Origin of the sequence: Sphaerisporangium sp. NPDC049002 (genome assembly GCF_040649355.1) — a bacterium.
GTDB lineage: Bacteria > Actinomycetota > Actinomycetes > Streptosporangiales > Streptosporangiaceae > Sphaerisporangium.
The window spans coordinates 1-45,176 of the sequence record NZ_JBEZFH010000031.1 but is presented as its reverse complement, the minus strand read 5'-3'; the positions used below and the strand labels follow the sequence as shown (position 1 = coordinate 45,176).

At 68.8% G+C, this 45,176-nt stretch carries 45 protein-coding genes and 1 tRNA gene; 20 read left to right on the top strand and 26 right to left on the bottom strand.

What is annotated here, in order from left to right; translation table 11 throughout:
- The 3 genes from AB0B89_RS09795 to AB0B89_RS09785 all read left to right on the top strand — a co-directional run.
- Positions 1-982, top strand: a 982-nt coding sequence (locus tag AB0B89_RS09795) for a hypothetical protein (RefSeq protein ID WP_358550512.1), incomplete at its 5' end; no start/stop codon positions are given.
- A gap of 186 nt (positions 983-1,168) precedes the next feature.
- On the top strand, positions 1,169-2,047 hold the full coding sequence (locus AB0B89_RS09790) for a hypothetical protein (RefSeq protein WP_358550510.1): 879 nt from the start codon (positions 1,169-1,171) through the stop codon (positions 2,045-2,047).
- Between the two features lie 126 nt (positions 2,048-2,173).
- Positions 2,174-2,238 (top strand) — tRNA-Phe (locus tag AB0B89_RS09785).
- A gap of 219 nt (positions 2,239-2,457) precedes the next feature.
- Here the strand turns inward: AB0B89_RS09785 and AB0B89_RS09780 are convergent.
- The 3 genes from AB0B89_RS09780 to AB0B89_RS09770 form a co-directional block, all read right to left on the bottom strand.
- Positions 2,458-3,303, bottom strand: a complete 846-nt coding sequence (locus tag AB0B89_RS09780) for an alpha/beta hydrolase (RefSeq protein WP_358550508.1) — start codon at positions 3,301-3,303, stop codon at positions 2,458-2,460.
- Positions 3,300-3,737 carry a MarR family transcriptional regulator gene (locus tag AB0B89_RS09775; RefSeq protein WP_358550506.1) on the bottom strand — a complete coding sequence of 146 codons (438 nt, stop codon included), beginning with the start codon at positions 3,735-3,737 and terminating at the stop codon, positions 3,300-3,302. Before AB0B89_RS09775 ends, AB0B89_RS09780 begins: the two co-directional genes overlap by 4 nt.
- Before the next feature lie 231 nt (positions 3,738-3,968).
- Complete coding sequence (locus tag AB0B89_RS09770) at positions 3,969-4,094, bottom strand: hypothetical protein (protein WP_358550504.1); 126 nt, start codon at positions 4,092-4,094, stop codon at positions 3,969-3,971.
- Between AB0B89_RS09770 and AB0B89_RS09765 the strand changes: the two genes are divergently transcribed.
- On the top strand, positions 4,093-5,604 hold the full coding sequence (locus AB0B89_RS09765) for an MDR family MFS transporter (RefSeq protein ID WP_358550502.1): 1,512 nt from the start codon (positions 4,093-4,095) through the stop codon (positions 5,602-5,604). The genes AB0B89_RS09770 and AB0B89_RS09765 overlap by 2 nt on opposite strands.
- Here the strand turns inward: AB0B89_RS09765 and AB0B89_RS09760 are convergent.
- A complete protein-coding gene (locus AB0B89_RS09760) occupies positions 5,601-6,125 on the bottom strand; it encodes a hemerythrin domain-containing protein (protein WP_358550500.1) in 525 nt (174 codons plus the stop codon). The two genes, AB0B89_RS09765 and AB0B89_RS09760, sit on opposite strands and share 4 nt — an antisense overlap.
- Before the next feature lie 236 nt (positions 6,126-6,361).
- Between AB0B89_RS09760 and AB0B89_RS09755 the strand changes: the two genes are divergently transcribed.
- The gene (locus AB0B89_RS09755) at positions 6,362-7,363 is read left to right on the top strand and encodes a hypothetical protein (protein ID WP_358550498.1); all 1,002 of its coding nucleotides are present in this window, start codon (positions 6,362-6,364) and stop codon (positions 7,361-7,363) included.
- A gap of 265 nt (positions 7,364-7,628) precedes the next feature.
- Here the strand turns inward: AB0B89_RS09755 and AB0B89_RS09750 are convergent, their stop codons facing one another.
- The 3 genes from AB0B89_RS09750 to AB0B89_RS09740 form a co-directional block, all read right to left on the bottom strand.
- A complete protein-coding gene (locus AB0B89_RS09750) occupies positions 7,629-9,497 on the bottom strand; it encodes a sigma-70 family RNA polymerase sigma factor (RefSeq protein ID WP_358550496.1) in 1,869 nt (622 codons plus the stop codon).
- 218 nt (positions 9,498-9,715) lie between these two features.
- Positions 9,716-10,219: a hypothetical protein gene (locus tag AB0B89_RS09745; RefSeq protein ID WP_358550494.1), complete on the bottom strand. Its 504-nt coding sequence runs from the start codon at positions 10,217-10,219 to the stop codon at positions 9,716-9,718.
- A gap of 83 nt (positions 10,220-10,302) precedes the next feature.
- A complete protein-coding gene (locus AB0B89_RS09740; RefSeq protein WP_358550492.1) occupies positions 10,303-10,773 on the bottom strand; it encodes a MarR family transcriptional regulator in 471 nt (156 codons plus the stop codon).
- A 274-nt stretch (positions 10,774-11,047) separates the two neighbouring features.
- Between AB0B89_RS09740 and AB0B89_RS09735 the strand changes: the two genes are divergently transcribed.
- Entirely contained in the window at positions 11,048-13,111 is a 2,064-nt protein-coding gene (locus AB0B89_RS09735; RefSeq protein WP_358550490.1) for an MMPL family transporter, read from the top strand.
- On the opposite strand, the gene AB0B89_RS09730 is transcribed toward AB0B89_RS09735, so the two are convergent.
- Complete coding sequence (locus AB0B89_RS09730) at positions 13,032-14,021, bottom strand: glutathione S-transferase family protein (protein ID WP_358550488.1); 990 nt, start codon at positions 14,019-14,021, stop codon at positions 13,032-13,034. The genes AB0B89_RS09735 and AB0B89_RS09730 overlap by 80 nt on opposite strands.
- A 782-nt stretch (positions 14,022-14,803) precedes the next feature.
- Here AB0B89_RS09730 and AB0B89_RS09725 point away from each other — a divergent pair.
- From AB0B89_RS09725 to AB0B89_RS09710, 4 genes are read left to right on the top strand one after another with little or no spacing between them, the layout of a single operon-like run.
- Positions 14,804-15,463: a GAF and ANTAR domain-containing protein gene (locus AB0B89_RS09725; RefSeq protein WP_358550486.1), complete on the top strand. Its 660-nt coding sequence runs from the start codon at positions 14,804-14,806 to the stop codon at positions 15,461-15,463.
- A gap of 20 nt (positions 15,464-15,483) precedes the next feature.
- Positions 15,484-15,882 carry an STAS domain-containing protein gene (locus AB0B89_RS09720; RefSeq protein WP_358550484.1) on the top strand — a complete coding sequence of 133 codons (399 nt, stop codon included), beginning with the start codon at positions 15,484-15,486 and terminating at the stop codon, positions 15,880-15,882.
- A 21-nt stretch (positions 15,883-15,903) separates the two neighbouring features.
- On the top strand, positions 15,904-16,977 hold the full coding sequence (locus AB0B89_RS09715) for a quinone-dependent dihydroorotate dehydrogenase (RefSeq protein ID WP_358550482.1): 1,074 nt from the start codon (positions 15,904-15,906) through the stop codon (positions 16,975-16,977).
- 51 nt (positions 16,978-17,028) lie between these two features.
- On the top strand, positions 17,029-17,232 hold the full coding sequence (locus AB0B89_RS09710) for a heavy-metal-associated domain-containing protein (protein ID WP_358550480.1): 204 nt from the start codon (positions 17,029-17,031) through the stop codon (positions 17,230-17,232).
- Here the strand turns inward: AB0B89_RS09710 and AB0B89_RS09705 are convergent.
- The 4 genes from AB0B89_RS09705 to AB0B89_RS09690 all read right to left on the bottom strand — a co-directional run bounded on the left by AB0B89_RS09705 (position 17,229) and on the right by AB0B89_RS09690 (position 21,466).
- Positions 17,229-18,950 carry a beta-N-acetylhexosaminidase gene (locus AB0B89_RS09705; protein WP_358550478.1) on the bottom strand — a complete coding sequence of 574 codons (1,722 nt, stop codon included), beginning with the start codon at positions 18,948-18,950 and terminating at the stop codon, positions 17,229-17,231. The genes AB0B89_RS09710 and AB0B89_RS09705 overlap by 4 nt on opposite strands.
- Before the next feature lie 54 nt (positions 18,951-19,004).
- Positions 19,005-19,850 (bottom strand): N-acetylmuramoyl-L-alanine amidase, encoded by an 846-nt coding sequence (locus AB0B89_RS09700; protein ID WP_358550476.1) that lies wholly within the window; start codon positions 19,848-19,850, stop codon positions 19,005-19,007.
- A gap of 92 nt (positions 19,851-19,942) precedes the next feature.
- Positions 19,943-20,191, bottom strand: a complete 249-nt coding sequence (locus AB0B89_RS09695) for a hypothetical protein (RefSeq protein ID WP_358550474.1) — start codon at positions 20,189-20,191, stop codon at positions 19,943-19,945.
- A gap of 171 nt (positions 20,192-20,362) precedes the next feature.
- The gene (locus tag AB0B89_RS09690; protein ID WP_358550472.1) at positions 20,363-21,466 is read right to left on the bottom strand and encodes a LacI family DNA-binding transcriptional regulator; all 1,104 of its coding nucleotides are present in this window, start codon (positions 21,464-21,466) and stop codon (positions 20,363-20,365) included.
- 245 nt (positions 21,467-21,711) lie between these two features.
- On the opposite strand from AB0B89_RS09690, the gene AB0B89_RS09685 reads away from it, so the two are divergent.
- A complete protein-coding gene (locus tag AB0B89_RS09685) occupies positions 21,712-22,305 on the top strand; it encodes a TetR/AcrR family transcriptional regulator (protein ID WP_358550470.1) in 594 nt (197 codons plus the stop codon).
- Between the two features lie 291 nt (positions 22,306-22,596).
- On the opposite strand, the gene bldC is transcribed toward AB0B89_RS09685, so the two are convergent.
- Both bldC and AB0B89_RS09675 read right to left on the bottom strand, forming a co-directional pair.
- Positions 22,597-22,800 carry a developmental transcriptional regulator BldC gene (bldC, locus tag AB0B89_RS09680; protein ID WP_013133571.1) on the bottom strand — a complete coding sequence of 68 codons (204 nt, stop codon included), beginning with the start codon at positions 22,798-22,800 and terminating at the stop codon, positions 22,597-22,599.
- A gap of 320 nt (positions 22,801-23,120) precedes the next feature.
- Positions 23,121-23,999, bottom strand: coding sequence for a hypothetical protein (locus AB0B89_RS09675; protein WP_358550468.1), 879 nt, complete (start codon positions 23,997-23,999; stop codon positions 23,121-23,123).
- 181 nt (positions 24,000-24,180) lie between these two features.
- On the opposite strand from AB0B89_RS09675, the gene AB0B89_RS09670 reads away from it, so the two are divergent.
- Both AB0B89_RS09670 and AB0B89_RS09665 read left to right on the top strand, forming a co-directional pair.
- A complete protein-coding gene (locus AB0B89_RS09670) occupies positions 24,181-25,284 on the top strand; it encodes a Glu/Leu/Phe/Val dehydrogenase dimerization domain-containing protein (RefSeq protein WP_358550466.1) in 1,104 nt (367 codons plus the stop codon).
- Positions 25,285-25,434: 150 nt separating this feature from the next.
- Positions 25,435-25,659, top strand: a complete 225-nt coding sequence (locus AB0B89_RS09665) for a DUF3073 domain-containing protein (protein WP_358550464.1) — start codon at positions 25,435-25,437, stop codon at positions 25,657-25,659.
- A gap of 305 nt (positions 25,660-25,964) precedes the next feature.
- Here AB0B89_RS09665 and purM read toward each other — a convergent pair whose 3' ends face one another.
- Together purM and purF are read right to left on the bottom strand one after the other, a co-directional pair.
- On the bottom strand, positions 25,965-26,993 hold the full coding sequence (gene purM / locus AB0B89_RS09660) for a phosphoribosylformylglycinamidine cyclo-ligase (protein ID WP_358550462.1): 1,029 nt from the start codon (positions 26,991-26,993) through the stop codon (positions 25,965-25,967).
- 52 nt (positions 26,994-27,045) lie between these two features.
- The gene (gene purF, locus AB0B89_RS09655; RefSeq protein WP_358550460.1) at positions 27,046-28,482 is read right to left on the bottom strand and encodes an amidophosphoribosyltransferase; all 1,437 of its coding nucleotides are present in this window, start codon (positions 28,480-28,482) and stop codon (positions 27,046-27,048) included.
- 200 nt (positions 28,483-28,682) lie between these two features.
- Here purF and AB0B89_RS09650 point away from each other — a divergent pair, with 200 nt between their 5' ends.
- On the top strand, positions 28,683-29,306 hold the full coding sequence (locus AB0B89_RS09650; RefSeq protein WP_358550458.1) for a DUF4190 domain-containing protein: 624 nt from the start codon (positions 28,683-28,685) through the stop codon (positions 29,304-29,306).
- A 5-nt stretch (positions 29,307-29,311) separates the two neighbouring features.
- Here AB0B89_RS09650 and AB0B89_RS09645 read toward each other — a convergent pair whose 3' ends face one another.
- Complete coding sequence (locus AB0B89_RS09645) at positions 29,312-29,758, bottom strand: sterol carrier family protein (RefSeq protein WP_358550456.1); 447 nt, start codon at positions 29,756-29,758, stop codon at positions 29,312-29,314.
- 194 nt (positions 29,759-29,952) lie between these two features.
- Here AB0B89_RS09645 and AB0B89_RS09640 point away from each other — a divergent pair, with 194 nt between their 5' ends.
- The gene (locus AB0B89_RS09640; RefSeq protein WP_358550454.1) at positions 29,953-31,962 is read left to right on the top strand and encodes a PhoX family phosphatase; all 2,010 of its coding nucleotides are present in this window, start codon (positions 29,953-29,955) and stop codon (positions 31,960-31,962) included.
- Between the two features lie 201 nt (positions 31,963-32,163).
- On the opposite strand, the gene AB0B89_RS09635 is transcribed toward AB0B89_RS09640, so the two are convergent.
- Both AB0B89_RS09635 and AB0B89_RS09630 read right to left on the bottom strand, forming a co-directional pair.
- On the bottom strand, positions 32,164-32,364 hold the full coding sequence (locus AB0B89_RS09635; protein WP_358550452.1) for a DUF397 domain-containing protein: 201 nt from the start codon (positions 32,362-32,364) through the stop codon (positions 32,164-32,166).
- A gap of 7 nt (positions 32,365-32,371) precedes the next feature.
- Positions 32,372-32,998: a DUF5753 domain-containing protein gene (locus tag AB0B89_RS09630; RefSeq protein WP_358550450.1), complete on the bottom strand. Its 627-nt coding sequence runs from the start codon at positions 32,996-32,998 to the stop codon at positions 32,372-32,374.
- Between the two features lie 191 nt (positions 32,999-33,189).
- Between AB0B89_RS09630 and AB0B89_RS09625 the strand changes: the two genes are divergently transcribed.
- Positions 33,190-33,807 (top strand): hypothetical protein, encoded by a 618-nt coding sequence (locus tag AB0B89_RS09625; RefSeq protein WP_358550448.1) that lies wholly within the window; start codon positions 33,190-33,192, stop codon positions 33,805-33,807.
- 51 nt (positions 33,808-33,858) lie between these two features.
- Here AB0B89_RS09625 and AB0B89_RS09620 read toward each other — a convergent pair whose 3' ends face one another.
- Positions 33,859-34,020, bottom strand: coding sequence for a hypothetical protein (locus AB0B89_RS09620; protein ID WP_358550446.1), 162 nt, complete (start codon positions 34,018-34,020; stop codon positions 33,859-33,861).
- Between the two features lie 79 nt (positions 34,021-34,099).
- Positions 34,100-34,963 carry a L,D-transpeptidase gene (locus tag AB0B89_RS09615; protein WP_358550444.1) on the bottom strand — a complete coding sequence of 288 codons (864 nt, stop codon included), beginning with the start codon at positions 34,961-34,963 and terminating at the stop codon, positions 34,100-34,102.
- Positions 34,964-35,039: 76 nt separating this feature from the next.
- Between AB0B89_RS09615 and AB0B89_RS09610 the strand changes: the two genes are divergently transcribed.
- On the top strand, positions 35,040-35,198 hold the full coding sequence (locus AB0B89_RS09610; RefSeq protein ID WP_358550442.1) for a hypothetical protein: 159 nt from the start codon (positions 35,040-35,042) through the stop codon (positions 35,196-35,198).
- Between the two features lie 201 nt (positions 35,199-35,399).
- On the opposite strand, the gene AB0B89_RS09605 is transcribed toward AB0B89_RS09610, so the two are convergent.
- The 5 genes from AB0B89_RS09605 to purS form a co-directional block, all read right to left on the bottom strand.
- On the bottom strand, positions 35,400-36,875 hold the full coding sequence (locus AB0B89_RS09605; RefSeq protein WP_358550440.1) for an MFS transporter: 1,476 nt from the start codon (positions 36,873-36,875) through the stop codon (positions 35,400-35,402).
- A 266-nt stretch (positions 36,876-37,141) separates the two neighbouring features.
- Positions 37,142-39,397, bottom strand: coding sequence for a phosphoribosylformylglycinamidine synthase subunit PurL (gene purL, locus AB0B89_RS09600; RefSeq protein WP_358550438.1), 2,256 nt, complete (start codon positions 39,395-39,397; stop codon positions 37,142-37,144).
- A 32-nt stretch (positions 39,398-39,429) separates the two neighbouring features.
- Complete coding sequence (purQ, locus tag AB0B89_RS09595) at positions 39,430-40,113, bottom strand: phosphoribosylformylglycinamidine synthase subunit PurQ (protein ID WP_358550436.1); 684 nt, start codon at positions 40,111-40,113, stop codon at positions 39,430-39,432.
- Between the two features lie 216 nt (positions 40,114-40,329).
- Positions 40,330-40,770 carry an ATP-binding protein gene (locus tag AB0B89_RS09590; RefSeq protein ID WP_358550434.1) on the bottom strand — a complete coding sequence of 147 codons (441 nt, stop codon included), beginning with the start codon at positions 40,768-40,770 and terminating at the stop codon, positions 40,330-40,332.
- Positions 40,771-40,941: 171 nt separating this feature from the next.
- Complete coding sequence (gene purS / locus AB0B89_RS09585; RefSeq protein ID WP_358550432.1) at positions 40,942-41,190, bottom strand: phosphoribosylformylglycinamidine synthase subunit PurS; 249 nt, start codon at positions 41,188-41,190, stop codon at positions 40,942-40,944.
- 314 nt (positions 41,191-41,504) lie between these two features.
- Between purS and pdhA the strand changes: the two genes are divergently transcribed.
- The 3 genes from pdhA to AB0B89_RS09570 are packed head-to-tail and all read left to right on the top strand — an operon-like array spanning position 41,505 to position 45,048.
- A complete protein-coding gene (gene pdhA / locus AB0B89_RS09580) occupies positions 41,505-42,605 on the top strand; it encodes a pyruvate dehydrogenase (acetyl-transferring) E1 component subunit alpha (RefSeq protein WP_358550430.1) in 1,101 nt (366 codons plus the stop codon).
- Positions 42,602-43,573 carry an alpha-ketoacid dehydrogenase subunit beta gene (locus AB0B89_RS09575; RefSeq protein ID WP_358550428.1) on the top strand — a complete coding sequence of 324 codons (972 nt, stop codon included), beginning with the start codon at positions 42,602-42,604 and terminating at the stop codon, positions 43,571-43,573. Before pdhA ends, AB0B89_RS09575 begins: the two co-directional genes overlap by 4 nt.
- Before the next feature lie 8 nt (positions 43,574-43,581).
- The gene (locus AB0B89_RS09570; RefSeq protein WP_358550426.1) at positions 43,582-45,048 is read left to right on the top strand and encodes a dihydrolipoamide acetyltransferase family protein; all 1,467 of its coding nucleotides are present in this window, start codon (positions 43,582-43,584) and stop codon (positions 45,046-45,048) included.
- Positions 45,049-45,176 lie beyond the last annotated feature (128 nt).

Sequence of the window (45,176 nt, the reverse complement as noted above, 5' to 3'; positions counted from 1 at the left end):
TAGCAACCTGAAGGATCACGTGATGGCCGTCTTCATTTCACGACGCCACGCTGACTACCAGCGGAAACTCGTACACCACCCCCGTGGACGCAACCATAGGCTACGAGTCGTGATCCCTTTCACTCCTGGATACGCAGACGACTTCCGATCGGACCGAAAACGCCTGCAGGATGCGTCGAGCTACGTAGGCGACTTCGAAGGGGCCGCTGGCAGAGTAGTGGCCCGGCTCACGGGTGAGTATGTGGCGCTTCAAGATGATGGCAGCGCCGATCGGATGCCGGACCTGAAGATCGTGTACCGCGGCGGTCGAACTGCGTACGGTGAGGTCACCCTCGACATCGACGAGTCTTACGCAGCCCTGGGGAGCGAGGTGCTCAAGCGCCAATATCAGGTGGCCGCGCCGTCGCTGAAGAGGATCTGGTGGGTAACTCTGTCGCCTAAGGTTCGGGTCAACAGGCTGGAGCGGTCACTGCCGCTGACCCTTCAGAAGCTCGAAGCAACCGGAGACACATTCGAGACCGTCCTCTTCGAGCAGAGCCTCAGGGAACACCGTAACCCTCTTGTTCGCGTGCTCGCCGAGGTCGGCGTCATACGGCTTGCGTCCCGGCCGATTCGGCTCTCAGAGGCTGGACTCATTCATATTGGTGCCGGCGGAACCGGTGGACCAGTAGAGTTAGACTGGGCATTCTTTATTGAATATGTAGCGTCGTTTCTCAGTGATGAGAGTCGAGCAGATGTACGTCTGAAGCTTGCGGCGACTGAAGCTGACGAGCGGCACGCCTTTGTAGGCTTGACCTTCACCACGCCCTGGCCTGCCTATCATGCGCTCAATCACACCTACAGCGGCTTGCCGCCCGAGCCTCCCCGATTACCAGCCGAGATCACCCACCTGTGGGTCTGGGCCTATCCCCTGGGTCGGTGTATCGGGTGGTTCCCCGACCAGGGATGGTTTGACTCACGCGGACGCTGGGCGACGGACTGAGTTCAGGAGCGTGGGAGAAATCTTGCGCAGCGGTTGTGAATGCCTCCGCGTATCGGAAGTTGAAGCTATTTGCAAGCCTGGCTATGGGCTCTTCGAAGTTGTGGCCAAGCAGTGTGACATGGCTCTCGATGCCTAAGTTTGTGCATCACGACATATCCTGTTGACACGGGTGCGATAATATGGGTCGTGGAAGCGCATGGCGGGCATCCGCTTGACCCCCGAATTCTCTATGTCGATCTCACGGCCCACTACAGCAGTCTTGAGGACTGGGGCCTCCATCTCTTTAACACGATGGCTGCTCGGTTCAGGGCGGCACTGTTCGAACTGGAAAAAAACGATCCCCGCCCCCTGCGATCTAGTATAGCGATCCCCGAAGGGCCGCATTTCGTATATGAAACTAATTCTCGCTTGTTTCATACGCGCAGCGGTCGCGGCCCGTTGTTCGTAGCATGGGATACGAACATTCTGATAGATTACTTCAAATACGGGCGAGTGCTATGGGAGGGCGGAAGTCTTTCGGATCTCGTGGATGGCGACTATGCAGGCGAACTTGAAGGACTGCAAATGCTGACGGCTTTGTGGGTGCTGCGAGATATCAGATTCGTCGTCTTGCCGGCATCAATCAAGGATGCAAAAAAACGCCTATCCTCCGAACGTCAATCCGACAGAATCAGGGCATTCGAAGAGTTCGCCTCAGCGCTGAGTCTCGTAAGTGGCGAGCCGTCTGGGATTGACTCTCCTTCCAGAGAGGGACTACTTGTTCTTCCTGATTCATTGCTCGAAGATGCTGTAGCAAATCTGCCTCAAGGTTTCGATCGTACGCTAGTTAGGTCTGCGGCTCGCATGGGAATGCATGTCTTCATGACCATGGATAAGGGAATTCTAAAGCAGCGTGCAGCGCTAAAATCTTTTGGGCTTCTTCTAGCGTCACCGCTTGATCTTCTGGAAGAACTGATCGCTTGTGGGGCATTTCACTGTATGCTCGCACCCCGTTTTGCATACTGGCCAATGCCGGATCAAATGAGGGTCGGCCATCTGATCCGTGCTTTGCCGGCGTTCGACTAAATCAGGCAAGTTGGGGCTCCACCGTCGTAGCTGGACGACACGGTGACAGCAGTAGTGACAGCAACGTCCGCCACCAGGGGCGTCCGTCGGCAGCCCTACACCACCCTCTGACCTTGCTCTTTGGCGGGGGACCAGGGTGGTTGTTCCGCCTGAAAAGCGGAAGGTCGGCGGTTCGACCCCGCCCCTGACCACATTCTGACCAGCGATAACCCCGGACCGTCTTTTGGTTCGGGGTTTTTGTATCAACGGGTACATCAACCCTTCCGAGATGAACCCCTAGAAACATGACCGGTCTTGCGGGGCGGGCCACTGTTACGGCGGACAGGTTGGTTGTGGTGCGACGGACCAGGGGGTGTCGTCGGGGGGCAACGCCGACTCCGGAACAATCGCGAGACCGCTTGGCTGAACCATCACAGGAAGAACGCCAGAGCCCGCTCGGCCACTATCGGACCTGATTTCCGCTCCGATGGGCTCAAATGGTTGAGGCCGTCCATGGTTTCGAGCACGGCGTGAGGAAGGGTGTCGCGGTGCGCGGCGAACCCCTCCTGGTGCTCGCGTGACGAGCGGCCGCCCACCAGGAGCAGCACCGGGGCGGTGACGTCCGCGAACTCCGGGAGCCGGCCCTGTTGGGCCGCGAGCTGCTCGTGCTCGGCCAGACAGGCCCCCAGTAGGGGCCGCATTCTCTGCCAGGTCGGCCCGCGGAATCCCACACGAAAAGCCATGCGCAGATACCAGTGCGGCAGTTTGGCCATAAAGGCCGGCGCGCCGCCCGAACCCTGGACGAAGTGAATGAACGCGCCGTAGTGGTCACCTGCGGCCAGTCGCTCCCGGAACGGGGCCATCCAGCCGGTGGGCACAGGGGCGTAGGGCAATCCAGGCTCAAAGACCGCGATGCGATCGAACAGTGGAAACGAGCGTGCGGTCTCAAGGATGACGAGCCCGCCGTAGCTGTGACCGAACGCCAGTCGCGCCCCGGTCGCCGCTTGGACGGCCTGAAGGTCTTCCACTTCCTTCCGCAGCGAGTACTGGGTTCCCTGAGGTCCGCTGGCGCCGCGTCCTCGCCGGTCGACGATGTGCACCGTGAAGGAGCGGGCCAGCGTGGAGGCCAGCGGCAGATAGTCCTCCGAGGTTTTCAGCGTGCCACCGAGCACGATGAGACCCGGTCCGGCGCCCATCGTCTGATAACTGATCGTCGTGCCGTCGGCCGAGAAGACGGTGTGCTGGTGTGACGGCGGGGTCTGGATGTTCTGGCTCATTTGGCCGCCTCCTGCTCCAGTCGCTCGAACGTCGCCAGCAACCGCGCGGTTTGCCGGGCGTACTCGGCGTACGGCACGCCGCTGTGGGTGACGACCGTGGCCAGCCGTTCTTCGAGCCCCTGCTGGATGGAGGTCACCAGCCGCTTTCCCTCCTCGGTGAGGCTCAGTCGCCGGCGGTTCCCCCCGGCCGGGTCGGGCTGGGCGTCGAGAAGCCCGTCGGCGGCGAGGACGGCGGTCATGCGACTTACCGACGGCTCGGTCACGCCGAGGGATTCGGCAAGGGTCCGTTGCGTCGAGGCCCCCAGCTCTCCCACCAGGGTCAGCGCCACAAAACGGCTGTAGGAGATGTTGTGCTCTGCCCGCAGGATCCGGTCGGCCGCCCGGTCCAGACGGGCGGTGAGTACGTGCAGGTTGAGACTTAGATTGCGTTCCATGCGGGTAAGTTAACATGCTAACTTAGCGACGGCAAGTTAACTTCTCGGCTGGTTCACCCTCGGGTCCGGCCCAACTGGTGCGCACCGCTCCTCCCTGCTGGTTGTGTGCACCAGGCAGACGTCGCGCTCGTCGTAGCCGTACATGGCGACGACACGACCGCCGAAGTGACCTTGGAGCGGAAGTAATCCAGGTGGTATCGCTTCCTGGAACGGGATAGATCGATTCCTGGATCAGCCGGTGATCAGCTCTTCACGGATGGTGCTGTCGGCGAAAACCAGATGACGCGTTGCATTGCTTGCCGCAAGGCTGGCCGGGCCGATGAGTTTGTCGGTGGCGGCGGACAGAATTTGCCGCATGACCACGACCACGCGTAAGACCGAAGGCTGCGACGCCAGCCATGACCACGGTGTGCCCGACAACCCCGAACGAGGTTCCGTGTCCAGTCCACAGCTCGCCTCACCAGCCACATCCGCGGCCACCGTTTCAGGTCGCACCCCGGCCGTGATCCGACTGCTGGTGCTCGCCACATTCGTGGTCATCCTCAATGAGACGATCATGATCAATGCGATCCCGCAGTTGATGGGGGCGCTGCACATCACCGAGCAGACCGCGCAGTGGCTCTCGACCGCCTTCATGCTGACCATGGCCGCGGTCATCCCGATCACCGGGTGGTTCCTGCAGCGGGTGTCCACGCGCCACGCGTACGCCACCGCGATGGGTCTGTTCCTCCTCGGTACGGTGTTGGCCGCCGTCGCGCCGTCATTTGAGGTGCTGCTGGGCGCCCGGATCATCCAAGCGTCCGGGACAGCTGTGATGATGCCGTTGCTGATGACGACGCTGATGCAGGTGGTGCCCGAGAAAGACCGGGGCCGGGTGATGGGCACCGTCAGCCTGGCCATCTCGGTCGCGCCCGCGATGGGCCCAGCGATCTCGGGGGTGATCCTTCAGTTCGGGTCCTGGCGCCTGCTCTTCGCCGTGGTGCTCCCCATCGCCGTGGTGATCACTTGGGGTGGCCTGCGGCAGCTCAAGAACATTGGCGAGCGCCAGTTCAGCACCATCGACTGGTTCAGCGTGACAACCGCCGCGGCGGGCTTCGGCGGCCTGGTCTACGGGCTCAGCCGGTTCGGCAGCGGCAACGTCGGCAGTGCCGCTGGAATCGTGGCGGCCGGCCTGGTCACCATCGTCGTCTTCATCGTTCGCCAGCTGTCGTTGCAGAAGCGCGGCGTGCCGCTGATGGATCTGCGGACCCTTCGGCACCGCACCTACACGGTCGCGCTGATCCTGATGTCGGTAGCCTTCATGGCGATGCTCGGCTCAATGATCCTTCTGCCGCTCTATCTGCAGAACGTCCGCGAACTCAGCGCCCTGCAAACCGGATTGCTGGTGATGCCGGGCGGCCTCGCGATGGGTCTGCTCGGTCCGACCGTCGGCCGCCTTTTCGACAGGTTCGGCGGCCGGATTCTGGTTGTCCCCGGCGCGATCGGGATCACGCTCGCGCTCACCGGCTTCACCCAGGTCACGATGACCATGCCGTACTGGCAGCTCCTCGGTTTGCACGCGCTTCTGATGGTGAGTCTGGCCGCGACCTTCACCCCGGTGTTCACCCTCGGACTCGGAGCGGTTCCCTCCCACCTCTACTCCCACGGCAGCTCGATCCTGAGCACACTCCAGCAGGTCGCCGCAGCCGTCGGCACCGCGCTCGTGATCACCGTGATGAGTGCCCGAGCCGATGCCCTGAAGGCCGAGGGAGTCACCGAGGCGCTCGCCACCCTCGGTGGCATGCGGCTGGCCTTCATCATCGGCGCGGTGCTGTCCGTGGCTGTGGTCGTGACCGCCCTGCTCCTACCGGCCCGGGCGGAGAGCTAGACCCGGGACGTGCCTGGCTGCCGGGGGTCGGTGGTCAGGAGGAAGTCGGGTGTCGCGGCGTCCCAGCCTGGCGGGTTCAGCGAGTTGAGTGCCGCGACGATGCGTTTCTCCTCGTAGACGAAGTGCGATTCCAGCAGGGCGGTGAGGCCGTCCAGTTCGGCCCGCACCCGCCGCGCCTCGGACGGGCCCGGATCCGGCTGGATGCCGCCGAGCAGTTCCTCCAGCCGCAGCAGGATGTCGCTCACGAGGTGGTGGTCCCGTTTCAGCTCGTCGAGCACGGGGCGCAGCGCGGGGAATCGCTCCGCGAGAGCGGGGAAGACGCCGTCGTCCTCGCCGGTGTGATGCCGGCTGAGCGCCGAGCAGAATGTCAGGCAGTGTGCCCGGAGTTCGCGTGGCCGCTCGCCGTGGCCGTCGAGATGGGAATCGACGTCCTCACGGAGCCGGGCCAGCTCCTCGCGGAGCCAGAGGTGTACTTCGATCAGCTGATTGCCGAATGCCGCGAGGCGGCCAGAGTGTTCCATGGTCATCCCATGATTCGGCGCCTCCATGCCCTCGGCGGTCTGTATGCCGGGTACACCGCGACGCTGACGTGGGATTTCATCATCCTTTGAGCGCGTAGTCAAGCAGGGCATGTCATCGAGCAAAGGGTGATTTTTTCCAGTGCCTTTTCATTACGTCGGGTTCCGAGGTCGTGTGCCACCTGATTCGGGGGAACAGTAAGGCGTATGATCACGGCAGGCCGAGGAGGGGGACTCGCGTGGTCGTAACCCGTGGTGGCCCGCCCGGAGAACGACGGATCGGCACGATTGTGGATCCTGAAGTGCCATGGGATGTCGCCAACTTGTTGCGCGGTAACGAGCGGCTTCTTTCCCGCATCCGCGCCGGATGGATCCCCGAGCACCAGGTGGACTTCGGCGTCCCGCGATTTCCGCGTTCCATTCGCGTCATGAGCGCGTGCCTGGCCTCATTCGCCATCGTGCTCATGCTGTTCAGCCGCATGATCGGCACGGCGGTGTTCGGGCTTCTCGTGGGGCTCGTACTGGTGTCCTATCTGCTCATGGGTGGCGGTTCGAACGCGTACGAGGAAGACGAGACACCGGAGCGCATCGTGTACGGGCACGCCCGCCGGTACGCGGGCCGTTATCTCCTTCCCGAGGATTTCGACGCGGCGAGCAGGGAACTCCTCGCCCGTTCCAGGAGGGCGGTCGATTCGGTCCTGCGGTCCCGGGTGAATCGGGAGGGCCTGATGGACGGCATCGGCAACGCGGTGATCCTTCCCGCCCACGAGTGGGAGATCGCACGCTTGCTGGCCAAGCTTTCCGCGTTGCGTTCCGAACACGCCGAGATCGTCGGTGTGGACGTGTCCCACGAGGTGTCGGCGGTCGTGAGCCCGCTTGAACGGGCGCTCGCGGCGAGCGAGGCCGCGGTCACCGCCCGGGTCGAGGCACTGGAGCGATATTCCCGTCATATCGCGCGGGCCGAGCGCGCCTATCACGCGCGCACCCAGATCGAGGCGTTGCGCGAACGGCTTCCCCGTTATGAGGAACTGCTCGCGGAAGCCGGTTCCGACAGGCTGGCCGTGCCCGATATCGCGATACTCGCCGAGGACGCCGATCGCCTGGAACAGGCTTTGAACGACAGTGTGCGCTCCGCCCGCGAGGCGTTCCACTACCTCGATGGCCCCGCGCGTGAAGAGGGCCGTGAAGAGGGCCGTGAAGTCCGTGAAGTCCCTGAAGAGCGTGAAGAGGACAAGGCGTGAGAAGGCATTACGGCGATCGCTGAATCGCAGGAGCGTTGGACCGTTCCCCCGCCTACGTGCAGCCATTGGAGAGGTTCTTCCCGTCGCCGAATACCAGGAGGAGTTCAACAGGGTTTACGAAGGATCCCGCGACACCGTATGGAAGCTCGAACGTGCGCAGGAGTTACGAGCCCGACGACGAGAGCTGGCGGGCCGCCGCCTGTGATCGGCGAGCGCCGTCCCCCTACCTGAGCCGGGTCAAGCGACCTGAGACGGGTCGAAGTGGTCAGCGGGCCGACTGGAAGGCGCGGCCTGTCAGGGTCGGGACTCCGTTGCCGCGGAACAGCCCGCTGTTCGGCCCGGTGCCGGAGGAGGGCAGGCCGAACCACCCCCAGCGCCGCACGTACGGCAGTGAGGCAAGCATCTTGGCGGAGGCGGTGAGGAAGGCGGCCTGCCGCGCGTCCGAGGGGTAGCGGGTGCCGTTCGAGAAGTCGACCAGGGCGTACTCGGTCAGCCAGATCGGCTTGCGATAGCGCTGGTAGACCGCCCGCAGGTAGGTCCTGAGCTGGGTGACCGCCTGCGCGGTGCGGAAGTCGGCGCCGTACCAGTGCACCGCGACGAAGTCGACGCGGTAGCCGCGGGCTGCCGCTCCCGACATGAAGCGGTCGAGCCAGCCCCCGGGAGTGTCCCCGCCGAACGCCACGGAGGGGCTGCCGAGCACACGACCGGCGGCCATGAGCTTGGGCCACAGGGACAGCGCCTTCTCCACGGTCATGTTGGCCTGGGCGGACAGGTCCGGCTCGTTGAATCCGAGCAGGTACGGCCCGGCGCGCTTCGCCTGGGCGAGTTTCGCGGGCGTGACGCTGCCTGGCCCCCACACCATCGGGACGAACTCGACCGACTTGGACGTGCTGACGCCGTCATGGTGGGTGTCCCACGTGTAGTACCAGCTCGCGCCCGACTTGGCGAGCGCCGCGCTGAGCCCTGGCATCTTCCACACGCCCACCCCCTTCTTGGCCGAGACGGCCACGGAAACCGGCGCGCGAGACGCTTTGGGCCGGCTCGCAGCCGGGGAGGGCCGGGGTGTGAGGGTCGCAGTCGGCGTCGGCGCCATCTTGCTGGTCCTGGGCTTCACGACGGGTCCGGCCACCGGCGCGGGTGTGGTGACGAGGTGCCCGGCGACCACTGCGGCCGCGACGACGGCGGCCACCCCGGCCGCCGCCGGACCGTGGGGGACCGACGACAGCAGCTCGCGCGGCCCCCGTGAGCCCATGGCGTGGGATGCCCGGTGCGCGCCCCGCCCCGCGAAGAAGTGCGACGCGACGTGCCGGATCGCGTCCGTGGCCGGAGGTATGACCTGGATGTGGTCCAGCAGGAAACCGGCGGGGACGGGCAGCAGCGGAAGCCCGCTGAGCAGCCGGTCGATGGGCAGGAGCCCGGCGGCGCGGCGCCCGCAGATCGCGCAGCCGCGAACGTGCCGGGCGAGGCGCTTGCGCCACAGCGGGCTCGGCGCGCCGTCCCAGTTCGAAGTGAGCGTGCGCAGCTCGGAGCACCCGGAGCCGGCCCGTAACGCCCGCACGACCGTACGAGCCGTCTGGACCTGCTCCTTCATGCGCTGGACGCGTACGGCGGTGTGGCGGCCGGACAGGCCGAGCGCGCCGGCCAGGTCCGCGCGGCCGAGTTCGCCGGTCTCCTCCAGCCACCACAGGGCGAGAAGCGACCGGTCGTCGTCGTCCAGCCACCGGGTGGCCTCGGCGACCTCGCGGCGCTGGTCGGTGAGCCCGAGCCGGAGGACGGTCAGGGCGGCGAAGTCGGACTCGGGGTCGGGCACCTCGGTGGCGGTGTCCAGGTCGGCCCGGCGGTGCTGCGTGGTCCGGCGGTCCTGCTCGTGGTCGCGTACCTGGCGGATGGCGATCGCCACCAGCCACGACCGGTACGCCTTGGGGTCACGCAGGTCGGGCAGGGCGCGGACCACCCGGAGCAGGGTCTCCTGGACCACGTCGTCGACGTCGTCGTGCCCGTTCAGGGCCCGGCCGACGATGTTGTAGACGAGCGGGAGCGAATCGGCCACCAGATCGTCCAGCGCCTGCTGGTCTCCGTCACGGGCGGCCGACACCATGGCCGTGTCGGGTCCGCCCCTACCGGTTCCGGGCATCGCGCTCCGCTCCCTGTCAGTCGTCCCCGCGTCGCCCGCGGGCGCTGGGCCGGGCAACGCTCACCATAAATGGACAAACCTCTCCACAAGAGGAGATCCGGCGAGTCCCTCCCTGAGAGGAGACCCGCCGAGCCCACAGGGGACAACGAAAATTCGGGTCTTTTGTCCCTGAAGACGCTGGTCCCGGCCCGGGGCGGGCCGGGACCTGGTCACGGGGGTTACTTGGACAGGTAGATGACCTTCCAGGTGCCCGCGTAGAGGCAGTTCAGCGACGGCTTGGAGGACTTGGCCTCGGAGCAGATCTTCAGCTCGACCTCGTACACGTCCGGGTACTTGAACGAGAAGGACTTCGGCGAGCCGTACGTGCAGTCGCGGACGGTGTGGTGCTTGAAGGGCAGGTTGCCGGTGTCGTCCAGGTAGGTGATGCGGAAGACCGCGAGGCCGCAGGACGAGCCACGCGTGAGGTCGGTGACCTTGCCGGAGATCTTCACTGTGTCGGCGGTGGGGATGACCTCGTGGTCCTCACCCGTGGCCGACAGGGAGCCGGCGGCCTTGGCCCGGCGGCCGGGGGCGTAGTACGTGCCCCACCCGGAGAAGGAGGAGGACGAGGCGGTGGTGACCGCGTCCGATGCGCCGGTGGACGCCTGTGCGGCGGCGGGGGCGATCGCGACGAGGGCGGCGGCGGCCACGGCCAGGCCGGTGAGGGTGCGGGTGATCGTCATCGGAGCGGTCCTCTCTGTTCGTGATGACCGCAGTATGTGATCGGCCGCTTGCAATCGCCTTGCCCGGTCGCTGCAAACGGGTATCAAGCACCGTCGATCGGACGGCTATCGCCGTCGTGGCCTGCCGCCGACTCGTGGCGCGCGCTGATCGTCGCGTCGATGCTCCCCGTGAGGAAGCGCTCGATCACCTGCCGCTCCTGGTCGGTGAACTCGCTGAAGGCGGCCGACAGGTGGCGGGCGAGGGGGGAGAAGAACTGGCCGCCCAGGGTGACGGCCTGCTCGTGCAGGGCCAGCTCGACCTTGCGGCGATCGGTCGCGCTCCTGCGCCGTTCGACGTGCCCCGCCTGCTCCAGCCTGTTGAGAAGGGCCGTGGTGGCCGGGGGGCTGAGGTTGAGGGCGGCGCCGAGGGTTCCGGGGCTGAGCGGCCGGCCCTCGCGGGCCGCGTCCATGATCACGACGACGGCGTTGACGTCGGTGCGGTGCAGGCGGTGGTCCGCGGCGAACCGCTCGGCGAACCGGTCGAGCTCGACGTTGAGACGCCGCATCAGCGTCATCAGCTCGAATGGGCTGCCGGCGTCTCTGCCTGGCGTGTCTGCTCTGCCTGGCGTGTCTGCCGACACGGCCGTCCTCCTTCGTGTCGCCGACTTCGTGTCGCCGACTTCGGTCGTCGGCTTCGGTCGCCGGCTTCGTGTTGCCGCCGGCGCCTGGGTGCGCTTAATCTTCCGCCATAGAAATATTCCATGGATGAAAGAAACTGCTATGGCGCGAGCAGAGCATATTAGGTGGGCCGGGCTTTGGGGGGCACGCGGCAAGTGGGTCACGGTCGCCGTGGCACTGATCCTTTCCTGCCTCGCGCTCGCGTTCGGCGGGGCCTCGAAGATCGGCAGCGATCCGGCCGCCTCCCTTCCCAAGGGCGCGGAGTCGGCGGAGGTCGTGCGGCTCCAGCAGCGGATGCCGAGCGGCCAGCTCCTTCCCGCCCTGGTCGTGTACAGCCGTGACGGATCGCTGACCGCCCAGGACAAGGCCGCGATCGAGTCCGGCGCCGGGCGGATGGCCGCCCTGGCCGTGGGGGGCCGGGTCCCGCCTCCGGTCTTCTCGCCCAAGGGCGACGTGGCGCTGGTCTCCGTACCGCTCGCGGGGTCGCTCTCCAACGCGGAGCTGGCCGAGGCGGTCGGCGAGATCAGGGCCGAGAGCCGGCGGGGGCTGCCCCCGGGGGCGCGTGTCGAGGTGACCGGCGGCGCGGGCTTCAAGGTCGACCTCGCCTCGGTCTTCGAGGGCGCCGACATCACCCTGCTCGCCGTCACCGCCGGAGTGGTCGCGCTCCTCCTGCTGCTGACGTACCGCAGCCCCTGGCTGTGGCTGGTGCCCCTGAGCGTCATCGGGGTCGCCGACCAGGTCGCGTCCAAGGTCGTCGCCTTCCTGACCCGCACGACCGGCCTGACCGTGGACGACTCCACCCTGGGGATCACCTCCGTGCTGGTCTTCGGCGCGGGGACGAACTACGCCCTGCTGCTCATCGCCCGCTACCGCGAGCAGCTTCGCCTCCACGACGACCGCCACGTGGCGATGAGCGGGGCGGTCCGCTCGGCCGCGCCGGCCATCCTCGCGAGCTCCGCCACCGTGACCCTCGCGCTCGGGACGCTGGTCTTCGCGCTCTCGCCGTTCAACCGGAGCATCGGCATGGCAGGCGCCATCGGCATCGTCACCGCCGTGGCGTACGCGCTGCTGGTCCTTCCCGCCGCGATGGTGCTCTTCGGCAGGGGCCTGTTCTGGCCCTTCGCCCCCAAGGTCGGCCAGGCCGACCCGACGCGCACGGGGCCGTGGTCGCGGGTGGGGCGCGCGGTGTCGCGCAGGCCCGTCGTCATGACCGTGGTCAGCCTGGGAGTCCTGGCCGCGCTGGCATCAGGGATCATCGGCGTGCGGAGCGGCCTGTCGCAGACCGAGCAGTTCCGCGACCGGGTGGAGGCCATCGCCGGCCAGGAGACGCTGAGCCGGGCCTTCCCTGCCGGAAGCGCCCAGCCCGTGGTGGTCGTCTCCCGCACCTCGGCGGCCGAGGCGGTACGGGCGGCGGCCTCCGCCATCCCGGGGAACCCGCGCGTCACCATCGGGGAGAAGACCCCCGAGTACACCCGTGCCGACGTGGTGCTGAACGCCGAGCCGGGCAGCGAGGCGAGCTTCGCCGCGATCGGGAAGCTGCGTGAGGCCGTACACGCCGTACCCGGCGCCTCGGCGGTCGTGGGCGGGCCCGAGGCCGCCGACCTCGACGAGCGGGACGCGGCCGTCCGCGACCAGAAGCTGATCATCCCTCTGGTGCTGGCCGTCGTGCTCCTCGTGCTGCTGCTCCTGCTGCGGTCGGTCGTGGCGGCCGTCACGCTGGTGCTCACCGTGGTCGCCAGCTTCGCCGCGAGCTTCGGCGCGGGGTGGTTCGCCTTCACCCACGTCTTCGGCTTTCCCGCACTGGACCTCAGCGTTCCCCTGCTGAGTTTCCTGTTCCTGGTGGCTCTGGGGGTCGACTACAACATCTTCCTGACCACGCGTGCCAGGGAGGAGACGCCCGAGGCCGGCACCCGCGAGGGCATCGTCGCGGCGCTGGCGGTCACCGGCGGCGTCATCACCAGCGCGGGCATCCTGCTCGCGGCGGTGTTCGCCGTGCTCGGGGTGCTCCCGCTCATCACGCTCACCCAGATCGGGGTCATCGTCGGCTTCGGGGTGCTGCTCGACACCCTCCTCGTGCGGAGCGTGCTCGTCCCCGCCCTGGTCACGCTGCTCGGCGACCGCTTCTGGTGGCCCGGCTCCCCGCAGGACCCCGGCCTCAGGACGACAGCCGCTCCCGGCCGTGAGGGGCGTTCCAGTCGAGCAGGGGACCGGCCGGCACGATCCGGGCCGGGTTGATCCGCGGGTGCGTCCCGTAATAGTGCCGCTTGATGTGGTCGAAGTCCGTGGTCCCGCCGAAAGCGGGACGCTGGTACAGATCCCTGGCGTACGCCCACAGGTTGGGGTAGTCCACCAGGCGGCGCAGGTTGGCCTTGAAGTGGGTGGCGTAGACCGCGTCGAAGCGGGCGAGCGTCACCCACAGCCGTACGTCGGCCTCGGTGAGCCGGTCGCCGAAGAGGTAGCGGCCCGCGCCGAGGCGCTGTTCGAGGTCGTCCAGTGTCGCGAAGAGCGCCGTGACGGCCTCGTCGTAGGCCTCCTGGCTCGCCGCGAAGCCGCAGCGGTAGACCCCGTTGTTGACGGTGGCGTAGACCCGGTCGTTCAGCGTGTCGATCTCCGGCCTGAGGTCGGCGGGGTAGAGGTCGACGCCGGTGCCGGCCCACCGCTCGAACTGCGTTCCCAGGTCGATCGTGATGTCGGGGAAGTTGTTGCTGACGATGCGGCCCGTCTCGCGGTCCCAGAGCACCGGCACGGACACGTGGCCGTCGTATCCGGGGTCGCTCGCCTCGTACGCCTCGCGCAGCAGCGTGAAGCCGTTGACGGGATCGGCGGTGTGCCCGGGGCCCTCGCGGAACGCCCAGCCCCGGCCGTCGCGGATCGGGTCCACGACCGACAGCGAGACCACGTCCTCCAGCTTCTTCAGTGCCCTCACGATGATCGACCGATGAGCCCAGGGGCAGGCCGACGACACGTACAGGTGGTAGCGGCCGGGTTCGGCCGGGTAGCCGCTGGAGCCGTCGGCGGTCACCCGGTCCCTGAAGCTGTACGGCGGCCGGGTGAAGGCGCCCTTCGCCCCGGTGGAGGACTTCAGCCCGTAGTCACCATGAGCGGAGAAGTCCACCGGGCTCGCGACAGCGGAGATGTTGGTCACCGATGTGGTTCCTTCCTGTGCAGGGGGAAGTATTCCTCATTAGAGCTCTTACCTGCGGTTTCCTGTGCCGCGGTACGGCCGTGAGGGCCGCGGGCCCCACGCGGGCGCCACGACCACCGGGCAGCGCATAGGCTGACAGGGACCCGTAGTAGAAATGTCACATAATCATCGAACATGTGATCTAATCGTGCTTGCGGCGCCGCACACGCGTGCGAAGCCGCGCGCATCTAATTGCATCCAGTAGTCGCGGAGCGAACCTGATCGCTCATCTGCGGCCACGCGCCTCGCCGTGCCACATCGCCCGGACGGGGTCGCGGAAGCCGTACGAGCGAGGCCGACGCCGTTCGACACCCTGATTTTCGACCAGGTGAGTCAACCACTTGGCCAGAGTCATCGTGCCGCACTACGCTTTGTCGCAGATCATTCCGCCCTGTGTCCGCGGAGCTTCCTCAAATGGAGGTGGCACCGCCATTGGCACGGGCGTTGACCATGTCAAGCGCGCTGTGGCTCCGCAGATCGCCGGCCGCGCTCGTCGATTCACTCCGTCCGACGGACGGTGTCATCGGCGTTCCTGCTTTCGCCCCCCGGATCCCCAGGCGATCCGGGTTGTTCGGGTTGTCACTCCCCGGCGCTCGCGAAAGCGGGACTGTTGTGCCCGATTTCGGGCAGATGCAATGCGAAAAGGCATGCCTCTCCATTGAGCCGGCGCAGGGATGAGGTTCTCAAGAGGATGGGAAATGACACGTATTGATCCGGAGTCCTTGGTCGCAAGCCTCAGAGGCGTGCAGAAGACCTCGGAGGCCACTGGGGTCGTGCACCACCTGGAACGCATCGTGCGCGTTGTGGACCGGCTGTTCGGCTATGCGGGCGCGGGTCTGATGTTCGCCGACGAGGGCAAGGCGCTGCGCTACCTGGTGACGACCGACGAGGCCGGACGCAGCCTGGAGCACGCGCAGGCGGCGATCGGCCGGGGGCCGTGCGTGTCGGCGTTCTTCAACAACGCCGCGGTGACCACGCGTGACGTCCAGTCCGACGAGCGATGGCCCGACCTGGCCGAGCTGCTGCATCCGAGCGTGCGGGCGGTGGCAGGGGTCCCCGTACGCCTGGGAGACGGGCCGGTGGGCACCCTGAACGTCTACCAGGCCGAACCCCACGACTGGGAGGAGTCCGACACCCAGGCCCTCCTCGCCTACGCGCACGTCATCGAGGAGGTGCTCGCGGCGGCGGTGAAGGCGGAGGAGAAGAGCGCGCTGGCCGACCAGCTCCAGTACGCCCTCGACTACCGCATCGTGATCGAGCGCGCGATCGGATACCTGATGGGCAAGCACGATCTGACCGCCGCCCAGGCCTTCACCGGCCTGCGCAAGCGGGCGCGTGACAGCCGGCGCCGGGTCGCCGACCTGGCCGCGGAGATCCTGGGCGAACAGGCGCCCCCAGCCTGAAGGGCCGGCCGATCGTGATAGTGATCACACCGCATGACCCTCCGCCGCGCACGGCGCTGGTGATGGCTCTGCACGGCGACCTCGACCTTGAGGGCGCCGCGGAGTTGCGCCTCCGCCTTCCGGTACTGCTCGTCCGCCACCAGCCGCTTCACGTGAACCTCGACCTGGCCCAGGTGATGTTCCTCGACTGCGCGGGGGTCCGCGTGCTGAATTGGCTGGACCGGTACATGCGGGAGCACGGTGGCACGCTCACGATCGTCCGGCCCTCGCGGCGGGTCCTTCGCCTGCTCAGGCTCCTGCGCTTCGACCACCGGCTGTGGATCAGCCAGGAGGACCGGCATGAAATCGTTCCACCGGAGAGCTGGCGGACCATCAGCCTCACCACGCCGCGCATGGACCACGACCCGAGCCTCAACTGATCCCGGCTACCCTGATCGGTGATGTATCGACTGCTCTTCGCGCAGGTGCTCCGGCGGTTCGACGCCGAGACGGTGCACCACCTGACCATTCGCGCGCTCCGGGTCCTCTCGCTCGCCCCCGTCGTGAAGCGCCGGCTCTACAACAGGCTGGCGCCACGCGACGAGGCGCTCCGCGTCCAGGCATTCGGGGTCCATTTCCCGAGCCCCTTCGGGCTCGCGGCGGGCTTCGACAAGGACGCGAGCTGCGTGGAGGCCCTGGCGGCCCTCGGCTTCGGGCATGTGGAGGTGGGCACGATCACCGCCCACGCCCAGCCCGGCAACCCCCGCCCGAGGCTGTTCCGGCTGGCCTCCGACCACGCGATCGTCAACCGCATGGGCTTCAACAACCGCGGCGCCCAGCAGGCCGCGCGGCGCCTGCGAAGGCCGCGTAGCCTGCCCGTGGTGGTCGGGGTGAACATCGGCAAGACCAAGGTCATCCCCGAGGAGCTGGCCGTGCGCGACTACGTCGCAAGCGCCAGGAAGCTCGCTCCGCTCGCCGACTACCTCGTCGTGAACGTCAGCTCCCCGAACACCCCCGGCCTGCGGAACCTCCAGGCCGTCGAGCTGCTGCGGCCGCTGCTGAAGGAAGTGCGGCAGGCCGCCGGCCGTACGCCGCTGCTCGTCAAGATCGCCCCTGACCTGGCGGACGAGGACATCGACGCCGTCGCCGACCTCTCGGTCGAGCTGGGTCTCGCGGGCGTCATCGCCACCAACACCACCATCGGCAGGGAAGGACTGTCCCCGGCCGAGGCGGCCGGGGCCGCCGAGACCGGAGGGCTGTCCGGACGTCCGCTCAAGGCGCGCTCGCTGGAGGTGCTGAGAAGGCTGCGCGCGCGGGTGGGCGACCGCGTCGTCCTGGTCTCGGTCGGAGGCGTCGAGGACGTCGACGACGTGTGGGAGCGCCTGCTGGCCGGGGCCACCCTGGTCCAGGGCTACACGGCGATGATCTACGAGGGCCCGCTCTGGGCCTGGCGGATCAACCGGGGCCTTTCGCGCAGGCTGCGCCGCCACGGTTATTCGTCGGTCCGCGAGGTGGTGGGCCGGGTGGGCGGCTAGCGCCGCCGTGCCATACCCTGGCTGGGTACATCTGCGAGGAGGGGCGTACCCATGACCACCAGCACATATACCGTCACCGGCATGACCTGCGGCCACTGCGTCAGCTCCGTCAAGGAGGAGGTCGGCGAGGTGCCGGGTGTCACCGGTGTCGAGGTCGACCTCGGGAGCGGGCGCGTCGAGGTGACCGGAGGCGGCCCCCTCGACGACGCGGCCATCCGCGCGGCGATCGTGGAAGCCGGCTACCAGGTCTCCTAGCCCAGGCTCGGGCGGGTGGAGTCGGCCGCGTGGGTGAGCTCCTCCAGACGGCGCATCACCTCGGCCACCGGCACCGCCCCCGGCCGGTGCCGCCGGGCGCCCGTCCCGCCGCGCTGCCACGGACGCGGCCCCGCCGGCGGCCGGTACTCCACTCCGTAGGCGTCCAGCCGGGCGAGATGCGCGGGCAGCGCGCCGGCGAACCCCTCGGAGCCACCCGACCACGTGAGCTGGGCCAGGGCGCACCCGCGCGGCCAGGCCCGGTAGTCGAGGGTCCGCCCGTCGGGGATGCGCTCGGTCCAGAGCTGGAACTGCGCGCCCAGCACCCGGCCCGCCTCCTCGGGGGTCCAGGACGCCGGCACGGGCTCGAAGGCCGCCACGTCCTCGACGGTGATCGTGTCGCCGATGGCCACGGGCTCCTCGGGCGACGCGGCCTCGGCGTAGTCGAAGTACAGGGGGAACACCGAGGTCGCCACGATGTCGTGCCCGGCGGCGGCGGCCCGCCGCCCGACCTCCACGCCCCGCCACGGCATGACGATCGTGTCCTCGCGGAGCATCCCGCTCACGAACGCCTCGTCCCACACCACGGCCCGGGAGCCGAGGCCCGCCAGCACGTCGGCGAGCCCGCGCAGGAACCACGCGTGCAGGTCGCCGGGGGTCGCGAGCCCGAGTGACTCCCGGTGGGCCTCGATCCCGGCCGATGCCGCCCAGGCGTCGAGCACGCACTCGTCGCCGCCGATGTGGAAGTACGGCACCGGGCCGAGCGCCTCGATGATCTCGGCGAAGACCGTCGCCAGGAAGTCGGTCGTGCCGGGGAGCGGGGACAGGATCGCCGGGGAGATCCCCCAGCGGTCCAGCACGTCGTGACGCCTCGCCGGGTCGGCGCCGAGGTGCGGGTACGCCGCGAGGATCGCGGACGCGTGGCCAGGGACGTCGATCTCCGGCACGATCGTCACGGCCCGCGCGCGGGCGTAGGCGGCCATCTCCGACAGGTCCGCCAGGGTGTAGAAACCGCCGTGCGGGGTGTCGTCGTGCTCGGTCTCGCCGTGGAAGTGCTTGGTGGTGGTCCGCGCCCGGTGCGATCCGATCTCGTGGAGCAGCGGATAGGCCCGGCTCTCCACCCGCCAGCCCTGGTCGTCCACCAGGTGGAGGTGGAGGCGGTTCAGCTTGTGGACCGCCAGCAGGTCGATCAGGCGGAGCACTTCACGCTTCGGCATGAAATGTCGGGAAACGTCGAGGTGGGCGCCTCGCCACGAGAAGCGCGGCGCGTCCTCGACCCGCCCGCACGGGACCGTCCAGCGGGCGCCGGGCAGGGGCGCCGACCGGAAGGCGTCGGCCGGCAGAAGCTGGCGGAGCGTCTGGCCCGCGTACAGCGCGCCCGCCGCGCCCCCGGCGGTGATCCGTACGGCCTCAGGGGCCACGCTCACGGCGTAGGACTCCGGGCCGAGACTCGGATCAGGCTCGACGCTGATCGTCGCCTGGCGACCCGTCTGAGCCCCGCCGGGGGCCGTGCCGCCCCCCGCGAGGCCCGCGGCACCCCGTGTCAGGCCCGTGTCGCCCGGCCCGGGGCCCGTCTCGTCGCGGCCGAGGTCCAGTACGGCCAGCGCCAGCCGTACGGCGTCGACCAGATCGGCCGGACCGGACACCGCGTCGCGAGGGGTGAACTCGTACGAGCCTGGCGCGAGGTCGAGGACCTTCGGACGCGGGATCAGGTCAGCCATGCCCCAGATCATGCCAAAGAGCGGGTGCCGTCACCCGTCGTGGGGTGAGGACGGTCAGCCGAGGTACTTCTGCAGGCCTTCGGCCAGGGACACCGCGATGCGCTGACGGAACGCCGGGTCCTTGAGCTTGGCGGCGTCGGTCGGGTTGCGCATGTTGCCGGTCTCGATGAAGACCTTCGGCACCGTGGAGAGGTTCAGCCCGCCGAGGTCGCTCCGGAAATCGAGCGCGTCCTTGCCGAGATACGTGGAGTACGGCATGCCCGTGCCCGACTTGTAAGCCTCGCGCAGCGCGAGGCCGAGCTTCTTGGAACTCCCCACCACGGGGTCGACCGGGCCGTTGATCTTCTTCGGCATGATGATGTGGAAGCCCCGGCCCGAGGCGGGGGCGCCGTCGGCGTGGATCGAGACGGCGGCGTTCGCGTGGGCCCTGTTGCCGATGCCCGCGCGCTGGGTGATGCACGGGCCGACGCCCGAGTTGCTGTCGCGGGTGAGCTTGACGGTGGCGCCCTTGGCCCTCAGCAGCTTGACCATGCGGTTGGCGACGTCCCACGTGAAGGCGGCCTCGGAGTAGCCGTCGTTTGTGGAGGTGCCGGTGGTGTCGCAGGGCTTCCACTGGGTGAGGACGTTGACCTTCTTGTTGACGACGTCGGGGTGCCGGTAGTTCCCGCCGTTGTGCCCGGGGTCGATCACGATGACCTTGCCGGACAGCGGCTTGGCGGGGGACGGTGTGCCGGCCGTCGCGACGCGTGCCGAGGAGGACGCGGGCCGCGCCGCCACGCTTCGCGTCTCGGCCCTCTGGGGCGCGGTGTCGGCGGCGCTGCTGCTCGCCGCTCCGCCGCAGGCCGAGGCGCCCAGCCCACACAGGGCCAGGAACGTTACGGCCAGTGCTCGACTGGTCACGATGATCCCCTTCGAAGACGACCTGTCCGCAGTCCAACCTACGCGTACCCGCGTGGTGGACCGGCCGTTATGCGAAACGGGGACGAGCGGGGCTACCAGGCGGGCTCGCCGAGGTTCTGCTTCTGGAGCAGCGCGGCGAGCTCCCTGGCGTCCTCGGCGTCCAGGCCGAGGACGACGCGCGGGCGGCCCCACGGATGGTCGATGGAGTGGGCGACGTAGCTGGCCACCGACTCGGTCGAGCCCTCGTCGTCCTTGCCCCGGGTGGCCCGCCAGTGCGCCCACGCACGCTCTAGCTCGGCCGCCGCGCGCTGGGCGCACGAGACCAGTTCCGGATCACGCATGTCTACCCCCCGGTCAGACGCCGGCCGCCTGGCCCGGCGGGCACTGCCTGCCCACCCGCTGCCCCCACGACAAGCGAGCGTTCCAGTCCTTTCGGACCGGTCCGGCACGCCGGGGGGCCGGCGCCTGCTCTGAGTCAACACGGGGTGGGCGCCGATCCCGTGGATGTTGACCTACCCTTGGGCATCACTTGGAGCCGGGCCGGTGCTGTGCCGTACCACCAGGCGGGGCGTGACCTGGCGCAGGCGTGCCAGCTTGCCCGGGTCGGTGATGCGGTCGCTCAGCAGGGCGGCTGCCGACCTGCCCATCGCCCGGCGCGGCTGGTCCAGGGTGGTCAGCGAGATGTGGTGCACGGCGGCCAGGTGCGTGTTGTCGTACCCCACGACCGACAGGTCCTCGGGGACGCGCAGCCCGAGCTCGCTCGCCGCGACCAGCACTCCGAGGGCGACGACGTCGTTGGCGGCGAAGATCGCGGTGGGGCGCGGGTCGCGCTCCAGCAGGGCCCTTGCCGCCCGCCGCCCGCCCTCCTCGGTGAAGTCGCCGTGCTCGACCATGATGTGCGGGGCGAGCGCGTGCCTGCGCATCGCGACGAGGTAGCCCTCGCAGCGGAAGCGCGCCGACGACGACGGCGTGCCCTCGATGTGCGCGATGCGGCGGTGGCCGAGCTCCACCAGGTGGTCGACCGCGAGGCGGGCGCCGAGCTGGTCGTCGTCCACGACGATGTCCACGCTGTCGAGCTCGACGTCCCGCTCGCCCACGACGACCGTGGGCGTGTACGCCGCGGCCTCGGCCAGGGTCTCGCTGGACGGGGCGACCCCGAGCAGCACGAGGCCGTCCACCCGGAGCTCCAGGAAGGCCTCGACGGCCTCCTCCTCGAAGGCGGGGTCCCAGCGGCCGCTTCCGATCAGCAGCCGGAGGCCGTCACCGTGGAGGCTCTCCTGCAACCCGTCGAGGAATTCGGCGTAGAACGGGTTGTGGAGGTCGGCCACGAGGGCGCCGACCAGGTGGGTGCGCCCTTCGACGAGGCTGCGCGCCACCGCGTTCGGCCGGTAGCCGAGCTCCCTGGCCGCCTGGAGCACCGCCTCACGGCGGTGTTCGCTGACGTGCGGGGACCCCCTCAGCACCAGGGAGACCAGCGACTTGGAGACGCCCGCGCGTTCTGCGACGTTCCGGATCGTCGGGCGGGGGCGGGGCCCGTGGGCGTCGCCCAGCCCGGCCTCGGCCGCGCCGAGATCGGAAGGGTACCGAGCGGTCGTCTGCATGGACGGTCCTGACATGGTTCTCCCCACGCTGAGTGGATGTGCACCTGTCAGACCAAACGATCGAGTCGCGTTGAGGGTACGGGTGACTTGTGCGCCTCGGCAGATGGTCATCGGGGCTGCGCTTATTGGGCACCGCCTCCGATAGTGTGCGCATTGTGGGTGCGACATCAAGGGCCCCAGGTGAGCGAGAGAGCTCCGGCACCGGGGACGTGCGTCCGGTACGACGAAGGCTGAGCGTTGACCGCCGCCGGGAAGAGCTGATGGCGGCGGCACTGGAGCTTTTCAGCAAGCACGATGCCGAAGATGTGTCCATAGACGACGTGGCTACGGCCGCGGGGGCCTCGCGGGCGCTGGTCTATCACTATTTCGGCGGAAAGCAGGAGCTGTACGTCGCCGCGTTGCGCAGCGCGGCCCAGGAGCTGGAAGAGATGCTCCGCCCCGTGAACGGCGCCACCGCGATCGAGGGGCTGGCCGCGGGGCTCACACGCTACTTCGATTTCGTGGAGGACCACGCGGCCGGTTTCGCGGCGCTTCTCCGTGGAGGGCCCGCGAACCGCGCGGGCGACGTGGGGGAGATCGTCGAGGGCGTGCGCAGGCGCCTCTTCAAGATGATCATGAATCAGATGCAGGTGAGCGAGCCGACCCCGGTGTTGCGCACGACGCTCAGGTCCTGGATCGCCTCTGTGGAGACGGCGGGGCTCGACTGGCTGGAGAACCGCGACATCGATCGTCAGGCTCTCGAACGCCTGCTCGTCGACCAGATGGTGGCTCTTCTCGGGGTCGCCGCCCGGCACGACGGCCCGGCCGGCGGGTCGCTCCCGGAGCTCGGGCGCGAGCCCGGCGAGCGGGGTTAGGTCCTTCTCACAACGATGACCGGTGGATAGGGCTTCCGTGCGGTGGAGGCCCTAGATCCGTTACCCACCGGGACGCACCCGCACGGGCCTGGTGAGGTGGCGCCGGGCGGGCGGCGCCTCCCACACCTGGCCCATGGCCTCGGTCACGGTCACTCGGGCGCGCAGTGGGGGCTGTATGGCCCCCGGTGGCCCGGGTCCGCCTCACGCGGTCATGGGTGTGTGGTTGGACGCGCTCACATACGTGACGCGAGCGCGCCGGTTCTCCCCCCTAGGTCCGTGACGGTCCCCGCCTCACTCCGACCGCTGCTGCGGGATACCCGCGAGCAGCGCACGGACCTCGGTCTCCCGGTAACGCCGGTGACCGCCAAGGGTGCGGATGGACGTCAACTTGCCCGCCTTCGCCCACCGAGTAACGGTCTTGGGGTCGACGCGGAACATGGTGGCGACCTCCGCCGGGGTGAGCAGTGGCTCGGCCTCGGGTGTACGAGCTGACATTTGTGCGGCCTCTCCTCCGTGGACCGGCGACAGCGATCCTGCGACTTGTGTTGGCGCTTGTCACGGATGTCCCACAATGATCCAATTCATACGGATTTTCTGGACCATATGCGGTATCACCCGATGTGACCATACAGCCACGTAGAGCGATTGGCGAGCCCTCTAAGTACAACGCCTTGTCCACGGGTTGATGTCACGCTCGGTGATTCTAGCGACACGTTTCGTGGTATCGCAGTGAAAACGGCAAACTACTCAGTTCGCAGAAGCGAGCTGGTGACTCCCGTTACCTACTTTTGCAGGTCACGTCGAGGATTTGCGGTTCAGTTCGCCGATTCGAGGGCTTGTATTGACTTCCACCGCACGATCACTCGCTGATACATGGCGAAGGCCAGTTCTTCTTGACCCGTGTCCAACCCTGTGAGGGCCGCGGCGAGCTCCGCGGCGGACTGGTCGCCCTGGAGTGTCGCGTCGTCCATCAGGTGGACGAGGCCGCCGTAGTCGAGCTCGACCAGGGAATGCGGGTGGAACTCCTCAAGCCAGCGCCCCACCTCCTCCACGTCGGAGAGGGTGGTCACATCGCCGACGTGGCGGCGGATGACCACCAGGGCGCGCGCGACCCTGCGCCGGGCCTGCGCCATCGAGGTGACGTACAGCAGATTCCTCGCCGGGGCCGTGGTGGTCGGGGCGGTGGGCTCGGTGGTCGGCTCCTCCGGCCGGCCGAGGACGAGCCAGCGCTCGGCGGAGTCGAAGGGCACGAACCAGGGAGTCGGGATGTGCCAGGTGCTGGTACGGATGTGCGTGCGCAGCGCCGACGAGTTCCCCTTCTGCTTGAACCGGTCGAAGTCGTCTGCCGTCTGCTCGGCGATGGCCCGGGGGACGAACCGGTCGGCCAGCTTGATGGGCGTGGCGCCGCGGAAGCGGGCGAAGGCCAGCCACGACCGGAGCCTGCTCTGCCAGGGGCAGACGTACAGGGTGTCCTCGATGCGCCGCAGATAGGCGTTGGCGCTCTCGCCGCCGGGCGCCGGCATGGCCGACACGCCGAGAAGCCGGCGGACGGCCTCCGAGTGCTCGGCCTCCAGGGCGAACGCACGGCGCGGCCGGTCCTTGGAGTCGGCGTACGTCGCCCAGAAGGCGCGCTCGCGCTCGGTGAACGCGGACAACGGCTCGTAGACGCGGAGATAGGCGGCGTAGGGCAGCACATCTCGAATGGTGCCACGGAGCGGCGAGCCGACGCGAGCGAGCGGGCGGGCGGCGCCACGCGCGGCGCGCCCGGTGTGTCGGGATCTGGCCGATCATGGTGAGGGCAGAAGCAGCTAGATAGGGTGGTTCCGGGATCCGCCGCGACGAGGCGGCGGACGAGATTGACCGGGAGTCACCATCGTGACCGACGTCTTCGGGCTGTCCCACAAGGACGTGAGCCCATCGATCGGACAGGCAAGACACGAGCAGGTCGTCTTCTGCTCGGACGACCGCAGCGGCCTCCACGCGATCATCGCGATCTACAACACCGCACTCGGCCCCGCGCTCGGAGGCACGCGCTTCTACCCGTACGAGACCGAGCAGGCGGCGCTGGAGGACGTTCTCAACCTCTCGCGTGCCATGGCGTACAAGAACGCCCTGGCGGGGCTCGACCTCGGCGGAGGCAAGGCCGTGATCATCGGCGATCCGGCCAAGGACAAGAGCGAGGCGTTGCTGCGGGCCTACGGCCGCTTCATCCAGTCGCTCGGCGGGCGCTACTTCACCGCGTGCGACGTGGGCACCTACAGCGAGGACATGGACATCGTCGCGCGGGAGTCCCAGTTCGTCACCGGGCGCACGGTGCCCAACGGCGGCGCGGGCGACTCCTCGATCCTCACGGCCTTCGGCGTGTTCCAGGGGATGCGTGCCGCCACCGCGTACACCTACGGCTCCTCCACCCTGCGCGGCAGGCGGGTGGGCGTCGAGGGCGTCGGCAAGGTCGGCCACCGGCTGGTGGAGCACCTGCTGGAGGACGGCGCCGAGGTCGTGATCTGCGACGTGAGCGAGCAGGCGGTCGAGCGGGTCAGCAGGGCCCACCCCGAGGTCCAGGTCGTGGCGGACGCCGCGGCGATGAAGGCCGCCGACATCGACGTCTACTCTCCGTGCGCGCTGGGCGGCGCGCTCGACGACGAGACGGTCGCGGGACTCCGGGCGAAAATCGTGTGCGGAGGGGCCAACAACCAACTGGCCCATCCCGGCGTGGAGAAGCAGCTCGCGGAGCGAGGAATCCTTTACGCTCCGGACTACGTCGTGAACTCCGGAGGCGTCATCCAGGTCGCCGACGAGATCCACGGCTTCAACATGGACCGCGCCAGAGTAAAGGCGACCCAGATCTTCGACACGTCGTTGAAGATCTTTTCTATCGCTGACGAGGAAGGGGTCCCGCCGGCTGCGGCGGCCGATAGGCTGGCGGAGCGCAGAATGTCGGAAGTCGGACGGCTTAGGGGTATTTGGCTGGGCCGCTGACTACGGACGCCCATACGGCGTACCGAGCGGCGCGCAAAACAGGTACGGTTGTAGTCGAACGAGAGCTGACGCCGGAAGTCAGGCGGCGTCAGCGCGTGGTGCGTTAGCGACGAGGGGTCGGGCACGACCCCGCATGAGGGGGTCGAGCCGATGGGGCGCGGCCGAGCCAAGGCCAAGCAGGTGAAGGTTGCACGCCAGCTCAAGTACAACAGCGGCGGCACCGATCTTGACCGTCTTCGCGAGGAGCTCGGAGTCAATCACGACTCCAACCAAAACGATGATGACGTCGTCGACGACGAGCTGGCCGATCGGTACGCCGATTACGCCGGCGAGGTCGACGACGATGACGAGGACGACAGGTCCCGTCGCCGGTAGGCGATTTTCGGGTTGACGCAGGTAGGGCACCCGGTGAGCAAAGGCTCGCCGAGTGCCTCCTTCGCGCGCTCGAAGGCTCCTTGCCATGCCGCATGGCGAGGAGCCTTTCGTCGTGTTCGTGGAGCTCCACATCGCTGTCAGCACCGCCACTGCCGTGACCGAGATCACTTTCCCGCCCGGCGCGTCCGCGCGGAGCGCGTCCAGTCACGTCGCCCGGACGGCCACCGGCCGGTTCCGGCAGACCTGTCCGCTTGTGGCCAACGATGTCTCACCACCGTCGGCCACCCGTCTCCGGCGCGGCCGGGTCAGGCCCGGAAGCGGGCCTCGCCCGTACCCGGGACGATCTCACCGAGGACCCACGCGTGCTGGTCGTGCTCACGCAGAGTGTTCAGGGCGGTCTCGACGGCCTCCTCCGGCACGATCGCGCACATGCCGACGCCGAGGTTGAACGTGCGGTCCATCTCCTCCTGGGGCACCCTGCCGTGCCCGGCGATGACCTCGAAGATCGGCTGAGGCGTCCACGACGAGCGGTCGAGGACCGCGTCCACGGAGCCGGGCAGCGAACGGGCGAGGTTGGCCGCCAGGCCGCCGCCCGTGATGTGGGCGAACGCGTGGACCTCCACGGCCCTCGTGAGGCCGAGGCAGCCGAGTGAGTAGATGCGCGTCGGCTCCAGCAGTTCCTCGCCTAGCGTACGGCCCAGCTCGGGAAGCGACGACTCAAGCGCCAGGCCGGCCGTACGAAGGACGTGCCGGACCAGGGAGTAGCCGTTGGAGTGGACGCCGGACGAGGCGAGCCCGAGGACCACGTCGCCCGGACGTACGCGCTCGGGCCCGAGCAGCTCTGCGGCCTCGACCACCCCGGTGCCCGCGCCGGCGAGATCGTACTCGTCCGGCCCCATGGCCCCCGGGTGCTCCGCGGTCTCGCCGCCCACGAGGGCGCAGCCGGCCAGGCGGCAGCCCTCGGCGACCCCGCCCACGATGTCGGCGATGCGCTCGGGGACCACCTTGCCGCAGGCGATGTAGTCGGTCATGAACAGCGGCTCGGCCCCGCACACCACCAGGTCGTCGACCACCATGCCGACCAGGTCGATGCCGATCGTGTCGTGCTTGTCCAGCGCCTGGGCCAGCATGACCTTGGTGCCCACGCCGTCGGTCGAGGTCGCCAGCAGGGGCCGCTTGAAGCGCAGCAGCGCCGACACGTCGAAGAGCCCGGCGAAGCCGCTGGCGTCGTCGACCACCTCGGGACGCCGCGATCGCGCGACCCGCGACTTCATCAGCTCGACCGCCCGGTCACCGGCCTCGATGTCGACGCCGGCGGCGGCGTAGCTGGTCATGAAGCCTCCTTCGTCGGCCCCTGCGTCAGGGTGCCGACCTCGCTGCGACAGATCACGCCTTGGCCTCAAGGACGAACTTGCCGACGTTGTCGCTGTCGATCGGGATCGGGTAGCTGCCGTCGAAGCAGGCCCGGCAGAGCCGCTCGGCGGGGATCGTGGTCGACTCGGTCAGGCCCTCCAGGGAGATGAATCCCAGGGAGTCGGCCCCGATGGAGTCGCAGATCTCGTCCACGGTGCGGTGCCCGGCGATCAGCTCGGCCTTGGTGGCGAAGTCGATGCCGTAGAAGCACGGCCAGGACACCGGCGGCGAGGAGATGCGTACGTGGACCTCGACGGCGCCGGCCTCGCGGAGCATCTTGACGATCGCCCGCTGCGTGTTGCCCCGGACGATCGAGTCGTCGACCACCACCAGGCGCTTGCCCGCGATGACCTCCCGCAGGGGGTTCAGCTTGAGCCGGATGCCGAGCTGGCGGATCGTCTGCGACGGCTGGATGAAGGTGCGGCCGACGTAGGAGTTCTTGACCAGGCCCTGGCCGTACGGGATGCCGCTCTCCTCGGCGTATCCGATGGCCGCGGGCGTCCCCGACTCGGGGGTCGGGATCACGAGGTCGGCCTCGACCGGGTGCTCGCGGGCCAGCCTGCGGCCCACTTCGACCCGCGTGGCCTGGACGCCGCGTCCCGCGATGGTGGTGTCGGGGCGGGCGAGGTAGACGTACTCGAACAGGCAGCCCTTGGGCTCGGCCAGGGCGAAACGCCGCGAGCGCACGCCGCGCTCGTCGATCGTGAGCAGCTCGCCCGGCTCGATCTCGCGGACGAACGCGGCGCCCACGATGTCGAGCGCGGCCGTCTCGGAGGCCACCACCCAGCCGCGCTCCAGGCGGCCGAGGACCATCGGGCGGATGCCCTGCGGGTCACGAGCGGCGTACAGGGTCTTCTCGTCCATGAAGACCAGGGAGTAGGCGCCCTTGACCTGCGGGAGGAGGTCGGCGGCGGCGTCCTCGATGGACCTGTCGCGGTCCTGCGCGAGCAGGGAGGTCAGCACCTCGGTGTCGGTGGTCGCCCTGATCGAGCCGGCCGGGAGCCGATCGGCGAGCTCCGGGGTGTTGATCAGGTTGCCGTTGTGGGCGAGAGCGAGGCCGCCCCCCTCGGTGGAGCTGAGGGTCGGCTGGGCGTTCTCCCAGACGCTGGAGCCCGTCGTGGAGTACCGGCAGTGCCCGATGGCGAGGTGGCCACGGAGCGTGCCGAGAACCGATTCGTCGAAGACCTGGGCCACCAGGCCCATGTCCTTGTAGACAAGGATTCGGCTGCCTTCGCTCACCGCGATGCCCGCGGACTCCTGCCCGCGATGCTGCAGCGCGTACAACCCGTAGTAGGTGAGTTTGGAGACGTCCTCGCCCGGTGCCCAAACGCCGAAGACGCCACAGGCGTCCTGCGGCGCTCGGTCACGGGGGTCAAGGTCATGGCCTAGCCTGCCGTCGCCCTTTAGCACGTGCTTCAGTCTAAGTTGGGCGTCTCGCTGCCTGGTAATCCGGGTCCGATCGGGTGAGACGTGGCGTCCGCGGCCGATGCGGTCCCTGACGGTCATGGGGCAAAGATCCCCAGGTTTTTGCCGTGTCGGCTCGGTGCGCAGGGGGATGCCGGGGGAGAGTGATGCTTCAGGCATGCCCATACAGGTCGAAAGAGCGGACCGTGACGACACCTGGCGATCCGAACAACCCTCACCCGTGGGGTGACGACCCTCGGGGCCGTCATGCGTCCAGCCAGCCGCCCTACGGTGAGCCTCCGGGAGGGTACCCGCTGGGTGGACAGCCTCCCCACGGCGGTGAGCCTCCGGGCGGATATCCACCGGGAGGGTACCCGCCGGGTGGGCAGCCCCCGTATGGGCAGCCCCCGTATGGGGAGCCGCCGGGAGGGCAGCCGCCGTACGGCACGCCGCCCTACGGTGGTCCGCCTCCGTACGGGCAGCCACCGCCGGGCGGCTGGCCCGCCGGGGGCCGCCGAGGGGGCGGGCTCGGCACGGCGGCCCTGGTCCTCGGCATCGTCAGCCTGTTCCTGCTGCTCATCTGCGGCGTCGGGGTGCTGACCGCGATCGCCGGCCTGATCGTCGGCATCATGGCCGTGATCAGGAACTCCAACAAGGGCCGCGCGATCGTCGGCATCGTGCTCAGCGCGCTCACGCTGATCCTGGGCATCATCGGTTTCACGTGGTTCGTGAACAACTTCCAGGAGTGCTTCACCCTGCCCACGCAGGCCGAGGCGCAGCAGTGCGTGGAACGGAAGCTCGGTGTGAACGTCCAGACGCCTTCCCCATGATCCGATCAAGAACTGCGCAGGGGGAGGTGCTCGGAGAGGTCCGCGCGGGCGCCGCTGGCGCTGATCTTCCCGGCTTCCATCGCGTCGTCCCAGGTGACGCGGCCGGTGGCGAGCTCCAGCCAGGTGCGGGGATCGGTCTCGACGACGTTGGGCGGCGTGCCGCGGGTGTGCCGGGGACCCGCCACGCACTGCACCGCGGCGTACGGCGGCACGCGCACCTCGACCGTCCGTCCCGGGGCGCTCTCGGCCAGGCGGTCGAGCAGATGGCGTACGGCGAAGCGGGCGAGGTCCCGCTCGGGACGTACCCCTTGCTCGTAGAGTCGGAGCACCACCTGCACGGCGGCGTCGGGGGCCTGCGGCGCCGGGCCGTCGTACGGGTGCTCGCCCAGATCCGCGAGCTGGGAATCCAGCGCGGCACGAACCTTTTCGGCATCAAGCTTGCGAGTGGACACGGGTCCATCCTGCCCGGTGCCTTCCCCGTAACCATTCATCTGGCAGGCAGACGCGGTTCACCTGGTGTTGTCGTCGCGCCCATACGGTCCCGGCAACGCACATCTCGCACCACCTTGGAGGACCTGTGGCGAACCCGTCGCCCCGCAGGATGCTCACGTTGCTCTCCACGCCCCGTGGGGGTGGCCGTGACGCCATGACATGCCAGTTCCGCTGTGGCAACGCCTGCGCGCATGAAGTCTCCAACACCAGCGACAACCCCTACTTCAACGACCTGCTGACGAGCACGCTCTCGCGACGCGGCGCGATCCGGGCGGGGGCACTCGGGACGCTGGTGGCGACCGTGGGCGTCGCGGGCGCGACGGCGGCCGTCCCCGCCGCCGCGGACCCGGGTGTGGAGGCCTTCGGGCATGGCGGCGGCCCCAAGGGCGGCCTGCGGTTCGCCTCCGTCGCGCCGAACTCCGAGGACGCGCTGACCGTCGCGGACGGGTACATTTCGGCGGTCGTGGTCCGCTGGGGCGACCCGGTGCTTCCCGACGCCCCCGCGTTCGACTTCGACAACCAGACGGCGGAGGCGCAGGCCAAGCAGTTCGGCTACAACTGCGACTACGTGACCTTCTTCCCGCTGGGGTCCGACCGCGGCCTGCTGTGGGTGAACCACGAGTACACCGACGAGAACCTCATGTTCCGCGGCTGGACCAGCGGTGACAACGTCCCGCTGGAGCAGATCAAGATCGGCCTCGCGGCGCACGGCGGATCCGTCGTGGAGATCGAGCGGGCAGGCCGTACCGGTCAGTGGAAGCTCGTGACGCGTGGGCGCCGCAGGTACAACCGGCGGATCACCGCGCAGACCCGGATGCGCTTCTCCGGTCCGGCGGCGGGCTCGGCCCTGCTGAAGACCGCGGCCGACCCCCGCGGCACCACCGTGTACGGCACGCTCAACAACTGCTCGGGCGGCACCACGCCCTGGAACACGGTCCTGACCGGCGAGGAGAACTGGAACCAGTACTTCGTCGGCGGCAACGGGGTGCCGGAGGCGCAGAAGACCTACCTCACCCGGTACGGCGTGAACACGACCACGGCCATCCCCAGCGGAAACCGGCGTTTCGACCGGGTCGAGGAGCGCTTCGACCTGGCCAGGCACCCGCAGGAGGTCAACCGCTTCGGCTGGGTCGTCGAGATCGACCCGTTCGACCCCGAGGGCACGCCGATCAAGCGCACCGCCCTCGGCCGGTTCGCGCACGAGGCCGCCACCACCTCGCTCACCCGGGACGGGCGCGTCGCGGTCTACATGGGCGACGACGGCCGGTTCGAGTACATCTACAAGTTCGTCTCCAAGGACCGCTACATCAGGGGCTTCGACCGGCACAACCGCGAGCTGCTCGACGAGGGCACGCTGTACGTGGCGAAGTTCACCGGTGACAGCCCGGCGGCCGAGATCGACGGCACGGGCAAGCTCCCGGCCGACGGCGCGTTCGACGGTTCCGGCAAGTGGATCCCTCTGGTCAGCGGCAAGCGGTCCTTCGTCGAGGGCATGACCGCCGAGGAGGTTCTGGTCTACACCCGAGTGGCGGCGGACAAGGCCGGCGCGACGAAGATGGACCGCCCGGAGGACATCGAGCGCAACCCGGTCAACGGCGCCATCTACGCCGCGCTGACCAACAACACCAACCGGGTCGCCGCCCAGGTGGACGAGGCCAACCCCCGGATCTCCAACAAGCACGGCCACATCCTGGAGATCGTCGAGGAGAGGAACGACGCGGGAGCCACGTCGTTCAAGTGGGCGCTCCCGCTCGTCTGCGGAGACCCCGCCGACCCCTCGACCTACTTCGGCGGGTACGACAAGACCAAGGTGTCGCCGATCTCCTGCCCGGACAACGTCACCTTCGACGCCGAGGGCAACCTGTGGATCGCCACGGACGGGAACGCGCTGGGCAAGAACGACGGCCTGTTCGCGATGCCGCTGGCCGGGCCCGAGCGCGGCCACGTGCGGCAGTTCCTGACGGTGCCCTACGGCGCCGAGACCTGCGGGCCCCTCGTCACCGAGGACCAGCTCAGCGTCTTCGTCGCCATCCAGCACCCCGGCGAGATCACCGGCGCCACGCCGGACAACCCCGCGAGCCACTGGCCCGACGGCGGCACCAGCCAGCCCCGCCCCTCAGTAGCCGTCGCCTGGCACAGACAGGGCAAGAAGATCGGCTCCTGACCGAACGCCCCCGACCGGATCCACGGCCTCCCAGGGCCGTGGATCCCGGCCGGCTCTGCGAGTGGATCCCGGCCGGCTCGGTGAATGGATCCTGGTCGGCTCGGTGAATGGGCCTCGCCTCCGCGCGCTGGGCGCGCTCCGGCTCGGGCTGTGTTTCCCAGGGGGCTCCGCCCCGTCGACCCCCTCCGCCCTCGACCTTGGCTAAAGATCGAAGTCGCGTCCTTTGACGCCGCAGACGAAGGCGTGCCACTCCGGTCGCGGGAAGATCAGCTTCGGGCCGTGAGAATTCTTGGAGTCCCGTACTGCGATGACGCGAGCCAGGTTAGTCGCGACCTCGACGCATTCATCGCCGTTGCCCTGACTTAGGGAGCTTTTCCGCCACTCTGCATGGGATAGGTCCATGATCGCCTCACAGCTCGTTGAGCATGGTGGACAGGTGCGCGACCGATGCGTCGATACTCAGCGCGGAAGCGCATACATGCTGAAATAGCAGCGTATATCGACTGACTTGGTGGGTCTCCTCTAGATACAGGTCATCGGTGGCCGTCTCCAGATAGATGACGCTCCGGTCGGTAGGGTCCGGAAATTCGAGGATCACGAACGGACCGGCCAGGCCTGCATGCGGACCTGCCGACACCGGCAATACCTGCACCTTTACATGTTCCAGAGGGGTGGTTTCGACCAGTTTCTTGAGTTGCCCCTCTCGTACCTCGGGAGTGAGCCGCAGTAGTGCCGCCTCGTCAATGACCGCCCACAGGCGAGGCGGATCACTCCGCAGGAGAATCTGCTGGCGTGCCAACCGGGCTTCCACTCGCCGGTCGATCTCGACAGGATCCCTGACCATGGCCGCTCGGCAGATGGCCGCCGTGTACTCGGCCGTCTGGAGTAGGCCCGGTATAACGAGTGGCTGGAAGGTCTGGATTGAGGAGGCCTCGGCTTCGAGTCCCACGTAGGAGCCGGGCAGAACATCTTTGTACGCGCTCCACCAGCCCCGTTTACGCGCGTCGCGGGCAAGCGCCACCATGGCTTCGACCAATGCCGCATCTGTGACGCCACACAGGGCACACAACGGGTGGCACTCCACATGGTCAGCCTGGAGGGGTCCTGAGTGGTGGGGGCGGCGGTGCTCTTCTTCGGCGGGGCTAGGGGTCAGGATGGCCTGAGGGCGACGAGGCGGTGCAAGTGAGATCGCAGACATGTTCAAGTGGGGACAAGTAGCTTCGCGGCATGAGAAAACGATCTTCTGTGCTCGCCGTCCTGGCTTCCGCCGCCGTACTCGCCGCTCCCGCAGCAGCCTCGGCCGCGTCGGGGGTTTCGGCGGCGGGGGTGTCCTCCGGCTCGTCGGCCTCGGCGACCAAGACCTTCTCCTTCCGGGGTATGAACCTGAAGATCCCCGCCTACTGGAACGTGTACCGCAACGGGGACCGCGTCGTGGTGGTGACCGGAAAGTGCAAGAGGCCGGAGCCCTTCGCTCCGGGGTGCCAGTCGTTCTGGGTGTTCGGCCCGAAGGCGATCACCAACGTCCCGGTCGGGGGCGGTTACCTCACCTACACGGGCAAGGAGCAGTTCTATCCCTTCAGCGGCGTGGTGTCCTGCCCGTTCAACGCCAAGACCAGTTGGTTCCCCGGTGACAGGGCCACATCGACAGGTCTGCGCCAGGTCGGGCCCGGCCACAAGGCGAAGTACACCGCCTGGCCCAATCAGTGCGTGACCAACAACAGTGGCCGGCAGACGGCGAGCTTCACCCAGCGGGAGTGGTTCCTGCCGACGTCGAAGATCCTGGTGGTGGACGTCTGGAACACCCCGGGGCTCTCGAACGTGCTCAATCGCGCCACCTGGAGCTGACCGTCAGCCGCGTGCCGGACCAGAGCGTCCGGCACGCGGCTGGTACGGCCGTCAAGCGCCGGCCGGGCGTCGGAACAGGGCGGTCAGGAGGAAGGGGACGCCGAAGAGCGGCGCGTCGGGCGGGTGTTCTTCCATGCGGCGCACCTCGACCTCGGCGAGGTCGGAGAAGATCCAGCGCAGCGCGTCGGGTGTGAAGGCCAGGCCACCCGGCAAGACGTGGTCCGGGCCCGTGCCGCTGCGGCGGACGGGCCCGGTTGGCGTTCGGTGCCGGGGGCGATGGCAGTCCGGTAGGTCAGCTCTGGAGGGGGTCCTCGGCGGGAGGTGTGGTGGGAGGCGTCGTGGGGAGGGCGCTGCCCTTCTTCCACTGGGTCCAGTTGAGCTGCCAGAAGCTCCAGCCGTTGCGCCAGTCCAGCTTTCGCTTGGTGCCGGTGATCTGGACGACGTCGCCGCGCTGGGCGATGCCGTAGAACCACTTGGCGCCGGCGGGGGTGGCCCGCACGCAGCCGTGGCTCTGGTTGGACTTGCCGAGGAACTGGTAGTCGCCCGCGCTCTGGTGGACGTACTCGCCGCTGTCGGAGATGCGCACCGCCCAGGGGATCTCCAGCTTGTAGTACAGCGGGTCCTTGGGGTCGGTGATCCCGAGCCACCCTGAGGTCATGGTCTCGACCTCCTTCTTGCCCATGGCGAGGTGGATGCCGCTGGTGGTGAGGTAGACGTCCACGCCGTTCTTGACCAGGCCGCCGCGCCCCGCGCTGATCGGGATGGACTTGACGAGCCTGCCGTCGCGGCGGACCTTCATCACGTGCTTCCTGGTGTCCACCACGGCGATGTTCGACGCGCCGATCGCGAAGCGGCGGCTGACGTCCTTGGCGTCCTCGTTGCCGGGGATCTGGCTCAGGCGGCCGGTGAAGGTGACCTTCTGGTGCGGCTGCCAGTAGGTCTTGGTGCGGTAGACCACCTTCCGGTCGGAGACCCAGCGCCAGGCGCCGTCGACCGGCTTCTCTGCCTGGACCTGGAGCACGGCCTCGGCCGCCGCCCGGTTGGGGACCGCACTGGCGAAGGTGACGATGATCGGCGACCCGACGCCGATGGTCTCGCTCTTCTCGCCCATCGGGGTGATGTCGGCGATGCGGAGCGGTGCCTTCGCCGCCTTCACACCGACGACCTTCGCCCCTACGCTGGCGGCCCTGGCCGATGAGGGAGTCTCGCCGGCTGCCGGGGGAGCCTTCGCCGTGGTCCTGGCCGACGGTAAGACCTGCTCCGAGGCTTGGCCGGTCGCGGACCCCGCCGCCCGGATGGGTTCGGACGAGCATGCGGTCATGGTGGCGACGGCGAGGAAGGCCAGCGAAAAGCCGGCCGTCCGCTTGAGGGGGTTCACGGTCTACTCCTGATATACGCGCTTCGCGCCGGGTTTTGCCCCGGCGCGTTCTCTATGTCAGACAGCTGAGCAGCGCGATAAGTGCAGACTCATGCCATAACGATGCAATAACGACGTTCGTTGCGATTGTTGTGGACGGGGTTCAGGAAACGGGCTCGGGAACCCTGGGGTCTCCATCGACGCGATGCCCCCGTGGCCGGGCCCCGGCGGGAAGCTAGCGAAGCTCGCGCGCGCGGCGGGGGCGGGCGCAGGCGGCGGTGACGGCGCCCGCGAGTGCGACCGTCGCGAGCACGAGGTACGTCCGCTGGAAGCCCGACATGAGCTGCTCGACGGCCACGGGCGAGAGCCGCGAGAGCGTGCCGGCGTAAACCAGACCGCGCAGCGCGGGCGAGAGCGCGCTGGTCAGGACGCTGAGGGTCGTCGCGACGCTCAGCACGATCCCGACGTTCATGATCATGAGCCGGAAGCCGTTCATCACGCCGAGGCTCCCCGGCGGGAGCGCGCTCATGACCTGCGTCGTGTTGCCCGTGAGGAACGCGCCGTTGCCGCACCCCGCGAGGAACAGTCCCACCCCGATGACCCAGTACGGCGTGGTCGTGCCGATCGACAGCAACAGGCACAGCAGGCCACTGAAGTTGAGCAGGCAGCCGCCGACCGATAGGGCGTACGGGGGGATCCGGCGGCCGAGGGCGCCCGCGACCGGCGAGGCGAGCGCCATCCCGATGGGCACGGGCAGCACGCCGAGCGCCGCCGTGAAGGCGTCGAGGCCGCGCGCGGCCTGGAAGTACAGCGCGACCAGCGCCGACCGCGACAGGGCGGTGCAGAAGGACGCCAGGTTGGCGAACGCCAGCATGCGCTCGCCGAAGAGCCGCAGGTCCAGCACCGGATGGGAGGCCCGCCGCTCGACGACGACGAGCACCGGGATCAGGATCAGGAAGATCAGCCCTCCGGTGACCACGACCGGGCTGGACAGGCCGCGTGAACCCGCCTCAGAAAGGGCGATGAGCACGGCCGAGAGCGCGGCGAACACGATGAGGTTGCCCGCCGCGTCGACGGGCGTGCGCGGCCCGGCCTGAACCCGGCGCAGCGTCGCCCATCCCCAGACGAGCCCGATCACCCCCGCGGGGACGTTCACCCAGAAGACCCACTGCCAGCCCGCCGCCTCGGCGATGAGGCCGCCGAGGGTCGGCCCGGCGAGCTGCGCGACAGAAAGCGTCCCGATGTACACGCCCATGCCCTGGCTGAGGCGATCCGGCGGGAACGCGTCGGTGATGATGACGGTGCCGTTGGCCAGGATCATCGCCGCCCCCAGCGCCTGGAGCGCCCGCATGGCGATCAGGAAGCCGACTCCGGGGGACATCCCCGCCAGTAGCGAGCACACGGTGAAGATCGCGAATCCGACCAGGTAGACCTCACGCCGTCCCAGCAGATCGGCCACCCGCCCGAAGAACACCAGCGTGGCCGTGTTGATCAGCAGGTACGACAGCAGGATCCAGGAGGCCGCGAACGCGTCGGCATGGAAGTGCCGGACCACCGCCGGTAACGCCACGTTCAGCGTGCTCGCGTTGATGCCGATGAGGACGAGTCCGAGGCTGGTCACCGAGCAGACGCGCCAGGCGTAGCGGAGCTTCTTCGCGTATTCGGGGGTGCCGGGCAGGACGACGGCGGTCTCGTGGGGGAGGGCGACCATGCCCCCAGTCTGACGTACGGCGTACGTCCATTTTGTACCACCATCGATTACGTACTCGGCCATAGGGGGACACGCCCACACGAACCGAGAGGCTGCCCAAGTGGCAGTGCAGTCGACGTCAAATTACCGAATGACCGAAATATCCGTTATTTTGTCGATGCCTGGCCCTATAAGCCCTATTACTGGGTGGCCGGTTCAGGCCACAGAGGCGGTGGATCTGTGGGGGGATCCACCGCCTTAGCGATATCACTCGGAAGCGGTACGGGTCAGGAGCCGAAGGTGAGGGGCAGCGTCGCCTGGTGGGTGGCGCGGAGCTCGTCCACCGGGACCTCCAGGACGTCCTCGACCCGCAGCGTCGAGCCCCCGGTCGTGCCGAGGCCGTAGCAGGGCACCTCGTGCCGCGCGCACAGCTCGGCGAAGGCGTCGAAGCACTCCGGCCGTACGGTGACCAGGGCCCGGGCCGCCGACTCGCTGAACAGGCCGACGAACGGGTCCACGCCGGGCAGTTGCACCGTGGCGCCCACGCCCTGGGCCAGGGTGGCCTCGGCGAGGGCGATGGCGAGCCCGCCGTCGGACACGTCGTGGGAGCCCTCGACCAGGCCGCGCTCGGCGGCCTCCACCAGGACGGTGGCCAGGGAGCGCTCGGCCGGCAGGTCAGCGTGCGGGGGCAGGCCGCCCAGGTGGCCGTGGACGACGTGCGCCCACTCTGAGCCGCCGAACTCCTCGCCGGTGTCGCCGAGCAGGATCACCTTGAGGCCGGGCGCCGTGAAACCGTGCCGCACGCGCTTGCGGACGTCGTCGAGCACGCCGAGCACGCCGACGACCGGGGTCGGGTGGATCGGCGTCGACCCTGTCTGGTTGTAGAACGACACGTTGCCGCCGGTGACCGGCACGCCGAGGGTCTTGCAGGCGTCCGCGAGGCCGCGCACGGCCTCGGAGAACTGCCACATGACCTCCGGGTCCTCCGGGGAGCCGAAGTTGAGGCAGTTCGTCACGGCCAGCGGGCGCGCCCCGGTGACGGCCACGTTGCGGTAGGCCTCCGCTAGGGCGAGCTGCGCCCCCGCGTAGGGGTCGAGCCTGGCGTAGCGGCCGTTGCCGTCGGTGGCCAGGGCGATGCCGCGGTCGGTCTCCTCGGCGCCGGGCATCACCTCGCCGATGCGCAGCACCCCGGCGTCGGCCGGCATCGCGAGCACGGTGTTGCCCCGGACGTAGCGGTCGTACTGGGAGGTGACCCACTCCTTGGAGGCGAGGTTCGACGAGGCGAGCAACTCCAGCAGGGTCGCGCGCAGGTCGGCGGGACGCGGGAGCCGTACGGGATCGTCGGCGTTCAGCGCGGCCTGGCCCGCGGGCTCGTGCAGAGGACGCTCGTAGACCGGGCCGTCGTCGGCCGCGGTGCCCGGCGGGATGTCGACGATGACCTCGTCGCGCCAGGTCATCACCAGCCGCCCGGTGTCGGTGACCTCGCCGATCACCGTGGCCGGGACGTCCCACCGGGAGCAGATCGCCATGAAGGCGTCGATGTCCTCGGGGGTGACGACGGCCATCATGCGCTCCTGCGACTCGCTCATGAGGATCTCCTCGGGGAGGAGCGAGGGGTCGCGGAGCGGGACGAGGCCGAGGTCGACGCGCATGCCGCCCGTACCCTTGGCCGCCAGCTCGGTCGTCGCGCAGGACACCCCGGCCGCGCCGAGGTCCTGGATGCCGACGACCACGTCGGCCTCGAAGAGCTCCAGGCAGCACTCGATGAGGAGCTTCTCCATGAACGGGTCGCCCACCTGTACGGCGGGACGCTTGGCGTGCGACTCGTCCTCGAATGTCGCGGAGGCGAGCACGGAGGCGCCGCCGATGCCGTCGGGGCCGGTGCGCGCGCCGAACAGCACGACCTTGTTCCCCGGGCCCGGCGCGGTGGCGAGCTTGATCTGGTCCTTGCGCAGGAGCCCGACGCACAGCGCGTTGACGAGCGGGTTGCCGATGTAGCAGGGGTCGAACACCAGCTCGCCGCCGATGTTGGGCAGGCCGAGGCAGTTGCCGTACTTGCTGATGCCCTCGACGACGCCGGGGAGCACCCGCCGCGTGTCGGGAGCGTCCAGGGCGCCGAAGCGGAGGGCGTCCATCACCGCGACCGGACGGGCGCCCATCGACATGATGTCGCGGACGATGCCGCCGACGCCGGTGGCCGCGCCCTGGTGGGGCTCGACGTACGACGGGTGGTTGTGCGACTCGATCTTGAACGTGGCCGCCCAGCCGTCGCCGATGTCGACGACCCCGGCGTTCTCGCCCATGCCGACCAGCAGGGCTTCGGACTTGGGGGCCTTGGTACCGAACTGGCGCAGATGCACCTTGGAGGACTTGTACGAGCAGTGCTCGCTCCACATGACCGAGTAGATGGCGAGCTCGGACGACGTGGGCCTGCGTCCCAGGATCGAGCGCACCCGCTCGTACTCGTCGGCCTTCATGCCCAGCTCGGCGTACGGCTGGGGCTCGTCCGGCGTCTCGGCGGCTCGCTTGACTGAGTCGGTCATCTGCTCTCCTCGCGCCCTGCCCACTGCTTCTGTCACAGGTTCACGAACCTCTTCAGGATGGAGGTGAAGAAACCACGGCCGTCCACGCTGGGGGCGCCGGTCAGGTCCTCGACGGCGTGCTCGGGGTGGGGCATGAGGCCGACGACGTTGCCGGCCTCGTTGCTGATGCCCGCGATGTCGTTGATCGAGCCGTTCGGGTTGCCGCCGACGTACCGGAAGACGATCTGGCCGCCGCTCTCCAGCGCGTCGATCGTCGCCCCGTCGGCCACGTAACGGCCCTCGCCGTGCTTCACCGGCAGCAGGAGCTCCTGGCCGGTGGTGTAGTCACCGGTCCAGGCCGTGGCGGCGTTCTCGACGAGGACGCGCTGGTCGCGGCAGACGTAGTGAAGACCCTGGTTGCGGGTCAGCGCGCCCGGCAGCAGGTGGGCCTCGCACAGGATCTGGAAGCCGTTGCAGGTGCCGAGCACGGGAAGCCCGGCACGCGCCGCCGGGATCAGCTCCTCCATCAGCGGCGCGAAGCGGGAGATGGCCCCGCACCTGAGGTAGTCGCCGTAGGAGAACCCGCCGGGCAGGAAGACCGCGTCGACCGCCTTGAGGTCGCGGTCGGCGTGCCAGAGTGGAACCGCTTCTCCACCCGCGTGCCTGACGGCCCTGGCAGCATCCTGATCGTCAAGAGTTCCGGGAAAAGTGACCACGCCCACACGGGCAGCACCCATGGCTCTCGTATCCCTCCACACGCGAGAGCCGCGCCGACGTCTCACTCATCGGACGGCGGTCTGCGGCGGTACACCTCAGGCTACCTGCTGGCCGGGCGCGGCCGGGCCTGCGGGCCCCAGGGGCGGGCGCGGGTTGCGGACCGTCAGGAGGGGCGGTTTTCGGTCCGGGACCTGGTGTGGTGGAGGGGAAGCCGGTGACGGGCGAAGCGCCGCAGGTCAGACGGCGGCGAGGACGCGGTCGTGGTGGGCGAGGAACTCCTCGTCCCAGTCGAGCTCCTTGCGGAGGAAGACGGTGGTGCCGCTGCCGGGGGTGATGTCGAAGGAGATCTCGTCGACGACCGACTGCATGATCAGGATGCCGCGCCCGTGCTCGGCGTCGCCTGCCGGGTACTGCTTGGGGATCGCCCCGAGCCCGAGGCCGCCGTCGACGACCCGCAGCTCACAGCGGCCTTCGCCGATGGCCGCCATCACCTCGTAGCGCTTGGAGGGGCCGCCGTGCCGCACGGCGTTCGCGCAGGCTTCGGAGGTGGCGAGGAGCATGTCGGATACGCAGTCCTCGGTGACGCCGATGCAGCGCAGGGTGTCCCCCAGCACTCGGCGGACCATCGGGATGCCCAGCGCATCCCGTGGCAAGGCCAACGAGAACTCAATATCCACCGGACCCCTCCGTGGTGCCGAAAGTCACGATGGGGAGGTTTCCCGAAAGAATCAGGGCTAACCGCAAAATCACGCTGTTGTTATTTAGTGTTGGTCAGACGCTTGCTTTCTGGTCCGACCCAAGATCACTTTGCGGTGATTTACGTAGTCTTGGCCGCGCCGGTACGCGCCCTACGAGCCCTCGACGCGGACAGAATAATCCTCGATCACCGTGTTGGCCAAGAGGGTTTCGGCCATCTTGCGGACGTCCGCGAGCGCGGCATCGTCGGCGGGACCGTCGATCTCGACCTCGAACCTCTTGCCCTGCCGCACCTCGGTGACGCCCGAGAAGCCGAGCCGGGGGAGCGCCCGGGCGATCGCCTGCCCCTGCGGATCAAGGATCTCCGGCTTGAGCGTGACGTCGACGATGACGCGTGCCACGTGTTCCTCCACTGTTCGTGCCACCGGTCGCCCGACCGGCCTGGTCCGGCGGGACCAGCCTAACGGTGGCGCCCGGTCCCGTGGTCCCCGGCCCGCTCGGCGGGCCCCGCCTTCCGGATGGGTGTGCGGTGAGACGCATCGGGAACGGGAGAAGTGTGGACAACAGGGTGTTCGGCCTTGCGCACTGGCCTGTGACTTCTGCCACGATGTCCCCAAACGCGGACGTATCACCACCATCAGGTACGAATGCGTGTAACCGGCCGAACGTAGATGGCGATCCCATCAGCACGGCCCCGAACGCACAGGAGCGGCACGTGACAACCGACGCCTCTCATGGTGCCGAGGCACCTCCGGAGCTCGTACAGCTGCTGACCCCCGAGGGTGAGCGCGTGGAGCATCCCGCCTATGACATCGACCTCACCCCGGAAGAGGTGCGCGGGCTCTACCGCGACCTGGTCCTGGTGCGGAGGGTCGACATGGAGGCCGTTGCCCTCCAGAGGCAGGGCGAACTCGGCATCTGGGCATCCCTGCTTGGGCAGGAGGCCGCCCAGATCGGATCAGGGCGCGCCCTGACCGACGCGGACATGGCTTTCCCGACCTACCGTGAGCACGGCGTGGCCTGGTGCCGCGACGTCGACCCGGTCAACCTCCTCGGTCTCTTCCGCGGCGTCAACCACGGAGGCTGGGACCCCGCGGAGCACAACTTCCACCTCTACACGATCGTCATCGGCAGCCAGACCCTGCATGCCGTGGGCTACGCGATGGGCGTCCAGCGCGACGGTGCCGACGCCGCGACGATCGTCTACTTCGGCGACGGGGCGACCTCCCAGGGCGACGTCAACGAGGCCTTCATCTGGGCCTCGGTCTTCAACGCGCCCGTGGTGTTCTTCTGTCAGAACAACCAGTGGGCCATCTCCGAGCCCCTGGAGAAGCAGTCGAGGATCCCCCTCTACCGGCGTGCCAGCGGGTTCGGCTTCCCCGGCATCCGCGTGGACGGCAACGACGTCTTCGCCTGCCTCGCCGTGACCCGACAGGCGCTCAAGAACGCCCGCGAGGGGCAGGGCCCGACGCTGATCGAGGCGTTCACCTACCGCATGGGCGCGCACACCACCTCCGACGACCCGACGCGCTACCGCGTGGCCGGCGAGTTGGAGGCGTGGAAGCTCAAGGACCCGATCGAGCGCGTCAAGGCGTACATGTTCAAGAACCAGATCGCCGACCAGGAGTTCTTCGACGCCATCGAGGTCGAGGCCGACGACCTGGGCAGGGATGTGCGCAAACGCTGCCTGGAGCTGCCGGATCCCCATCCCCTGGAGATCTTCGACCACGTGTACACCGAGCCCCACGCCCTGCTCGCCGAGGAGCGGGAGCAGTACGCCGCCTACCTCGCGAGCTTCGAGGGAGGCGACCGATGACCACGCTGACCCTCGCCAAGGCCATCAACGAGGGCCTGCGGACCGCAATGGAGGACGACTCCAAGGTCCTCATCATGGGAGAGGACGTCGGCAAGCTCGGCGGGGTCTTCCGCGTCACCGACGGGCTGCAGAAGGACTTCGGCGAGAGCCGCGTCATCGACACCCCGCTCGCCGAGTCCGGCATCATCGGCACCGCCATCGGGCTGGCCCTGCGCGGGTACCGCCCGGTCTGTGAGATCCAGTTCGACGGGTTCGTGTTCCCCGCCGTCGATCAGATCATCACCCAGCTCGCCAAGATGCCGCTGCGCTCGCTCGGCAAGCTCAGGCTTCCCGTCGTGGTGCGCATCCCCTTCGGCGGCGGCATCGGAGCGGTCGAGCACCACAGCGAGTCCCCCGAGGCGTACTTCACCCACACCTCCGGCCTGCGCGTGGTCGCCTGCTCGAACCCGGTGGACGGCTTCCACATGATCCAGCAGGCGATCCGCTGCGACGACCCGGTGATCTTCTTCGAGCCCAAGCGACGCTATTGGGAGAAGGCCGAGGTCGAGAAGGGCGCCACCCCGATGCCCTTCGACCGTGGCCAGGTCGTCCGCCCGGGTACCGACGTGACCGTGCTCGCGTACGGCCCGATGGTGAAGACCTGCCTGGAGGCCGCGGCGGCCGTGGGCGACGAGCGTTCGATCGAGGTCGTCGACCTGCGTTCGCTCAACCCCCTGGACACCGAGCTGATCTACCAGTCGGTCAGGAGAACCGGCCGGTGCGTGATCGCCCACGAGGCCCCCGTCTACTCAGGGCTCGGCGCCGAGATCGCCGCCAGGATCACCGAGGCGTGCTTCTACAACCTGGAGGCGCCGGTGCTCCGGGTCGGCGGCTTCTCCACCCCGTATCCCCCGTCCCGGCTTGAGGACCACTACCTGCCCGATCTGGACAGGGTCCTGGACGCCGTCGACCGTACGTTCGCCTTCTAGGAGGGGCTGTGCTTCGAGAGTTCAAGCTCCCCGACGTCGGTGAAGGGCTGACCGAGGCCGAGATCATCAAGTGGCACGTCTCGGCCGGCGACAACGTGGTGATCAACCAGACGATCGTCGAGATCGAGACCGCCAAGGCCGTCGTCGAGCTTCCCTGCCCCTTCGAGGGCGTGGTCAGCTCGCTCATGGCCGACGAGGGCGAGACGGTCGACGTCGGCAAGCCGATCATCTCCGTGGACACCGGCGAGGACGACGCCTCGGCCGCCACAGGCGGAGGCGCGCCCGCGACCAGGGCGTCGGCGCTCGCCGACGACATGGTCCCCTCGCCTCCCCCGGAGGGCGCCGAGACCGTCGGGGCGAAGAAGCCCGAGCGCACGCCGGTGCTGGTGGGATACGGCGTCAAGCTGAGCTCCACCACCCGCCGTCCCCGCAAGAGCCCGGCCCCGGCCGCCGCGTCCCCGTCCACCGGTACGGCCGCCGCGCCGTCCTCCTCCGGTACGGCCGCCGCCGTCGTACCCTCGCCATCGGGTACGGCTCCCGCCGTCGCGCCCTCCCCGCCCGCCGTCGCCCCGGCGCCGGGCGGCCGGGTGTCCGTGCTGGCCAAGCCGCCGGTACGGAAGCTGGCGAAGGACCTCGGCGTCGACCTCGGCGGGCTCACCGGGACCGGGCCGAACGGCTCGATCACGCGTGAGGACGTACACGCCGCCGCCGAGATGGCGACCGGTGCGGCCGAGCCCACGATCACTCCTTCGCCGGGGTACGCCGGGCTCGCCGGAGCCGAGCGGGAAGAGCGCATCCTGGTCAAGGGGGTGCGCAAGGCCACGGCGTCCGCCATGGTCGCCTCCGCCTTCACCGCGCCGCACGTGACCGAGTTCCTCCAGGTCGACGTGACCGAGACGATGGAGGCGGTACGGCGGCTCCGCGGGCTGCCCGACTTCGCCGAGGTCAAGGTGTCGCCGCTGCTGCTGGTGGCCAAGGCGCTGCTCACGGCCGCCCGGCGGTACCCGCTGATCAACTCCACGTGGGCCGGCGATGAGATCGTGGTCAAGCGTTACGTGAACCTCGGCATCGCCGCGGCCACGCAGCGCGGTCTCATCGTGCCGAACATCAAGGAGGCGCAGGCGCTGTCGCTGCCCGACCTCGCCAGGGCGCTGGCCGAGCTGACCGAGAAGGCGCGGTCCGGGCGGTCCCAGCCCGCCGACCTGACCGGAGGCACGATCACGATCACCAACGTGGGCGTGTTCGGGATCGACGCGGGCACCCCGATCCTCAACCCGGGTGAGACGGCGATCCTCGCGTTCGGCCAGATCCGCGACCTCCCGTGGGTCGTGGACGGCCAGATCGTCCCGCGCAAGGTGACCACGCTGGCGCTGTCGTTCGACCACAGGGTCGTGGACGGAGAGATCGGCTCGTACGTGCTGCGGGACGTGGGCGCGATGCTCCAGGACCCGCTGCGCATGCTCGCCTGGAGCTGACACGCGGGAGATCTTCGTGTCACCGTCGTAGTACCCGTGGCGGGGGGGGCGGCCGGGCGGCGCGCCCGCACCCCCCAAACGGGGCGGGCAGCACCCCCCCACACCCACCGGACGAGAGCCGACACGAC

What these genes read in the sequence shown, in the direction of transcription:
- AB0B89_RS09575 (WP_358550428.1), top strand. Translation starts at nt 42,602, where the DNA reads ATGACCACGCTGACCCTCGCCAAGGCCATCAACGAGGGCCTGCGGACC.
- purM (WP_358550462.1), bottom strand. Translation starts at nt 26,993, where the DNA reads ATGACCAGCTACGCCGCCGCCGGCGTCGACATCGAGGCCGGTGACCGG.
- AB0B89_RS09750 (WP_358550496.1), bottom strand. Translation starts at nt 9,497, where the DNA reads ATGCCCGGAACCGGTAGGGGCGGACCCGACACGGCCATGGTGTCGGCC.
- AB0B89_RS09640 (WP_358550454.1), top strand. Translation starts at nt 29,953, where the DNA reads ATGACATGCCAGTTCCGCTGTGGCAACGCCTGCGCGCATGAAGTCTCC.
- AB0B89_RS09740 (WP_358550492.1), bottom strand. Translation starts at nt 10,773, where the DNA reads ATGACGCTGATGCGGCGTCTCAACGTCGAGCTCGACCGGTTCGCCGAG.
- AB0B89_RS09710 (WP_358550480.1), top strand. Translation starts at nt 17,029, where the DNA reads ATGACCACCAGCACATATACCGTCACCGGCATGACCTGCGGCCACTGC.
- AB0B89_RS09635 (WP_358550452.1), bottom strand. Translation starts at nt 32,364, where the DNA reads ATGGACCTATCCCATGCAGAGTGGCGGAAAAGCTCCCTAAGTCAGGGC.
- purQ (WP_358550436.1), bottom strand. Translation starts at nt 40,113, where the DNA reads ATGGGTGCTGCCCGTGTGGGCGTGGTCACTTTTCCCGGAACTCTTGAC.
- AB0B89_RS09775 (WP_358550506.1), bottom strand. Translation starts at nt 3,737, where the DNA reads ATGGAACGCAATCTAAGTCTCAACCTGCACGTACTCACCGCCCGTCTG.
- AB0B89_RS09780 (WP_358550508.1), bottom strand. Translation starts at nt 3,303, where the DNA reads ATGAGCCAGAACATCCAGACCCCGCCGTCACACCAGCACACCGTCTTC.
- AB0B89_RS09685 (WP_358550470.1), top strand. Translation starts at nt 21,712, where the DNA reads ATGGCGGCGGCACTGGAGCTTTTCAGCAAGCACGATGCCGAAGATGTG.
- AB0B89_RS09695 (WP_358550474.1), bottom strand. Translation starts at nt 20,191, where the DNA reads ATGCGTGATCCGGAACTGGTCTCGTGCGCCCAGCGCGCGGCGGCCGAG.
- purL (WP_358550438.1), bottom strand. Translation starts at nt 39,397, where the DNA reads ATGACCGACTCAGTCAAGCGAGCCGCCGAGACGCCGGACGAGCCCCAG.
- AB0B89_RS09715 (WP_358550482.1), top strand. Translation starts at nt 15,904, where the DNA reads ATGTATCGACTGCTCTTCGCGCAGGTGCTCCGGCGGTTCGACGCCGAG.
- AB0B89_RS09765 (WP_358550502.1), top strand. Translation starts at nt 4,093, where the DNA reads ATGACCACGACCACGCGTAAGACCGAAGGCTGCGACGCCAGCCATGAC.
- AB0B89_RS09745 (WP_358550494.1), bottom strand. Translation starts at nt 10,219, where the DNA reads ATGACGATCACCCGCACCCTCACCGGCCTGGCCGTGGCCGCCGCCGCC.
- bldC (WP_013133571.1), bottom strand. Translation starts at nt 22,800, where the DNA reads ATGTCAGCTCGTACACCCGAGGCCGAGCCACTGCTCACCCCGGCGGAG.
- AB0B89_RS09770 (WP_358550504.1), bottom strand. Translation starts at nt 4,094, where the DNA reads ATGCGGCAAATTCTGTCCGCCGCCACCGACAAACTCATCGGCCCGGCC.
- AB0B89_RS09690 (WP_358550472.1), bottom strand. Translation starts at nt 21,466, where the DNA reads ATGTCAGGACCGTCCATGCAGACGACCGCTCGGTACCCTTCCGATCTC.
- AB0B89_RS09760 (WP_358550500.1), bottom strand. Translation starts at nt 6,125, where the DNA reads ATGGAACACTCTGGCCGCCTCGCGGCATTCGGCAATCAGCTGATCGAA.
- AB0B89_RS09625 (WP_358550448.1), top strand. Translation starts at nt 33,190, where the DNA reads ATGAGAAAACGATCTTCTGTGCTCGCCGTCCTGGCTTCCGCCGCCGTA.
- AB0B89_RS09705 (WP_358550478.1), bottom strand. Translation starts at nt 18,950, where the DNA reads ATGGCTGACCTGATCCCGCGTCCGAAGGTCCTCGACCTCGCGCCAGGC.
- AB0B89_RS09605 (WP_358550440.1), bottom strand. Translation starts at nt 36,875, where the DNA reads ATGGTCGCCCTCCCCCACGAGACCGCCGTCGTCCTGCCCGGCACCCCC.
- AB0B89_RS09665 (WP_358550464.1), top strand. Translation starts at nt 25,435, where the DNA reads ATGGGGCGCGGCCGAGCCAAGGCCAAGCAGGTGAAGGTTGCACGCCAG.